We start from the raw sequence: 54865 nt of genomic DNA, 5'->3' as shown, positions 1-54865 counted from the left end.
GCACCGGCGCGCCAGCCTTCGGGCATCGGGCAGGTCAACGATTACCTGAGCAGCAACGATGCATTGGCGACGCTGCCGGTCGACCCCAGTCGCGGCACGCTTCTGGCGCAGTTGCAACGCCAGCCCCAGCTTTGGGATCGGGTACAGCAGGGTGGGCTGGTTGGCTGGGTGATTCTGGCGCTCGGCGTGGTGGGCTTGCTGCTGGCTATCTGGCGCATGGTGTACCTCTCAGGCGTCGGTCGGGCGGTTGGTCGGCAGATGCGTGAACTGGGTACGCCGCGCGATGACAATCCATTGGGCCGCATCATTGGCGTGCTTGGGCCTAAGCCGCAGCTGTCCGATCTGGAGACGCTGGAGCTGAAGCTCGATGAGGCAATCCTGCAGGAGACACCCCCGCTCGAGCGCGGCCAGCCGCTGCTCAAGCTGCTCAGCGCCGTTGCACCGCTGCTTGGGCTACTCGGCACCGTTACCGGGATGATTGTCACGTTCCAGGCGATCACTCAGAGCGGTGGTGGCGACTCGCGCCTGATGGCAGACGGTATTTCTCAGGCGCTGGTGACGACGGTGCTTGGTCTGGTGGTAGCAATTCCGCTGCTGTTCCTGCACAGCCTGCTCGCCAGCCGCAGCAAGGCGCTGATCCAACTGTTGGAGCAGCAGAGCGCTGGCCTTATCGCCCTTCATCTGTCGGGGACGCCTCGCCGTGACTGATCTGCATCTGCGCTGGCTCAGCCTGGTCGACGGCGCCTACGCGCTGCTCGACTTCATGGCCGCAGGCGGTGCGGTCATGTGGGCGCTGGCCGCGCTGTGCGTGCTCTATTGGACGCTGGTGTTCGAGCGCCTCTGGTTCATGCGGCAAGTTTTCCCGCGCTGGGTCGAGACGCGCCGGCAGGCCTGGGCTCGCCTCGATTCGGAACCGGGCAGCTGGCAGCGAGCCATACGCAGCGCCTGGCTCGCTGAAGCACAGCAACAGCTGGCTGGGCCGCTGCGCATGAGCAAGACCCTCGTAGCCATGTACCCGCTGCTCGGCCTGCTCGGCACGGTGACCGGCATGATCGCCGTGTTCGATGTGCTGGCGCTGAACGGCACCGGTAACCCGCGCGGCATGGCAGCGGGCGTCTGGCAAGCCACTCTTCCAACCATGGCGGGGATGGTTCTGGCCATCACTGGATTGTTCAGCCTGGCGCGTCTCGAACGTATTTCGCGACAGGCTCTCGACCGGCTGGCCGACCAGCTGCGTCACGATTGAGGATTACAGGATGCGTATGCGTCGTCACCACTACCAGCAGGAAGAAGACACCGGCATCGACCTGACGCCGATGCTCGACGTGGTCTTCATCATGCTGATCTTCTTCATCGTTACCAGCTCCTTTATCAAAGAGTCTGGTGTCGAGGTCCAGCGCCCGCAGGCCGAAACAGCCAGTGCGCAGGACAAGGGCAACATTCTGATTGCCGTGACCGCTGACGGGCAGGTCTGGATCGACAAACAGGCGGTGGACGTACGCAGCGTGCGTGCGCATGTCGAACGGTTGCGCGTCGACCAGCCGGAAGGCGCCGTAGTCGTGCAGGCGGACCAGGACGCCCGCACCGGTTTGGTCGTGCAGGTCATGGACCAGGCGCGGCAGGCTGGTGTTCAAGACGTGGCGCTCGCCGCCAGTTCGGGAGTGCAGTGATGGTAAACGGACTGACCCGGGTCGGGCTGTCCTTCATCGGCGCCTGCGTGGTGGCGGTGCTGTTGTTCGTGTTGATGCTGAGCATGGTTAACCCTCCGCGCGACGACGTGGTCGAGGATCCGATCGCGATCGCCAATTTCGTGCGTATGGACACTCAAAACGAGAGCACCGCTACGCGCTCCCGGCAGCAAGCACCGCAACCGCCGCAGCCCAAGACGCCGCAGCCACCGACCCCACCGACGCCAGACATGGCCACTCCTAACGCCAGCCTACCCAAGCTCGACCTGCCGTTGCCGAACATCGACACCGGCATGGCAGTGGCCAGTGCCCCAGCGCCGAGCCTGTCCGGCCTCGCGGCTGCTGAAACCGCACCCGCTCCGCCAGCGCCTGCGCCTGCCGCAGCGGATGCCGGGCGTTCAGGTGGGCCGGAGCAGGAAGTGATGCCATTGAACGATGTCCGCCCCGAGTATCCCTATCGGGCCCGGCAGCGTGGCATCGAAGGTCATATCAAGCTGGCCTTCACCATCACCCCGGCTGGGCGGGTGGAGAACATCCGTGTGGTAGAGGCTTCGCCACCCAATGTCTTTGATCGGGAGGCTCGCCGTGCTGCGGCGCGCTGGCGCTTTGCCCCGCGTACCGAGAACGGTGCGGCGGTGGCACGCGAGGCTGTCAAGACACTTCATTTCCGACTGCAAGGAGATCGCTGATGCGCCCTTTACTGCTGTTGGCTTCTTTGTTGTTCATGGCTTCTGCGCATGCCGCGCAGAGTATCGATCCCGCGGTGTTCAAGGCGTTAGAGCGCGCCCGAACTGCACAGGACAAGGGTGAGTACAGCGCGGCGCGCCAGGCACTGAGTGGGGCTGAGGCGAGGGCTGGCAGCCTTGAAGAGGCTTTGTTGTGGCGCAGCCGTGCGTACTTGGCTTGGGCTGAAGGTGACAACCGACAGGCGCTGGAATTGCTCGAGAAGGCAGTCAACAGCGGCAAGCTCGACGACACGATGCTGCCCAACGAGCACCTGAACCTTGCCAAGCTGAACCTCGTCGAGCGGCGCTACGCGAAGGTGGTCAGCCTGCTGGGCGCGCAGGCCAAACCGAGCGAAGAGGTGCTGCAGATGCTTGTGCAGGCTTATCAGGGCCTCGGTCAGCATCCCAAGGCGCTGCCACTGGCCGAGCGCTATGTGCAGGCGAATCCGAACGCCGGTGAAACCTGGATCCAGTTCCTCGTCGGTGCCAACGCCGAGCTGAAGCGCTACGAGGCGGCTGAGCGCTGGCAGCGTCGTTTGCTGGAGAAGCACCCTAATGATGCTAAGAGCTGGCGCCAGTTGGCAGGTTTGCAGCAGCTCGCCGGCGACGAAGATAAGGCGTTAGCGACGCTGCGGGCCGCCCATACCAAAGGGCTGCGCTTCAGCGAATCGGAGCTGGATAACCTCGTCCTGCTCGCGGGCGCAACGGGCCAGCCTTGGCAGGGCGCCAAACTGCTGCAGGGCATGCTCGACTCGCAACTGCTAGCCATGACCGCTGCCCGTCGCGAGCGGCTCGGCCAGCTCTGGTGGCAGGCGCGCGAGCGGCAAGCCGCTGCGGGAATCTACCGTGACTTGGCTGCGCAATCCGGATCGGCAAAGCTCTGGCTCAACGTGGCGCAACTCGAACTGGAGCAGTCGCGTTGGCAAGCCGGCCTTGATGCGTTGCGCCAGGCCGAACGCGCTGGTGCTGAACGCCGCAAGGTCAGGGCATGGCGCGAATGGGCCGAGGGTGAGTTGAACTTCGAGCGCGAACGCCAGGTCGCCAGTGTTCGCTGATCTGTTTCAGTGTGCGCCGTGCGCAAGGCACGGCGCATGTTCCGTAGCCGCTAGTTGGGCTCGCCAGGCTTAGCTCGGGTTCGAGCGCAGCGCTATTCGAGTTCGTATAGATAGATCTTCTGCGCGGCCATGCGATAGCCCGCTTCGGCGAGTTCGCTGCTGGCGTGCTCGACCCTGAGCGGGCCCTCGATCCAGAACGGCTGGTAGAGCGCGTCCATTTTCACGCCGAGCTCGCTGGTGGCATGCACGATCTGGTTCGAAGGCGGTGGGGGCACATGAATGCAGGCGCCGAAATAAGGCACCAGCAGGAACTCCGTAACGCGGCCGTCTTCAGTCATGTCCAGCGGCACGATATAGCCTGGCAGCTTGACCTGAACGCCATCGAGCGCTCCGACCACCGGCTCGGCTGGCGACTGTTGGGCGGCTGCAGGACCGGCTTCGGCGGCCAGTGCATCGGCCAGTTGCGACATATCATGCATGGCCACCGGCGGGGGTGGCGGTGGGGCATCGGCAGGAATCAGATCGGACCATTGCAGCTCCCGTACCTCGGCCGAGGCAAACGGGACGATTAGCGCGAGCAGCGCAGCGGACAGCAGGCGTGGCATGGTTTACCTCATAGTCGGATCGACAAGCCATCGGCAAGGGATTGGCGGTAAGCGCGCCAGGCTGGAACCGCACCCATCAGTAGCCCGGCCAGCAAAATGCCGCTCAGCAGCGACCATTCATAAAGGCTCGGCCAGGCCAATGGCAGATAGAGCCCATAATGGGCCTGCACCGGTTCCTGCGCCAGGATCAGCGCTACGTAGAGCAGGGCCAGCCCCAGCAGAGCACCGGCGAGCGCGAGGGCGAAAGCCTCGAGCACCAGCAGTGTCGCGACATGCCAGGGGCGTGCGCCGACTGAGCGCAGTATCGCCATCTCACGACGACGCTCGTTGAGGCTGGTAAGGATCGCCGTGAGCATGCCGATCAAACCGGTCAGCACGACAAACAGCGACACCACGAAGAGTGCTTTTTCCGCTGTTCCCATGAGACTCCAGAGCTCCTGAAGCGCCACGCCAGGCAAAATCGCCAGCAGCGGCTCGCCCCGATAGCCATTGATTTCACGCTGCAAGGTAAAGGTCGCAATCTTGCTGTTCAGGCCGAGCATGAACGCCGTGATCTGGGCGGGCTGCAAATTCATCTGCCTGGCCTGTTCCGCGTCGATCCGTGCAGCGCCGCGTGCGGGCATGCCGTTCTGCCAGTCGACGTGCAGCGCCTCCATGCCGGCGAGGTTGATGTGCAGGGTCCGGTCCACGGGTGTGCCGGTGCGTTTGAGAATGCCGACCACGCGAAAGGGCTTGTCGTCGTGTTGCACCAGGCTGACGGTAGAGACGCCGTGTGCCAGAACGAGCTCGTCGCCGAGCCTGTAGCCGAGTGCCTGCGCCACCTCTGCACCGAGCACGACGTCGAACGGGTCAGTGCCGAAGGGGTGCCCCTCTGCCAATTCCAAGGGCTGTTTGCGGCCGTAGCGGTAGTGTTCGAAATAGGCGGCGCTGGTACCCATGACGCGATAGCCACGGTGCGAGTCGCCTAGGGATATCGGGATTGCCCAACTGACGCGCGGGTGGTTGGCGAAATGTTCAAAGCTGTCCCAGCGGATGTTGTTAGTCGCATTGCCGATACGAAACACCGAATAGAGCAGCAGGTTGATCGAGCCGGAACGGGCACCCACGATGAGGTCGGTACCGCTTATGGTGCTGGCGAAGCTGGCGCGGGCTTCGGTCCGAACACGCTCGACGGCCAACAGCAGGCACACCGACAGGGCGATGGCGAACACCGTAAGCAGGGCGGTGAAGCGGCGATTGTTCAGGCTCGCCAGGGCAATACGCAACAAGGGCATGTTCAAATCTCCGCCGGGCGGGCGGCTCGGTTGAGTTCGGCGAGCGACAGGTTGCGGTCGAACAGCGGGGCGAGGCTTTGATCGTGGCTGACGAACAGCAGGCTGGCCCCCGCCGCGCGACATTCGGCGAACAATAGCTGGATAAAGGCTTCGCGGCTGTCGGCGTCAAGTGCAGACGTGGGTTCGTCGGCAATGACCAGCTCCGGCTGGCCGATCAACGCACGGGCCGCGGCGACCCGTTGTTGCTGGCCGATCGACAGCGCATCGGCACGCCGCTCAAGCAGGGCCGCAGGCAGTCCGAGATGCGCTAGCAGGTGTGCAGCCGCCTGATCGACGCTTCCAAAACGCGCCTTCGCCCGGGTCGCACGCAAGGTCGAAAAGTGACATGGCAGTCGGACGTTTTCCGCCACCGAAAGGAACGGAAGCAGGTTGAACTGCTGGAAAATGTAACCGGTGTGGTCGACGCGGAAGCGATCACGCGCACCGGCTGGCAGGGTGCCGAGGTTGGTGCCCAGTAGGCGCACCTCGCCACGTCCAGCCATTTGCACGCCGCCAATCAGGCCCAACAGCGTCGTTTTGCCGCTGCCAGAAGGCCCTCTCAAAAACAGGCTTTGGTCCGCCTCCAGGCGAAAACTTGGTATGTCGAGGAGCTCCGGCTGGCCGGGCCAGGAGAACCCGAGGTCGTGGAGTTCGAGAAGCGCTGTGGTCATCGAAGGCCGTCTTTCGTCAGGTGGCGCAAGTGTACTGCCTGGACGGGTGGCCAGGCAGGGGCGGGCTTAGAAAGGCGCGTTAGCGCCGGCTTTGGTCAACTGAACACCGCGCTGGCCGTTGGGGCCGATCAGTTGGGCCTGGATTTTCTCGGTGCCCGGGAAGGCTTCGAATAGGCGGGCCAGGTCGAGCGCCTCAAGCGCGGCCGGCGTAGCGCAGTCGTAGCGGTATGCTGCGTGGATGTCGCTATGTTCATGTTCATGTTCATGTTCATGTTCATGTTTATGGTCTGCATGCGCGTCCTCGAAGAGCGGGCTTTCCAGCTCGGTCTTGGTCAGTGAGCAACCCGCGCTTGCCGGCAGGCCGAACAGGGTGTCGGGCTGCTGCAGCTGGCGTTGTGCGTCCGCAACGGCTTTCTTGTCGGCGTCGCTGCTTGGCATGTGCTCGAAACCGACCAGGTTCATTGCCGGGGTCCGCAGTTCGATTTCCAATGTCGAGCCATCGAGTGCGGCGTCCAGCTCCGCGGCGCCATGCTCATGGGCCCCTAGGCTGCCATGTTCGTCGTGATGGGCATGGTCGTGATCATGGCCATGCTCATGATTATGCTCAGCAGCTACGGCGAAGCTGGACAGCAACGCAAAGGGCAGGGCGATCAATAGCGGGCGCATGTATAACTCCAAAACGGGGGTGGAGTTACGTTATAACAAATGCGAGATCCGGCTGGCCAGCGTGGCGCAGCCCATGGGAGCATTCTGGTTCGCCGATGGGAGGGTTGGGATGATCAGAATACGCGGGCGGATTGGTGATTGGCCGGTGGATCTGGCTGTGGAGCTGGATGAGGGCGATTGGGATGAGCTGGCGCGACGGTTGCCGGCAAGCGCATCTCAGCCTGCCGAGCCAGTGAGGGCAGAGCCCGATCCGCTGTGGGCCGGTGCACAGCGGGTATTGCGTGAGGCTGGGAAAATGGACGGCCCGCAACTGCTGGCCGAGCTGCAGGCGCTAGCGGGGAGCCCGCAGGCCGGTAAGCGACTGCTGGTCCGCTTGCGCCACGCTGCCCAGGTGAAAGTGCACAACAGCGGCGACGCACCGCTGTACCAATGGCTCGAGCCGGAGACACCGGCTGACTAGAGCTGGCTGGCCTGGAAGGTATCGCAGCGCCCCGGCTCGCCGCTGTTAAAGCCGGTACGGAACCAGCGCACTCGCTGCGCCGAGGTGCCATGGGTAAAGGCATCCGGGACTACCCGACCTTGCGTCTGCTGCTGAAGGTTGTCGTCGCCGATTGCGTTGGCTGCGTTCAATGCCTCCTCCAGATCGCCTTCTTCGAGCCAGTCGTGGCGCTGCTGCGCATGATGCGCCCACACACCGGCTAGGCAGTCGGCCTGTAGCTCCTGGCGAACCAGCAGGCCGTTATCACCCTCCATGCGCTCGCCGCGCTGGCGGGCAGCCTGCATTTGTTGCGAAACGCCGAGCAGGGTCTGCACGTGATGGCCGACTTCATGGGCGATGACGTAAGCCTGGGCAAAATCGCCGGATGCTTGAAAGCGTGAAGCCATCTCATCGAAGAACTGCAAGTCCAGGTAAACCTGTTGGTCGCCCGGGCAATAGAAGGGGCCCGCCGCGGCATTGGCGAAGCCGCAGGCAGAATTCACGCCGCCGCGAAATAGAACGAGCGTGGGGTCGCGATACTGCTCGCCACCTTGTTTGAATAGCGCTCGCCAGGTGTCCTCCGTGTCGCCAAGAATGGCCTGGACGAACTGAACCTGCGGGTCGTCTCCAGCCGCCGGGCGCTCCTGCGTGGGCGGCGCACTGCCCTGGCTGGCCAACTGGCCGAGGATCTGCATCGGGTCCTGACCCGAAAGCAGGCCGATCACCACGACGATTGCTACGCCGGCGAGACTCAGCTTGCCGCCGCCGATTCCGCTGCGGCCGCGGGCGTCCACTACGTTGTCGCTGCGCCGAGCCTTGTTCCAACGCACGTCACGAATCCTTCTGTCTGAACGGTCCCTACTTCAGACCCGGCGGGCTGCCAGCAAATTCAGCTTGCCGGTAACTTTGCGCGACGAACGTTCAGCGGGCGGGATAGTCCGCCAGCACCTCTTCGGTGCCGTCCTTACCGAGGCCAATGACCTGATAGGCGTCCTGGCGGCCACCCATCTCCATCCCCGGCGACCCGGCCGGCATGCCTGGGACCGCTGCGCCGATCAGGTCGGGCTCGGCGCGCAGCTTGAGGATGTCCTGCGCTGGGACGTGGCCCTCGACGAACTTCCCGTCGATCACTGCGGTATGGCACGAGCCCAGGCGATGCGGTACGCCCAGGCGCTGCTTGACGGCTGCCATATCCGTTTCGACGTGATCCTCAACCACGAAACCGTTCGCCTCCAGATGCTTGATCCAGGAGGTGCAGCAGCCGCAATTGGCGTCGCGGTGCACGTCGATGGCAATGGGCTCGGCGGCCTGGGCGAGGCTGGTCAATAGGCTGATGACTAGAAGCAGGCGGCGCATGAGATTTCTCCATCGACAGATGCGCGCAGCTTACCTGCGCACCGGCCGTTACCCAAGCCGCGCCGGACGGACCGGCGCGGCGAACCAACGGCCTGAGATCCGGTCCGATTACCGTCGTGCTGAGCAGCCGTCATCAGGAGTGTTTTCGATGCGATTCGCCCGTTTCGTTCTCATCGCCCAAGCGCTGATCATGCTGGGTTTCAGCATCGCGTATTGGCTGCGTCCGTACGAAATGGCCAACCTGAACGGCATGCTGCTGATGGAAACGGCGTCGGTTAGCCACATGCGCGTCTATTACGGTGGGCTGCAGCTGGCGCTCGGGCTGTTCCTGCTGTGGGCGATACGGGTGCATGAGCATGCGCGGGCGGCGCTGGCCATGTTGGTGATCGTCATGCTCGCGCTGGTCGCCGGGCGCCTCGGCTCGTTGTGGCTCGACGGCGGCGACCTCGTTGGCTTTGACCTAGCCTCGCTCATCTATCGAGTGATCGCGGCGCTGCTGGCAGGTTTCGCTTTGCTGAAGCTACGCGCTGCCGCCGGTCCTGAGGCGGAGCCCGAACGCATCGAACCCGCAACGCGTCGGCTCGCGACCGAATCGCCCAAGCCCTTCCAGGTCGGCGATGTCCCATCTTCGCTCGATGCCGCCGAGCCTGCGGCGATCCCCGCTGACACCAGCCCGCAACCCTTCCGACGTGGCGACCCAGCGGGCTAGCGTGCCCCCTCAGCCAACTGCTCGTAGTCATGCGTTAGCTGTTCCATCTTGCGCAGCAGCGAATCGCTTGTAGTAACGATCACGGTCGGCACGAAACGCGACTGGTCCGCCAGGGTGAACCCCGCCCGCGCGAATCGCCATTGCGCCTCGACCTGCTCCAATTGGCGGATGACCGTTTGCGTGTTCTGCGGGGCCTGGCGCAGCTCATCGAGCCCGCGTTCGAACTCGCCGACTGCCGCCTCGAACTGCCCGGGCAGCGCCTCGTTGGGCAGCTTCCAGGCCATGGCAAGGTAAAGCATGGCGATCCGCTGGCTCAGCATGCGCTGACGGCCACTCCGGTTGACGAGTCGAGTAGATTGGTTGCCGCTCTCCCTTTCGATTGCCTGGACCAATGCTTCGCTATCGCCCAGAAAACGCTCGGCCAGCGCCAGCAGCTCGGCTGAGCGCGCCGGGTCCGGCGTTGTGAGCGCAAGCTGGCGATATTGCGCCCAGGTCTCGTTGGCCTTGGCCAGGGCGCGCTTGGTGCTGTCGCTGTTGGCATAGTCATCCAGTAGAAGCGCATTCTCCTCGACGGCTGCAACGCTTGTATCGAGTTGGTTGGCGGCCAACTCGACGCGCGTCTCGGTGCCGAGCATCAGGTAGCTACGGGCGATGCGTTGGCCCAACATGCGCTGCATGCCGGCGCGGTTGACGGCTTCAGCGTCGCTGATGGCGGCGTGTGCCGGCGCGCTGGCGAACAGCAGCGGCAGCAGAAGCGAGGCGGTGGCGAAAGTCTTGTTCATGACGTTGGCTCGTGTACATGACCGGGCGGTCGATGGGGCGGGACGATAGCCCCCCACGCCGTTTCGCCCTTGACGATGGTCAAGGGGCGTCGCTCGGATACCGCTGTTGCGCGTTCGCTCACAGCCCCGTTCGATGTACGGCTCGCGACGCGTGGTCGCAGCGGGGTGCGTATGGCCCCGAGAGCAGCTAGGGTGAGTTCCGACCCGGCTCCGCAGCCCCCTGGCGACGAGCCCTTCCCCTCGGAGAACACGCATGCCTCACCAAACTACGTCCACCAGCAGTTGTGGTTGCGACGGCACCGACCTGCGGCCCGTCGATGCGGCGATTACCGAGTTGCTTGGGCGCGTACCGGCGCCTCCACCGGTAGAACGGGTCGCTTTGCCCGACGCCCTCGGACGGGTGCTTGCCGAGCCGCTGGTCGCGCCCTTTGCCGTGCCTGCCTGGGACAACAGCGCGATGGACGGCTATGCCCTGTGCGCTGCTGATCTGCCGGCGGAGGGCGGCGCCCTGTTGTTGGCAGGCCGAGTCGCCGCCGGGGATGCAGCAGACGCCCAGCTACCCCATGGCCATGCGGTACGGATCTTCACGGGTGCGCCGTTGCCGCCAGGCGCCGATACGGTGGTCCCGCAAGAAAACTGCCGCCTCGAAGGCGATCGGGTGCTGTTACCGAGTGTGCGCGTAGGCGAGCACGTGCGGCGCCAGGGGGAGGAACTTCAACCTGGCAGCCCGGTGCTGGCTGCGGGGCAACGCATCCGCGCGCAAGAACTCGGGGTGCTCGCCAGCTTTGGTATCGACCGGGTCGCTGTGTATCGCCGCCTGCGGGTGGGTCTGCTGTCGAGCGGCAATGAACTGAGGGAACCTGGCGAGCCGCTGGCGCCTGGGCAGATCTACAACGCTAACCGCTACAGCCTGCTTGGCGTGCTGCGCAGCCTCGGGCTGGAGGTCCACGATTATCCGATCCTCGTCGACGAGTTGGCGGCCAGCCGTGACGCTTTGTCGTTGGCTGCTTCGGAATGGGATGTGCTGATCACCTCGGGAGGCGTGTCGGTTGGAGAAGAGGATCACCTCAAACAGGCCATCCGCGAGCTCGGCAAGTTGCACCTGTGGCGGCTGGCGATCCAGCCCGGCAAACCGCTTGCCTTCGGCGAAGTAGGGGGCAAACCCTGGATCGGCCTTCCTGGCAACCCGGCGGCAGCACTGATCACCGCGCTGATCGTCGCTCGGCCCTTTCTGCTTCGCGCTCAAGGGCGGCGCGACGTGCTACCGACGCCCATCCCGATGCCGGCGGGTTTCACCTGGCGCAAGGCCAACGGGCGCCGGCAGTACTTGCGAGCACGGTTGGAGGAGCGCGCGGGTGAGCTGCGTGTGTGCCTTCATCCAGGGCAGGGCTCGGCAATGCTGGCCTCCGCATGCTGGGCCGAAGGGCTGGCAATCATCGATTGCAACCGCACCCTGAACGAGGGCGAGCCGGTGGGTTACCTGCCATTCAGCGAGCTCTTGGCTTAAACCGTGACGCGGGTGCTTCTCAGCGACGCACCAACAAAACGCCCGACTCCATATGGTGGGTGTAGGGGAACTGGTCGAACAGGGCGCAGCGCTCGATGCGGTGGGTGTCGTGCAGCTGGGCAATGTTCTGCGCTAGGGTTTCGGGGTTGCAGGAAATGTAGAGGATGCGCTCGAAGCGGCGCGTGAGCTCGCAGGTATCCGGGTCCATGCCAGCGCGTGGCGGGTCGACGAACACGCTACCAAAGCTGTAACTCTTGAGATCGATCCCGGCCAGGCGGCGGAACGGCCGCACCTCGTTCAGTGCCTGTGTCAGTTCCTCGGCCGACAGGCGAACCAGGCTGACATTGTCGATGCCATTGTCATCGAGGTTAGCCAGCGCGGCGTTTACCGAAGACTTGCTGATCTCCGTGGCCAGCACCTTGGGAACACGGGTCGCCAGCGGCAGGGTGAAGTTACCGTTGCCGCAATACAGCTCAAGCAGGTCGTCGCTGCGTTCGCCTAGCACCTCAAACGCCCAATTCAGCATCTTCTGGCAGACCTCACCGTTGGGCTGGGTGAAGGCGCCCTCTGGCTGCCGGTAGCTGAAGGTGCGGCCCGCAACGGTCAGCTGCTCAGTGACGTAGTCGCGGCCAATGACGATGCGCTTGCCCTTGGAGCGCCCCACGATACTCACGCCAAGCTTCTCGGCGAGCTGTTCAGCTTCGGTCTGCCACGCGTCGTTCAACGGGCGGTGGTAGGCGAGGGTGATCAGCGCGTCGCCGGATAGGGTGGTCAGAAACTCGACCTGGAACAGCTTGAAGCTCAACGTCTCGCTGGCCTGCCAGGCGGCTTTTAGCTGCGGCATCAGCTCGTTGATGCGGCGGCTGGCAATGGGAAAGCTATCGATCAGGATCGGTGTGTGCTTGTCGCCCTGCTCGAACATCGCGTAATGACGTTGGCCGTCTTCGCGCCAAAGACGAAACTCGGTGCGCAGGCGATAGTGTTCACGTGGCGAGTCGAATATGTCTGGTGCGGGTGCGTCGAAGGGTGCCAGCAGTTCCACCAGCCGCGCGGCTTTCTCGGCGAGTTGGGCGTCGTAAGTGGCGGGGTCGAATTGCGGTGCGCTCATGAAATCTCTTGGAATGGTAGGTAAATCGTCGGGTGGATCGGGGCGCGCAGCTGGCGCGTGATCCATCCACCGTCGCCGTGTGAACGAGGTGGATGAAAAAGCGTCATCCACCCTACGGAACGTCAGCCGGTAAACCAGCCCAGCTTGACCACGAACAGAACCGACAGCACCCACATCGCTGGGCTCAGCTCGCGCCACCGGCCGGCCAGCAGCTTGATGGCGGTCCAGGCAATGAAGCCGAAGGCGATGCCATTGGCGATGGAGAAGGTCAGCGGCATCGCCAGCGCGGCGATGGCCACCGGCGCGGCGACGGTGAGGTCGTCCCAGTCGATGCCGGCCAGGCTGCTCATCATCAACACGGCGACGAACAGCAGCGCCGGTGCCGTGGCGTAGGCCGGGACGGCGCCAGCCAGCGGCGCGAAGAACAGGCTAAGCAGGAAGAGCAGCGCGACCACACAGGCGGTCAGGCCGGTGCGGCCACCGGCGCTGATGCCCGCCGCCGATTCGATATAGCTGGTGGTGGTCGAGGTGCCCAGCGCGGCGCCGGCCATGGTCGCGGTGCTGTCGGCCAGGAGGGCGCGGCCCAGGCGTGGCATGTGGCCGTCCTTGTCCAGTAGGTTGGCCTTTTGCGCCACGCCGATCAGGGTGCCGGAGGTGTCGAACAGGTCGACGAACAGGAACGCGAAGATCACGCTGAGCAGGCCGATGTCCAGCGCGCCGGCAATATCCAGTTCCATGAAGGTCGGCAGCAGCGAAGGCGGCATCGATACCACGCCTTTGAGCTCCGACAGGCCAAGGGCGATTGACAGCACGGTGACCAGGATGATGCCGATCATCACCGCGCCGGTTACGCGCAGATAGGCCAGCGCCGCGATCACGAAAAAGCCCAGGCACGCCAGCAGCGGACCGCCAGCGGTCATATCGCCTAGGGTCACCATGGTGGCCGGGTGGGCGACGACGATGCCCGACTTCTGCAGTGCGATGATCGCCAGGAACAAACCGATCCCCGCGGCGATGCCCGCGCGCAAGGCCAGCGGGATGCTGTGGATGATCCACTCGCGGATCTTGAAAATCGATAGCAGGAAGAAGATCGCGCCCGAGAGGAACACCGCACCCAGCGCGGTCTGCCAGGTGTAGCCCATGGTCAGCACGACGGTATAGGTAAAGAAGGCGTTCAGACCCATGCCCGGCGCCAGCGCGATTGGGTAGTTGGCGATCAAGCCCATCACGGCCGAGCCGATGGCAGCGGCCAGGCAGGTAGCAACGAAGACCGCGCCGTGGTCCATGCCCGTTTCGGCGAGGATGCTCGGGTTGACGAACAGGATGTAGGCCATCGTCAAAAACGTAGTGAGACCGGCGAGGATCTCGGTGCGCACCGTGGTGTTGTGCGCCTTGAGTTGGAACAGCTTCTCCAGCATGGTCAATCCTCTCGTGTGCCGGTCGTTGGCGGGCGGCGTTGGCTGCCTCTGGCGGGCAGTGGTTCGTTACAGCAAAGCCCATCGGGGCGTGTGCCGCAAAAGCCGCGCATCTTACACCGCCCCCGCGGCAGGTTGAATTTCCGAGCGGCTGACCGGCCGGTTCCGCAGCAGATCGGGCCTGTGGCTCGGCGTCGCAGCGCGAACTAACCCATTGCGGAGCCAGTCATTGAAAGCATGCCGGTGCATCCGGCACCTGTTGCGATTTCACGAGGAAGACGATGGACAGTGTCGATCTGGGCGTGCTGCGCCGCGCCCGCGACTGGCTGCGTGACGGCCACCGCGTGGTGCTTTACACGGTGCTCGAGACCTGGGGCAGCGCACCTCGGCCCGTCGGAGCGCTGCTGGCGCTACGTGAAGACGGCCGCGTCGAGGGCTCCGTCTCAGGGGGGTGCGTCGAAGACGACCTGCTGGCGCGACGCATGGCGTCGACTGAGCGTGGCGAGGGCTGCCAACTGGTCACTTACGGGGTGAGCAAGGAAGAGTCGGCGCGTTTCGGGCTGCCCTGTGGCGGCACCTTGCGCCTGCTGGAAGAGCCGCTCGTCGACGCGCATTGGCTCGATGAACTGCTGCAACGCTGTGCCGCTCATGAGCGGCTGGTGCGTTGCCTGGAGCTGGCCACCGGGCACGTTCACCTGGAGCCGGCCGAGCGAGGCGCCCAGCTGCAGTTCGACGGCACGACGCTGCACGCGCCCTTCGGTCCTACCTGGCGGCTGCTAATGATCGGCGCCGGCCAACTGTCGCGCTACACCGCCGAGCTGGCGGTAAGCCTGGGCTTCGAGGTGCTCATCTGCGACCCACGCGAGGGCTACGACCACGACTGGAGCGACACGCAGGTGCGCTTCATCCCGGGTATGCCAGACGATGCCGTGCTCGCCATCGAGCCGGATGCGCACACCGCCATTGTCGCGCTCACCCATGACCCTCGGCTGGACGACATGGCACTGCTCACCGCGTTGCAGTCCGATGCCTTTTACGTTGGTGCGTTGGGCTCGCGGGTCAACAGCGAAAAGCGCAAGTCGCGCTTGCTCAGCCTCGGCCTCAGCGAACGAGACGTCGCCCGGCTGCACGGCCCGATCGGACTACCGATCGGCAGCCGCACACCAGCGGAAATTGCGTTGTCACTCATGGCTCAAGTGGTGGCAATCAAGAACGGTGTGCGCGTCGCGCCCGTGGCCGAGGCGCGCCGTTGTGCCTGAGGCCCTCTGCACGCTGGTTCTGGCGGCCGGGCAGGGCAGCCGCTACCGCGAGCGCAGCGACGAAGACAAGTTGCTCGCCGGCTGTACATCAGCGGCCGATGCCGAGCCGATCCTGGCGATGACGCTTCGCGCCCTGTCCGGCATTGCCGAGCGCATGCTGATCGTCACGCGCGCAGACAACCATGAGCTTCGCGCGTGGCTCGAGCGCGAGGCACCGGCCTACGGTGCCAGCGTGCTCGTGATCCGCAGCAATGGGTTGGGACACAGCCTGGGTCAGGCCGTGTCGAGTTGCGAGACTCGCCGTGGTTGGCTGGTCGCGCTCGCTGACATGCCCTATGTCCGGCGAGACACCCTCGAACGCCTCGCCGCCGCGATCCAGCCTCAGCGCCTGGTCGTGCCGGTGTACCGGGGGCAACGGGGCCATCCGCGAGGCATTGGGGCTGATTTTGGTGCGTTGCTGCGGGTGTTGTCTGGGGACCGGGGCGCGCAGGCGCTGTTCGATAGCCCTTCGGTAATCGAGATCGAGGTAGACGACCCGGGCGTATTGCACGATATCGACCGACCTGAGGATCGCCTGCCCGGTTGATACACATGCTCGCGCCAAGGGTCAGCCAGGCAGGCTGAACGTTTTTTCCGCCAGGGTAGTCGTACCCCTAGGCGCACGGAAAGCGCATCGAATGCCTGAGGTCTTCGGTGATCCTGCACAGAACAGGCGCACGAAGCCCCCCAAACCGTGAGGCTGCCATGAGCGAAACGTCTACCGCTGCAGGTGGGATTTCCGCCTGTTCCATCACCCTCCAACTGAACGGCCAGCGCCGGGAAGTCGAGGTCTATCCCTGGACCACACTGCTCGATCTGCTGCGTGAGCAACTGCACCTCACCGGCACGAAGAAGGGCTGTGACCACGGCCAGTGCGGTGCCTGCACCGTGCTGCTCAACGGCAAGCGCATTAACAGCTGCCTGACGCTGGCCGTGATGCATGACGGCGCCAAGCTGACCACCATCGAAGGGCTGGCAGAGGGCGAGGAACTGCACCCGATGCAGGCCGCCTTCGTCAAACACGACGCCTTCCAGTGCGGCTATTGCACGCCCGGGCAGATCTGCTCGGCGGTGGGGATGGTGGCCGAAGGGCGCGCAGAATCCCGCGATGACCTGCGCGAACAGATGAGCGGTAACGTCTGCCGCTGTGGCGCCTACCCGAACATCGTCGCAGCCATCGAGGAAGCGACCGAGGAGACGCGTGAACGGCTCGCGGGTGCGAAGGAGGTGACGCCATGAACCCCTTCAGCTATGCACGCCCAAGCAGTGTCGTAGAAGCCATCGGGCAGTTCCGCCCGGACAGCCGTTACATCGCCGGTGGCACCAACCTGCTCGACCTGATGAAGGAAAACGTCACGCGTCCGTCGCAGCTGATCGACATCACTCAGCTGCCCCTGGCCGACATCGAAGAGACTGACGACGGCGGCCTGCGTATCGGGGCGTTGGTCAGCAATGCGGATCTGGCCTGGCATCCGCTGGTGGAAGCCCGTTACCCGCTGCTGTCCCAGGCGATCCTGGCCGGCGCCTCGCCGCAGTTGCGCAACATGGCCACCACGGGCGGCAATTTGCTGCAGCGCACCCGTTGCTATTACTTCTACGACGCCACTACGCCGTGCAACAAGCGCGAGCCCGGCACCGGCTGCTCGGCGCGCGATGGGCTCAATCGCATCCACGCGATTCTCGGCCACAGCGACGCCTGCATCGCGGTGCATCCGTCCGATATGTGCGTAGCTCTGGCGGCGCTGGAAGCCGTGGTGCACGTACAAGGGCCGCACGGCGAGCGGCGTATCCCCATGGCCGAGTTTCATCGCCTACCGGGCCAGACGCCGGAAGCCGACAACACGCTGGTCGACGGCGAGCTGATCACTGCGGTGGAGCTGCCGGCACAGGATTTCTCTGCACACAGCAGCTATCTGAAGGTTCGCGACCGGGCCTCGTACGCCTTTGCGCTGGTGTCGGTTGCGGCTGCATTGGACATGGACGGCGGGAACATCCGCAGCGCCCGCATCGCCATGGGGGGTGTGGCCCACAAACCCTGGCGCAAGACCGAAGCGGAGTCCGTGCTGGTCGGCAAGGCGGCTGACGAAGCCGCGTTCACCGCCGCTGCCGATATCCTGCTCCAGGGTGCCAGTGGCTTCGAACACAACGCGTTCAAGATCGAACTGGGCCGGCGCGCCATTGTTCGCGCCCTGACCGACGCCGCCAAAGGAGCCGCCCAATGAAGCCAGCCAATTCCCCTTTCGGCCAACCGCTCAACCGCGTCGACGGGCCGCTCAAGGTGACCGGCCAGGCGCACTATGCCGCCGAGTTCGATGTGCCCGGCCTGCTCTACGGCAGCGTGGTCAACAGCAGCATCGCCCGCGGGCGGATCGTCAGCATCGACGCCAGCGCAGCTGAAGCCGTCCCAGGCGTGGCGCTGGTATTGACCCACCAGAACCGTCCCCCGGTCGCCAGTTATGACGACCCCTACGAGGACGACGATGCCGCAGATGGATCGCCGTTCCGCCCGCTGTTCAACGATCGCATCCTCTACAGCGGCCAGCCGATCGCCTTGGTGGTTGCGGAAAACCTCGAGCTGGCGCGTTACGCCGGCAGCCTGGTACGTGTCGAATACGAGCGCGAGCCCCATCGCACCGATCTGCTCAGCGAACTGGAAACCATGCACAAGGCGCCGGCCGAGCTGCCGCCGCCCCGTGGCGACGTGGACAGTGCCTTGCGCAGCGCAACCGTGCGGGTCGATGTCGAATACACCACACCGGTCGAGCACCACAATCCGATGGAGCCCCATGCCTCCACGGTGCATTACCTGCCCGAAGGCAATCTGGAGATCTACGACAAGACCCAGGGTGTGCAGAATTGCATGCGCTACTTGGAAAACGTGTTCGGGATGGAAGGCAAGATCCGCATCCTCTCGCCCTTTGTCGGCGGTGCTTTCGGCTCCGGTTTACGTCCGCAGTATCAATTGCCGCTGGCGGTAATGGCTGCGCTCAAACTCAAGCGTTCGGTGCGGGTCGCGCTCAAGCGCCAGCAGATGTTCACCTTCGGCTACCGGCCGCGCACGGTGCAGCGCCTGTCCATCGGTGCTGGAGCGGATGGCCAGTTGCAGGCGATTACCCACCAGGCCATCGGCCAGACGTCCTCATTCGAAGACTTCACCGAGCATGAGGTGGAGTGGTCAGGGATGCTCTACACGTGTCCGAATGTGAAGCTGGATTATCAGCTGGTGCCGCTGGACGTCTACACCCCGCTGGACATGCGCGCACCGGGCGCAACGATCGGCGTTTTCGCGCTGGAGTGCGCCATGGACGAGTTGGCGTACGCCGCGAAGGTCGATCCGCTGGCGCTGCGTCTGACCAACTATTCCGAGCGCAACGGTAATGAGGACAAACCCTACTCCAGCAAGGAGCTGCGTAAGTGCTACGAGCAGGGCGCCGAGCGCTTTGGTTGGTCGCGCCGCTCCATGGAGCCGCGCTCCATGCGTGACGGCAACCAGCTGATTGGCTGGGGCATGGCGACCGGCGTCTGGGAGGCCATGCAAATGCCAGCCGCCGCCAAGGCCTGCCTGGGCCCCGACGGGCGGCTGGTGGTTAGCAGCGCGACATCGGATATCGGCACCGGCACCTATACCGTCATGACGCAAATTGCGGCTGCGGCCATGGGCATGCCGATGGAGCGCGTGGAGTTTCGTCTGGGCGATTCGAGCCTGTCGCAGGCACCGCTGGAAGGTGGCTCCTTCACGGTATCTTCGGTCGGCACTGCGGTGGAACAGGCTTGCGAAGCGTTGCGTCAGAAGCTGCTGGACGCAGCCCAGCAATCGCCTGTCTCGCCCTTTACAGGGGCGAAAGCGGAGGACGTGGAGTTTGCCGATGGGCAGATGCGTCTGAAAGCAGCGCCTGACAAGTGCGTCGACCTGGAACAGATCGTTGCGGTCAGCGGTGAGCTGGAGGCTGAGGTCAGCGCCAAGCCCGGCGAAAAGCGTAACGGCTACTCGACGGCGACGCATTCGGCCATCTTCGTTGAGGTGCGGGTGGACGAATCGCTGGGCACCGTGAAGGTCAGCCGGGTGGTGAGCGCGGTTGCTGCCGGACGGGTCGTCAACCCGAAAACGGCAGGCAACCAGATCGCCGGCGGCGTGGTGTGGGGCATCGGCCAGGCGCTGCACGAGGAGACCATGATCGACCACAACCTGGGTCGCTACATGAACCACAACCTGTCCGAGTACCACGTGCCGGTGAATGCCGACATTGGCGAGATCGATGCCTTCTTTGTCGAGGAGAAGGACGAGATCGTCAACACGCTGGGTTCAAAAGGCGTGGGTGAGATCGGCATCGTGGGTGTGGGCGCTGCGGTGGCCAATGCGATCTACCACGCGACGGGGAAGCGGGTGCGGGATCTGCCGATCACCATGGACAAGCTGTTGTAAGCAGCCGCTCGGGGGCGGTTGGCCGAGCGGACAGCTCCGCCAACTGCCCGTTGGGCCTAGTCAAGATCTCGATGCAGTTGGTCGCGGTTGGCCAATGTCGGAAAGAGTTTCATCCAGGTACCCGTTATGATCAGCGTGCCAACGCCGCCGATCACCACTGCCGGTACGGTGCCGAACCAGTGTGCGGTGAGGCCCGACTCAAACTCACCGAGCTGGTTCGACGCGCCGATGAACAGGCCGTTCACGGCGCTGACTCGACCGCGCATGGCGTCGGGTGTTTCCAGCTGAACGAAGGCGCCGCGGATGACCATGCTGATCATGTCGGCCGCACCCAATACCACCAGTACGCCCATTGACAGCCAGAACGAAGTCGACAGCCCGAAGGCGATGGTCGCCAGGCCGAACACCCCAACGGCGGCAAACATGACGCGACCCACCCGGCGGTTGATCGGGTAACGCGCCAGCCAGAACGACATCAGTAACGCACCCACTGCCGGCGCCGAACGCAATAGACCAAGCCCCCAAGGGCCGGTCAGCAGAATGTCTTTGGCAAACACTGGCAACAGCGCAGTGGCGCCACCCAGCAGCACGGCGAACATGTCCAGCGAGATGGCGCCGAAGATGTCCGGTCGGCTACGGATGAAGCGCATGCCGGCGAGCAAATTGTCCATCGCCGGGCCGGTTTGCTTGGGCGGAGCCGGCCGTTTTGGCAGGCTCAGCATCAGGCTGCAGGCGAGGGCGAAGAGCAGCGCAACCGGGCCATACACCCACAGCGGGCCGATGGCGAAAAGCAGGCCTCCCAGTGCTGGCGCAACGATCGTCGCCGTCTGCATCGCTGAAGAGGAAGCGGCCACGGCAGCGGGGAACAGGGACGTCGGCACCAGGCTCGGTAGTAATGCCTGGGTCGCCGGCCCCTCAAAGGCGCGGGCGGTGCCCAGCAGAAAAGCCAGCACGAAGATTATTTCTCGCGTCACGCCCAGCCCGCCACTGCCCAGCACCAGGGCCAACGCAATCAAACCCTGCAAGCCTTGGCACAGCGCCGCGACCCGACGTCGGTCGAAGCGGTCGGCGACATGCCCGGTCCAGAGAATGAACAGCAGGCGGGGGAAGAACTCAGCCAGCCCGACCAACCCGAGATCCAGCACGCTCCCGGTCAGTTCGTACATATGCCAGCCAATGGCCACGGCAAGCATTTGAAAACCGCTGGCGGTAAATACGCGAGCAAACCAGAACTTGATGAAAGGGTGTTGATGGCGCAGCAGGAGTTTGGCGTGGGTCGACATCAGGCGGGCGCAAGAACGGCAGGGTCGGCGAGATTAGCACGCCGCCTAGGGACAAGCAGGGTGCGCTCGATTTCGGGTTCGCTATTCGCACCGATTCGGGCGGTTCACTAATGCTGGCTCAGCCCTTAATCGCTCTGAGGATGACGAATTTCGGCGTCGCGGCCACCTGCTCGACCTTGCCGAACAGGCGCTTGAGCTTGAGGTGATAGCCGAGGTGACGGTTGCCGACGATCCATAGCTCGCCACCTTTGCACAGCGCCGTCTTGGCCTGGGTGAACATGCGCCAGGCGAGAAAGTCGCCGACGACTTGCTGCTGGTGGAAGGGAGGATTGCACAGCACCAGATCAAGCGAATCCATCGGTTGCTCCGCCAACCCATCGCCGGCTCGGATATCGGCGGGGCGGTCGCCGAGGATGGCTTGCCAGTTTTCCTGCGCCGATTGCACCGCCATGTAGCTCTCGTCGACGAGGGTCAGCGACGCCTGCGGATTGCTCTGCGCGTACACAATGCCCAGCACGCCGTTACCACAGCCCAGATCCGCTGCGCGCAGGTTGCCGAGCGCGCGGGGCAGGTGCGGAAGAAAGGCGCGGGTGCCGATATCGAGATCTTCGCGGCAGAACAGGTTGGCGTGGTTGAGGAGCTCGATTTTTTGCTGGTCGAGGCGATAGCGCGTCGGATAGGGCGAGCGGGGCACTGGCTTGTCTACTGGTGTTGCGGTCAGCAGACGCGCCTTCTTGATTGCCAGCGAGGCTTGCACGGGGCCGATGTATTTCTCCAGCAAGTCGCCGGCCGCACGCGGCAGATGCTTGATCATCGAGGCTGCGATCACTTGTGCATTTGGCGCCAGCTGACCGTGCAGGCGGATCAGCTGTTCCTCCAGCAAGGCAAGGGTCTTCGGCACACGGATCAGTACGCGGTCGAACGGGCCCTGGACCGCTTCGCTGGCGGGAATGAACGTCACGCCGTCGTTGGCCAGCGCGTTGCGCTGCAGGTTCTTATCCAGCGCCATATGTGCCAGGTGCGAATCGCCACTGCTGGTGACCTGTGCATGCTGTGCCAGCGAACAGGCGAGGGCGCCGAAGCTGTCGTTGAGTACCAGCACGCGGCAATCCGCCGCCAGCCCCTGATCATGGAGCTGTGCCAGCAGGTATTCGTCCGCCGCATCGAAGGCCTGCAGTGGCTCGTTGGGCTGCTCCGGCTGGCGGACCAGGTCGAGGCGGGCGTAGGGCGTTTCGAGAATAGGCATAAGAACTGGCGGTGTTTGTGAGCGTCGGAATGGAGTATCAAGGGGTAGTCCGTGGCAGAACCAGCCCTCGAACCCGCAGATGTCCGCAAAGGGAGCGAAGTATGACCGCCAGCGAAGAGAAGTTCACCCGTCAGCGCCTGCTCGAGGTGCAGACGCTGACGCCCAATCTGTTCACCTTGCGCACCACCCGTGACCCGGGGTTCCGCTTCACCGCCGGACAGTTCGCGCGCCTTGGCGTCCGTAAGCCGAGCGGTAGCATTGTCTGGCGCGCTTACTCGATGGTGTCCGCGCCGCACGATGAGTTTCTCGATTTCTTCTCCATCGTGGTGCCAGACGGCGAATTCACCAGTGAGCTCAGCCGCCTCGAACCGGGCGACGAATTGCTGGTGGACAGACAAGCGTTCGGCTTCCTGACGCTCGACCGTTTCATCGACGGCCGCCATCTCTGGCTACTGGGCACCGGCACCGGCATCGCGCCGTTTCTTTCGATCCTGCAGGACTTCGAGGTCTGGCAGCGGTTCGAGCGGATTGTGCTGGTGTACAGCGCGCGCACCGCATCGGAATTGGCGTATCAGCAGCTAATCCATGAACTCCCGCAGCGCGAGTACCTGGAGGGACTGGGTTCGAAACTGACCTACCTGCCGGTGGTGACCCGCGAGGCGGTGCCCGGTGCCTTGAGCGGCCGCGTGACCACGCTGATCGAGAGCGGCGAACTGGAGCGGGCCGCCGATCTGAAGCTGGAGCCCGAGCACTCGAGGATCATGTTGTGCGGCAACCCGCAGATGATTGAGGACACTCGCACCCTGCTTAAAGCGCGCGACCTCAACCTGAGCCTTACCCGGCGGCCTGGGCAGGTAGCGGTAGAGAATTACTGGTAGCGCAGGCCCGGCGTCCTTGCGTCAAACGCTCCCGACCGTGTTCTCGCTGCGGGATGAGGAGGAGCGGGCTCTGCCCGCGGCTTGGGGCGTGGTTCGGAAACCGCGGTCGCAGGCAGAGCCTGCTCCTACAAGTGCGGCGTGAGGGTGGTGGGAGGGATTAGCGTTTGCCCCTGTAGGATTCGGGCTCTGCACGCGACTTGGGGCGTGGGCGGAAACCGCGGTCGCAGGCAGAGCCTGCTCCTACAAATGCGGCGTGAGGGTGGCGGGAGGGGTTGGCGTTCGCCCGGTAGGAGCGGGCCCCGCTCGCGACTTGGGGCGTGGTTCGGAAACCGCGGTCGCAGGCCGAGCCTGCTCCTACAAGTGCGGCGTGAGGGCGGCGGGAGGGGTTGGCGTTTGCCCCTGTAGGAGCGGGCTCTGCTCGCGACCTGGGCGTGGTCGGAAACCGCGGCCGCAGGCAGAGCCTGCTCCTACAAAGGCTGCGTGGATGCCGGTGCTGCGACGAGGCATTAAGGCGTCATCCAGGGGTCGTGGCGGCAGTGGTCGTCAGTCCGCCAGTTCGTAGCGGTTGCGGCCGTTGCGCTTGGCGCGCATCAGGGCGGCGTCGGCGCGGTTGATGGCGTTGGCATAGCTCTCGTCCGCGCGCAGTTCGGCCATACCCAGGCTCACCGTGACTGACAGGGTACGGTCGCCAATTGTCACCTTGAGATCAGCGACTGCGCGGCGCAGCCGTTCCATCACGGGGATTGCGTTGGCTGTCTCAGTCTCTGGCATCACCACGAGAAACTCCTCGCCTCCCCAGCGCCCGCAGAGGTCGTGCTCACGGATTTGCGCCTCCATCACCCGCACCACTTCGACCAGCACGTTGTCGCCTATTTCGTGGCCGTGATCATCGTTGATGACCTTGAAGTGATCGATATCGACGACCGCGACGCACAGTGGGCGCCCGTAGCGGCGCGCCCGTTCGGTTTCCTCGCGCAACCGCTCGGTGAGCAGGCGCCGATTGGCGATGCCGGTGAGGGCGTCGTGGGTTGAGGCCTCCCGGAGCGCGATGTTCAGGTCTTGCATCATCATCTGGTAGCGATCAGAGATGCGGGCCACCTTCTCCAACTGGCGCAACTGTTTGTCGAAGCGCGCGGAGAGCGTCATCTCCCGGTCGCGGGCAATGCTCTGGTAACCATCGGAGACACGTGCAATGCGCTCGATGCGGTTGAGCAGTGCGTGGTGCGCCTCCCAAAGCTGGTGCAGCGTCTCGTGCAGTGGATGGCCATGGTGCGCGGGGTCGGCGAGCGACTCCACCACCTGGGCTTCCAGCGGATTATGGCCGCGCATAGGGCACCTATTGGTCGTCGCTGATGATCAGGAAGGGGAAGCTGCAGTCTTCCTTGAATTCTTCGGCCAGCTCCATGACGCGTTCGTTTCGGCGATCGTAATGCCAGTTGACCGCCACAGGTTGGCCGGCCTGGTGAGCGGCTTCGAGTAGATCGAAAATATCCATCATGGCCTTGATGCTGCTGGTGTTGAGGTACAGCAGGTGCAGATCCAGGCGCAAAGGGCGACCTGCCTCGGCGAGGAAGCGCTCGATCCACTCGATGACGTGATGAAAGAGTTCGTAGGAATTTTCCGGATAGGAGTCGCCCTGCATGACGAGCACGCCGTTTTCCCAGTCGGAATCGATGGCAGGCGAGGATTGGCTGCCGGCGATAGAGAAGTCATTCATGTGCATTGGCTCTTGTCTGTCAGATGACCGCGCTCAGGCTGATGAAGGAGCGGCCGTTGGCGACGGGTTGCAATGAGGCTTTCAGCGGTTCGCTGGATTTGCGCGCGATGTCGATCAGGCCCAGACCGGCGCCCGACACGGTGTTGTCTTCGCGCGGTTTGCGCAATTGTTCTTTGTACCTGGCCTTGAGCTGCGCCTTGTCCAGGCTGGCAAGCTCTTCAATGGCGGCGATCAGCGCCTCGCCATCGGCCGTCTCGATCAGGTTGCCTGCCGAGACCACATAGCGGCCATCAGCATCGTTACGTGCAACCACCACCGTCGCGCCAGCTTCCTGATCGGCCCAGTTTCGGACCTTGGCGTAGTGGCGAATGTTCTGTGTCATCTCGATATAGACGGCAAACACATCCATGGCCGACGACGGGTTGGCGTGGTCGGCAGCCAGGTAGTTGCGCAGTGCGTTGCCGATTTCCTCGATCAGGCTGCGCGAAATCGGGCCGTTGAAGCAGAGCATGATCTGCTGCCGGTTGTAGCTTTCGCGCATGGCGAAGAGGTCAAGGTTTTCCATGGGGCAACTCGACTCCGGTGGATGGCGCTCAATCGAAACGGAAACACAGCATGGTGATGTCGTCGCGCTGGGGGTAATCACCCTGATACTCCGCCAGCGTTGCCTTGAAAGCCTGCCCTTGCTCTGCCAGCGGCAGGCGCGCGTGGCGCAGGATCATTTCTGCGAAGCGGCTATTGCCGAAGCCGTAGCCTAGTTCACCTCCGGCCTGATCAAGGAAACCGTCGGTGGCCAGATAGAAGGTACGACCGGGCTTTAGTTCGGCCTCGGCATTGGCGTACTCGCCGACGCGTCGATCGCCGATCGCCCGGCGGCCGGCCGGGAGCTCGTCGAGCGTCTCGCCATCGCTGAAATAGAGCGAGATTTTTGCGCCGGCGTAGATCACGCGGCGGCTGTCGAAATCGACGTAGGCCAGGCCGACATCCATATTGGTCGCCAGCGCATGCCCGCTGCTGTCGCCGTGCAGCATGCGGCGGACGATGCTGTCGGTGCGGCTGAGGATCGCGGCCGGGTCGTGCATGCCCGCATCCGCGATGGCCTGCTCGATCGCGGCATGGGCGAGCATGGTCATCAACGCACCTGGAACGCCATGGCCGGCGCAATCGACAACGCCGAGCAGGCAGCCTCGAGAGGTGGCGCGATAGACGTAAAAGTCGCCGCCAACCACGTCGCGTGGGTGCCAGAGCACGGCATGCCGCTCGTCCAGGTCGGCAACCAGCTGGCGCTTGGGCAGGATGGCGTGCTGGATCAGGCTGGCGTAATCGATCGAGTCGTCAATCTTCTTATGCGCGGCGGCCATGTCGCGGTTGGCCTGCTCGAGCTCGCGGGTGCGCTCTTGTACGCGGCTCTCCAGTTCCCCGGTATGGCTACGAATCTTCTGCGCCATGCTGCGAAAGGCGGTGCTGAGTTCGCCGATTTCGTCGTCGCGATCAGTTGGCAAGGGTGCGTTGTACTGGCCAGCCGCGATGGCTTGCGCACTCTTGCGCAGCTGGCGCAACGGACGTAGCACCCGGTGATCGACTAACCAGGCGCCAATCAAGATCAGCAGCAAGAAAAGCAGGACCACTGCCGTCAGCGCTGGTAGCAGCGGACGGATCTCGATGACTTGAGCGGTGCGCAGGTCCACCGCGCTTGCCACGAACCACTCGAGCTCTGGTATCCAGGTGAGCGCCAGTAGGCGGGGCTCGCCGTCGAGCTGCAGCGTCAGTGCCGTTGTTTCGTTCGGGTGCTCCCGGGCGAAGGCCATCCGTTCACGAAGGGCGCTGGCCTGCTCGATGTCATCGAGCAGGCCTAGCACGTTGGTCGCCAAAGAACGCCCCTGGGCCGTGTCGGCGTTAAGGGTGACGAGCGTTTGGTCCGGGTGAACGAGGATAGAACCGTGGGCGTCGAGCACCATCGACTCGACCCCGGTTTTGTCGACGTTGATGAAGTCGTCGATGAACGATTTCAAATTGATGCCTGAGCCAACGATGCCGAGCGGTTGGTCGCCATCGCGCACGACAATGTTGAACCAGATCTTCAGGTCGCCGGTGACGGCCGAACGGTCGACGTTGAGGTGATAAGGCGCAGGCGAACGCAGCGTGGTGAAGAACCACTCGTCGGCAGGGGCGTCGGGTGACATCCGGTAGCGCAGCGATTGGCTGGATGGCTGGCTATCGTCATTGGAATAGTAGGCATGGCTGATTGCCGAGGCGGCGAAGTACGAATGATCGCTCAGCGCTCGCTGATAGCCGGCAGCCTCGCGAAAGAACAGGTCGCGTTTGGTAACGTCCTGTTCGTCGAGCAACCAGGCCCGGGTGAGCTGGGATTCGGCCAGGCGTTGGGCCAAGGCTAGCTCGCGAGTAACCGGAGCGAACAATCGTTCACGGTTGAGTTGCACCACATTACGCGCATAGGCCTCACCGAAACGTTGCTGCACGCCGATCAGGGCTTCGCGCCCCACCAGAGCCGTCACGCTGATCGCCAGAAAGAATGTCAGCAACAACGCCAGTAAGGATTTACCGCGTAATCCCAACGCCGCCATGTGGATGTCGTCCTAATCGCGTTATCGCCAAATAGCCGCAAAGTGCATGCCAGGCCGGCAAAGTGCGCGATTATCCGCAATCCGGCACTTTGCCACCAGTGGCGGTTGGCCGCGCAAAAAAGAACGGAGCCCGAAGGCTCCGTTGGTGGTGTTGCGCTTACTGGGCCAGCTTTTTGTACTTGACCCGGTGCGGCTGCGAGGCGGCATCGCCGAGGCGCTTCTTGCGGTCGGCTTCGTACTCGGTGTAGTTGCCTTCGAAGAACACGATGTCGCCGTCGTCCTCGTAGGACAGGATGTGCGTGGCCACGCGGTCCAGGAACCAGCGGTCGTGGGAAATCACGATGGCCGCACCGGGGAAGTCCAGTAGCGCTTCTTCCAGCGAGCGAAGGGTTTCCACGTCAAGGTCGTTGGAGGGTTCGTCGAGCAACAGCACGTTGGCGCCTTCCTTCAGCGTCAGCGCCAGATGAAGGCGGCCGCGCTCACCCCCGGATAGGTCTTTGACGAACTTCTGCTGATCGCCGCCCTTGAAGTTGAAGCGCCCCACATAGGTGCGCGACGGGACTTCGTAGCTGCCGATACGGATCATGTCGGCGCCGTCGGACACCGCTTCCCAGACGGTCTTGCCTCCATCCAGGTCTTCGCGGCCCTGGTCAACGCAGGCGACCTGAACGGTGTCGCCAATTTCGATGGTGCCCGAGTCCGGCTGCTCCTTGCCCATGATCATGCGGAACAGCGTGGATTTGCCCGCACCGTTACCGCCGATCACGCCAACGATGGCGCCCTTCGGCATGCTGAAGGACAAGTCTTCGATGAGGATGCGATCGCCGTAGCCCTTGGTCACGTTCTTGAAGTCGATAACCTTGTCGCCCAGGCGCGGACCGGCAGGAATGTAGATCTCGTTTGTTTCGCTGCGCTTCTGGAATTCCTGCGATTGCATTTCTTCGAAGCGTTGCAGGCGCGCCTTGGATTTGGCCTGGCGGGCCTTGGCGCCCTTGCGCACCCACTCGAGTTCTTCCTTCATCGCTTTTTCATGGGCCGACTGCTGTTTGGATTCCTGCGCCAGTCGTGCGGATTTGGCTTCCAGCCAACCGGAATAGTTGCCCTCATACGGGATGCCCTGGCCCCGGTCGAGTTCGAGAATCCAGCCGGCAACGTTGTCGAGGAAGTAACGGTCGTGGGTGATCGCGACGACGGTGCCGGTGAAGTCATGGAGAAAGTGTTCCAGCCAGGCCACCGAGTCGGCGTCCAGGTGGTTGGTCGGTTCGTCCAGCAGCAGCATGTCCGGGGCCGACAGCAACAGGCGGCAGAGCGCAACGCGGCGCTTCTCGCCACCGGATAGGTGTTCGACTTTCGCGTCCCACGCCGGCAGACGCAGGGCATCGGCAGCGACCTCAAGTTGGCGCTCGAGGTTGTGACCGTCGCTGGCCTGCAGGATGGCTTCGAGCTTGGCCTGCTCGGCGGCAAGCTTGTCGAAGTCGGCATCGGGCTCGGCGTACGCGGCGTAGACCTCGTCCAGGCGGGCTTGAGCGTCCTTGATGCCACTGACCGCTTCCTCGACGACTTCACGCACGGTCTTGCTCGGGTCGAGCTCCGGCTCCTGCGGCAGGTAGCCGACGTTCAGCTCGGGCATGGCGCGGGCTTCGCCATCGAACTCCTGGTCGACGCCGGCCATGATCTTCAGCAGCGTGGATTTACCCGAGCCGTTGAGGCCGAGGACGCCGATCTTGGCGCCCGGGAAGAACGACAGGGAGATGTTCTTGAGAATTTCGCGCTTCGGCGGAACGACCTTGCTCAGCCGATGCATGGTGTAGACGTATTGAGCCATGGAGACGAATGCCCGTGACAGAGGAAATAGAGGAGGCGAATCCCGCCGCCGCGGGCGGGTCGAGCCGGATTGGCAAAACTACCGGAATGCTCAGAGCAGGGCAAACTGGCCCATCCTGCAGTGCTGGCGCTTTAGTGGCATCCGAGGCATGCTTGACGCCGTTTCGGCGCCTGGCATTTGGCGCCGCACGTAGCCTTCACGAAGGGACTTCGACGCTTGGCCGGTTCAGATCCTTCTTCACTTATGCTCATCCTTTATCGCCGGCTGGCCCGTTGGCTGGCGCGGGTCGGCGTCTGCGTGCCTGTGCCGCGCCGCCTGGCGATGCACTGGCGTGCGTTGCGCTATTCGGCCGAAGCGCTGGGCGCCATTGAAGAGCGCATCCTGATCAGCGATTTTGCCGGCCGGCTGCAGTTTCTCAATAACCGGGCCGAGGTGATGTTCGGCATCGACAGCCGTTACGCCCGCCGCTACCGCCTGCAGGAGCTGCTGCCCGGCCTCGATGCGCTGGCATTCGATGCGACGAACACCAGCGTCGACCTCTGCCTCGAAGCGGTGCGGCTGCTGCAGGACGGTGAAGAGAGGCTGTTTTCCATCACCCGGCGCACGCTGCGGCTGCTTGGCGCGTCGCAGCCCTCGGGCTTCGTCTGGGTGATGCGCGACATCACCCGCGAGCAGCAGGCGCAGGCGGCGCTGATCGAGCGTGAGCGGTTCTGGTCCGAAGTGCTGCGTGCGGTGCCCGATACCCTGTATGTGCAGGACCTGTCCACCGACAAACTGCTGTTCGGCAACAGCAACCTTGCGGCCCGCCTGGGCTACAGCGAGGAGGAGCGGGGTAATGATGGCAACCTGTTCTGGCGCCGCATCAGCCATCCCGACGACCAGGAGTACATCTGGCGGTTGCTGGCGCTGCGAGGCTCCATGCGCGATGGCGCCGAGCAGGAGGCGTTGCTGCGCTGGCGCCACCGCAACGGCAAGTGGCACTGGTTCTGCGTGACCGAGCGGGTGCTCGCGCGCGATGCTGACGGTCGGGTGCAGCGTCTAATCGGCGTGGCGCGGGACGTCACAGCCAATATCGAACACAGCCATTCGCTGCGTGACAGCGAGCGGCGTTACCGGATGCTCGCCGGCAGCCTGCGCGATCTTATCTTCACCACCGACAGCTCGGTGCGCATCGACTACATCAGCCCCTCAGTGCAGACGATGCTTGGTTACAGTCCCGAGTGGGCGGCCCGCCATGGGCTCAATGGCGTCGTCACCAAGCCGCGGCAGGCCGCGCGCTTCTACGATCTGATGCGACGCGTGCGCAAGGCATCGGCCAACCCGGCGGCGCTCGCCGAGCTGGGGCGCAACCTGCAAGGCCAGACCCTGTACTTCGACTGCCGCGCGGCCGATGGTCGGTTCGTCGCGATAGAGCTGCGCATCATGCTGATCTGGGACGAGAACAACCGGTTCGACGGCGCGCTGTGTATCGGTCGGGACATCAGTGAGCAGCGCCAGGCAGAGAAAGAACTGCGCCGCGCCGCGACGGTGTTCGATCACTCCACTGCCGCCATCGTGGTGACCGACCCGGCCGGGCGAATCGTGCAGGTCAATGCCGCCTTTGTGCGCATCACCGGCTTCAGCGGCGAGGAGGTCTACGGTCAGTTGCCCATGGTGCTCAGCGCCGACCGGCAGCAGGCCAACCAAATGGATTACGTGCACAGCCAGGTCATCCAGACTGGCAGCTGGGAGGGCGAATTCTGGTTAAAGCGCAAGGGCGGCGAAACCTACCCCTGCTGGGTCGGGATCACTGCGGTACGCGATGCCGAGAACGAGCTGGTCAGCTACGTCTGCTTCTTCAGCGACATGAGCGAGCGCAAGGCCAGCGAGAAGCGCATCCACCGCCTGGCCTACTACGACAGCCTCACTCAGCTGCCCAATCGCACCCTGTTTCAGGACCGCTTGCACAGTAGCCTGCAGCTGGCCGCGCGAAGGCGCGGCTGGGTGGTGCTGATGTTCCTTGATCTGGACCGCTTCAAGCCGATCAACGATTCGCTCGGCCACGCTGCCGGTGACCGCATGCTCAAGGACGTCGCCGTGCGGCTGGCGTCTTGCGTCGACGAGGATGACACCGTCGCGCGCATGGGCGGCGATGAGTTCACCTTGCTGCTGCATCCCGGTGGCGATCGTGACGAAGCCCTGACCCGCGCCATCCATGTCGCCGAACGGATTCTCGAAAGCCTCGCGGAGCCTTTCGTGCTGTCCGGACGCGAATTCTTCGTTACCGCCAGCATCGGTATTGCACTGAGTCCGCAGGATGGAAACGATCTCAGCCAACTGATGAAGAATGCCGACACGGCCATGTACCACGCCAAAGAGCGCGGCAAGAACAATTTTCAGTTCTATCAAACAGAGATGAACGCCAGCGCGCTGGAACGTCTGGAGTTGGAAAGCGATCTGCGCCACGCACTGGAACAGGGCCAATTCGTTCTGCATTACCAGCCGCAATATCGGGTCGATGGCCGTACGCTGACCGGTGTCGAGGCGCTGTTGCGCTGGCAACATCCGCGACGGGGGCTGGTGCCGCCTGGTGAGTTTATTCCGGCGCTGGAAGAGCTGGGGCTGGTCGTGGAGGTGGGCGACTGGGTGCTGACCGAGGCCTGCCGGCAGATCGTCGCCTGGGAGCGCGAGGGTATTTACGTGCCGAAGATGGCGGTCAACCTCTCGGCCCGCCAGTTCGCCGACGGCAGGCTTGGCCAGCGTATCGCCGCTATCCTGGCTGCGAGCGGCATCGCCCCGGGCCGGCTAGAGCTTGAGCTGACCGAGAGCATCCTCATGCAGGACGTCGGCGAAGCCATGCGCATCCTCGAAGCGCTTAAAGAGCTCGGACCGTCCATCGCCGTCGACGATTTCGGCACCGGCTATTCCTCGTTGAATTACCTCAAGCAATTCCCCATCGACGTGCTCAAGATCGACCGCAGCTTCGTCGATGGCTTGCCCGAAGGCGAGCAGGACGGCCAGATCGCCCGGGCGATCATCGCGATGGCGCACAGCCTCAGCCTGTCGGTCATCGCCGAGGGCGTCGAGACGCAGGCGCAGCTCGCGTTTCTCCGTGAGCATGGCTGCGACGAAGTGCAGGGTTTCCTGCTCGGCCGGCCGGTGGTTGCGCAACAGCTCTGCCGCGCCTGAGCGCGCCCGGCGGGGCCATGTGCTTGGCCTGGGCTCATGCGCCACATGACCAAGGCTCATACCCGCTGACAGCGGGATGGGGTAGAATCCGCGCCTCTCTTTATTACCGCCAGCTGATCTCAGAGGACTGCCATGTTCAGCCGTGATTTGACCCTCGCCAAATACGACGCCGAGCTTTTCGCTGCCATGCAGCAGGAAGCCAAGCGCCAGGAAGACCACATCGAGCTGATCGCCTCGGAGAACTACACCAGCCCGGCGGTGATGGAAGCCCAGGGTTCGGTACTGACCAACAAGTACGCCGAAGGCTACCCGGGCAAGCGCTACTACGGCGGTTGCGAGCACGTCGACGTGGTCGAGCAGCTGGCTATCGAACGTGCAAAGCAATTGTTCGGCGCCGACTACGCCAACGTCCAGCCGCATGCCGGTTCCCAGGCCAACGCCGCGGTCTACCTGGCCCTGCTCAATGCCGGCGACACCATCCTCGGCATGAGCTTGGCCCACGGCGGTCACCTGACTCACGGTGCCTCCGTTTCCTCCTCCGGCAAGCTGTACAACGCCGTGCAGTACGGCATCAACGACCAAGGCCTGATCGACTACGACGAAGTCGAGCGCCTGGCCGTCGAGCACAAGCCGAAGATGATCGTTGCTGGCTTCTCCGCCTACTCGCAGAAGCTGGATTTCGCTCGCTTCCGTGAAATCGCGGATAAGGTCGGTGCCTATCTCTTCGTCGACATGGCTCACGTGGCCGGCCTGGTTGCCGCGGGTGTCTACCCGAACCCGGTGCCTTTCGCCGATGTCGTCACGACCACCACTCACAAGACCCTGCGCGGCCCGCGCGGTGGCCTGATCCTGGCGCGCGCCAACGCCGAGATCGAGAAGAAGCTGAACTCCGCTGTATTCCCCGGTGCCCAGGGTGGCCCGCTGGAGCACGTCATCGCCGCCAAGGCCGTATGTTTCAAGGAAGCGCTGCAGCCCGAGTTCAAGGCCTATCAGGAGCAAGTGGTGAAGAATGCCCAGGCCATGGCCCAGGTATTCATCGAGCGCGGCTTCGATGTGGTCTCCGGCGGCACGCAGAACCACCTGTTCCTGCTCAGCCTGATCAAGCAAGACATCACCGGCAAGGATGCGGACGCCGCCCTCGGCCAGGCGCACATCACCGTGAACAAGAACAGCGTGCCGAACGATCCACGCTCGCCGTTCGTTACCTCGGGCCTGCGCATCGGCACCCCAGCCGTGACCACCCGCGGATTCAAAGAGGCTGAGTGCCGCGATCTGGCCGGCTGGATCTGCGACATTCTTGGCAACATGGGCGACGAGTCAGTAATCGCTACCGTACGCAGCAAGGTCGAGGCGATCTGCGCCAAGCTGCCTGTTTACGGCCAGTAACACTGTCGTTGTACCGAGAAGCCCGGCCCAGTGCCGGGCTTTTTCGTTTCAGGCGAACCACAGCGATTACGGCAAGATGCCATCAGATACTGTGCGTGTCGGCCGGGGTGGGTTAACGTTCACGCCAGTTTTCGCCCGAGGCCGGGCCGATGGAGGGCTCGATGCAGCTCAAGCACAAGATCGCCGCGCTCAGCATCCTGCCGCTGCTGTTGGCCGTGGCGGTGGTATGCGCGCTGGTGCTGATCCAGAACCAACGGCTGGGTGAGCAGCAGGCAAAGCTGATCGAGCGCAGCATCCTGGCGAGCAAGCAGGCCGAGCTGAAGAACTACGTCGAGATGGCGCTCAGCACCACTGCGCCGCTTTATGACAGCGGGCGTGACGATGAGGAAACCCGTCAGAAGGTGCTCGCAACCCTAGGGCGCTTCAGCTTCGGCAGTGATGGATATTTCTTCGTCTACGACCGCGACGGGCGCAATCTCATGCATCCGCGCCAGCCTGAATTGGTCGGCAAGCAACTGTGGAATATGACCGACCCCAACGGGCTGCGTGTGATTCAGGCGCTGATGGACAGCGCGCAAAGCGGTCGCGGCTTCCAGCGCTACGCTTGGCAAAAGCCGTCCACGGGGCAGTTCGCTGAAAAGCTGGCCTATGTGGTGATGCTCGACCGTTGGGGCTGGATGCTCGGGACGGGTATCTACCTGGAGGATGTCGACGAGGCGATCCAGCAAGTGCGCGAGGAAGTTGCCGGTGGCATCCATACCACGATGCTGGCCATCGCCGGTGTGGCGCTAGTCGCCGTGCTGCTCGTGTTTGCCAGCGGCCTGACCCTCAATGTGAGCGAGCGGCGCCTGGCCGACCGCAAGCTGCAGTTGCTCACCCAGCGCATCGTCAGCCTGCAGGAAGAAGAGCGGTCGCGGGTCTCGCGTGAGCTGCACGACGGCATCAGCCAGCTGCTGGTATCGATCAAGTTCCAGTTCGAACTGGCCAGCCACGAGCTGTCCAGTGGCAATCCCAAGGCGCAGCAGACGCTCGATCAGGGCACTGAGCGCCTCGCCGGGGCCATCGGTGAGGTGCGACGTATTTCCCATGACCTGCATCCGTCGTTGCTCGATACCCTGGGCTTGCCGGCGGCCATTGGCCAGCTTGTGGCAGAGTTCGAGCAGCGCAGCGGGTTGAAAATGCTATACACCGACGGTTTGGGCGATCAGGCGCCGGACGACGCCGTCGCGGTCGCACTTTTCCGCGTGCTGCAAGAGGCACTGACCAATATTGAGCGTCATGCCCGAGCGCAATCGGTGCATATCAGCCTGGACGGTAATGGCCGCACGGTGCGCTTGCGGGTTGCCGACGATGGCGTGGGCTTCAATCCGCGACGGCTCGATGCGATCAAGGGTGGCGGCATCGGGCTGCGTAACATCCGCGAGCGGGTCGAGCACTTCGGGGGACGCTTCAACCTGGCGTCCGCTCCCGGCGGCACCGAACTGGACGTGACTCTGCCGACGCGCTCGAGCTGACGGCGCACCGCACAACGAGAGGCTTTGCTCCATGCAACGATCCATCAAGGTGGCATTGATCGACGACCACGTCCTGGTGCGCGATGGCATTCGCGCCTTGCTGATGGCCGTGCCCGAGCTCGACGTGGTCGGCGAAGCCGGCAGCGGTGAAGAGGCACTGGCATTGCTCGAGCGGGTCGAGGTCGACGTGGTGCTGATGGATATCGGGCTGAAGGACGTCAATGGCCTCGAACTGACCCAGGCGCTGCGGCAGCGCTTTCCCACGATCCGCGTGCTGATCCTGAGCATGTACGACAACCAGGAGTACGTGAACACCTCGCTGAAGGTGGGCGCCTGCGGCTATGTGCTCAAGGATGCGCCGTCCCGCGAGATCATCGTGGCCATCGAGGCGATTGCCGCTGGCGGCACCTACTATAGCCAAGGCATCGCCGAAAAACTCGCCAGCCGCGGCGCCGAAGAGCGCGAGCTAACGCCTCGCGAGCGCGAGGTGCTGCTCATGCTTGCGCAGGGACATAACAACAAAGCGATGGCCCGTGCGCTGAAGATCAGCGTTCGCACCGTCGAAACGCACCGGCTGAGCATTCGTCGCAAACTCGATATCGACCGCCCGGCCGACCTGATGAAGCACGCCATGGTGCACGGCTGGTTGCCGGGGCAGCATTGAGGCCGCGCCATGGCGTCAATCGCCTCTGCGCGCTATCGACCATCACGACTCTTCCATGGAGATGCCATGTCCGCTCGCAACGCCGGCCTGATTCCGCCGCCACCGCTGGTCTATCTCGCCTTCATCGCTTGCGGCTGGTGGCTTGCCGGCCGGGTGCCGCTCGACCTGCCGCCACACGCTGCGACGGACCTGGGCGGATGGGTGCTGATGCTCGTCGGTGTAGCCCTGATGGGCTGGGCGGCGCTGGCAATGCATCGGCACCGCACAACGATCAATCCGTACGGCACCCCGAAGCGGCTATTGCAAACCGGCCCGTTTCGGTTCTCGCGCAACCCGATCTATCTGGCCGACACGCTGGTCTACTGTGCTGTCGCGTTCTGGTTGGATAGTCTCTGGCCTTGGTTGCTGTTGCCGGCGCTGATTCTGACCATGCAGCGCTCGGTAATTGTGCCGGAGGAGCGCTTGCTCTCGCGGCTGTTCGGCGATGAGTACCGGCGCTACCAGGCGCAGGTGCGCCGTTGGCTCTAGTGCCAATCGGTTCCGCCAAGCGTGGCCTATAGTGTCCTAACCACCCCAGGAGCCTGACCGATGAGCGAACACCCCAGTGACCGTCGACGTTTCCAACGCTTCGCCTTCGACGCGGCTACCGAGCTCGTGCAGGGCGAGCGGCGCTGGACGGTGCAGTTACATGACCTGTCCCTGAAGGGCCTGCTGATCCATCGCCCGGTGGGTTGGGATGCCGACCCCAGCGTGCCATTTCAAGCCCGTATTCGCCTGGCCGACGATGCCGAAGTGCTGATGGAGGTCGAGCTGGCGCATGCCGAAGGCGAGCTGATCGGCCTGGTTTGCCGACATATCGATGTCGATTCGATCAGCCATCTGCGGCGCCTGGTCGAGCTGAACCTGGGCGACGAGGCCCTGCTCGAGCGTGAGCTGGCTGCGCTGAGCGCCGAGTGACGTTATTCGAATAGCGCGTCGAGTGCCTGCTCGAGCCTGGTCACAGCAATGATCTGCAGGCCGGCCGGCGATTCTTTTGGAGCGTTACCCTTGGGCACGATGGCACGCTTGAACCCGTGCTTGGCGGCTTCCTTCAGACGTTCCTGGCCGCTCGGCACCGGGCGAATCTCGCCCGACAGGCCCACCTCGCCGAACACCAACAGGTCGGTGTCCAGCGGCCGGTTGCGCAGGCTGGAAATGACCGCGGCCATCAAGGCCAGGTCCGCTGCTGTCTCCAGCACCTTCACGCCGCCCACCACGTTAATGAACACATCCTGGTCATAGGTTGGGATGCTGCCGTGGCGGTGCAGCACGGCGAGCAGCATGGCAAGGCGGTTTTGGTCCAGGCCCAGAGTGACGCGGCGCGGATTGGCCAGGTGGCTGGTGTCGACCAGCGCCTGCACTTCAACCAACATCGGTCGGGTACCTTCCCAAGTCGCCATTACTACGCTGCCCGGCACTGCCTCCTGCGCGCGGGTGAGGAAGATCGCTGACGGGTTGGTGACTTCTTTCAGTCCCTTGTCAGTCATGCCGAACACGCCGAGTTCGTTGACAGCACCGAAGCGATTCTTGACGGCGCGCAACAGGCGCAGGCGGCCGTCCGACTCACCTTCGAAATAGAGCACCGTGTCGACCATGTGCTCAAGCACGCGTGGGCCGGCCAGTGCGCCTTCCTTGGTCACGTGGCCGACGAGGAAGATCGCCGTGCCGCTCTGCTTGGCGAAACGCACCAGTAGCGCCGCGCTTTCGCGGACCTGGGCGACGCCGCCCGGCGCTGACTGCAGCTGCTCGGTGAAGATGGTCTGGATCGAGTCGATCACCATGACCTTGGGCTTTTCCAGCCGCGCGGTCGCGATGATCGATTCGATACAGGTTTCGGTCATTACCTTGAGCTTGTCTTGGGGGAGGTCGAGCCGCCGCGCACGCATCGCCACCTGCTGTTGCGATTCCTCGCCGGTGACGTACAGCGCCGGGAAGCGCTGAGCTACGGCGCAAAGGGTCTGCAGCAGGATGGTGGACTTACCGATGCCCGGGTCGCCGCCAATCAGCACGACCGAGCCGTCGACCAGGCCGCCGCCGAGCACGCGGTCCAGTTCGCCGGAAGCGGTGGAGAAACGCGGCACTTCCTCGATGCTGACCTCGGCCAGGGTCTTGATGTTGGCCTGGTCACCGGCCCAGCCGGCACGCCCGGAAGGCGGCGGGGCCCCGTCGATGACGGTTTCGACTAGGGTGTTCCAAGCGCCGCAGTCGCCGCATTGGCCAGCCCACTTGGGAAAGGTCGAGCCGCACTCGGTGCAGCCATACATGCGCTTGGCCTTGGCCATGGGGAACTCCGGGTCGCGTAGCGGGAGTCGCATGATAGCGGCTGACTTGATCGCCATCAGCCACAAGCGCGCAGCGAGCCCCCAGACTGTAAACAAATCGAACAGGAGCCAGACCATGCGGTACGTGCTGTTTCTTCATCTTTTTGGGGCCAGCGTCTGGGTTGGCGGCCATTTGATCTTGCTATTCAGCGTCTTGCCGGGCGCGCTGAAGCGACGTGACGTACAGCCTGTCCGCCAGTTTGAACGGCTGTACGAGCGGGTTGGCATTCCTGCCTTGCTGATTCAAGTCGTGTCCGGTTTCTGGCTTGCTGGGCAGTGGCTGCCCCATGGGCAATGGCTCGGCGACTCGCCGGTCGCTCACCTGATACAGGCGAAGCTGGTGCTGTTAGGCGCCACGGTGCTGATGGGCGTGCATGCTCGGGTGGCGCTGATTCCTCGGCTAGATGAGCAGCGTCTGCCTCATCTGGGCGCGCATATCCTGCTGATCACCCTGACCGCTGTAGCATTCGTCTGGGTTGGAGCCGGGTTTAGGTTCGGTGGGCTGTTCTGACGATGTCATTGACAAAAAAGCCCGCTAAAGCGGGCTTTTTCTATAGGCGGGGCTATCAGCCGCAGCAACCGCCGCAGCAGCTGCCACTGGCGCGCTTGAGGTCTTTGGCGATGGCGTCCTTGAGCGTTACGCGCTCGAGCTTCAGCGCCGTCAGCGCATCCTCGTCGAGACGCTCGACGCCGTCCTCGACGCGGCAGATCTGCTTGTCCAGCGCTTCGTATGCTTCGGCTTTGCGAGCAAAGGCCGGGTCTTGCTGGCGGAGCATCTGCAGTTGCTCGCGCTTCTCGGGGAAGTCCTTGATCAGAGGGTGATGTTCGACGTGCATAGACGGCTCCGGAGGTGTGCTTGGGTGCTGTACCTTAGCCGCGCGCATGCGGATTGCTGTTGACGGCGATCAAGCCAGTTGCATCGGGTTTCTCCGCTCGTCTTTCTGTGCGTTTAGCTCAGCCATTGAACCCGACCTATGCTGCTCATTGTCGAAGCGGGACGGTGGTCGCCCGGCACCGCGAAGCGACGGCCGTGTTCGTGGCAGTTCTTTGCGGCCACCTGCGGCCAGGCTTCTCAATAGTTAGAGGAAACACACAGATGGGCATGCTCAGCGAGTTCAAGGCATTTGCGGTCAGGGGCAACGTAATCGACATGGCGGTGGGGATCATCGTCGGTGCGGCATTCACCAAAATCGTTTCGTCGTTCGTCGCCGACGTGGTGACGCCGCCACTTGGCCTGTTGATCGGCGGGGTGGATTTTTCTGACCTGGCGATTGTGCTCAAGCAAGCCGTAGGTGACACACCGGCGGTCACGCTGAGCTATGGGCGATTTATCCAGACGGTGTTCGATTTCACCATCGTCGCCTTCGCCATCTTCCTCGCGGTCAAAGGCATCAATCACCTCAAACGCAAGGAAGCCGAAGCTCCCTCCGCGCCGCCGGCGCCGAGCAAGGAAGAGTTGCTGCTGACGGAAATTCGCGATGCGTTGCGCGAGCAGAACCGCCGCCCCTGACGTTGAGGTTGCCAGGGGCGGTGCGACATCATTCGGGCCGCGGGGTGTCTGCCGAGCTCGGCGGCAGGACGGGGTAAGCGACCTGCGGCTGTTTACCGGTCAGGCTGCGCAAGAATGCTGCGATTGCGCTGGCTTCCTCCGGCTTGAGCGTACGCCCGAGCTGGCTATCTCCCATGATCGCCACGGCCTGCTCTAGCTCCCAGACCTCACCGCTGTGGAAGTAAGGCGGAGTCAGCGCAACGTTACGCAGCGGCGCGGCGCGGAATACGTACTCATCGGTCGCGGTATTGGTTACGGTGAAGCGGCCCTTGTCACCCGACGGCAGAATCTCCGCGCCGGGCTTCTTGATCACGCCGAACGGGAAGTAGCCTTGGCCGCCGACATTCACGCCGCTATGGCAGGCCGAGCAACCGCTGTCCATGAACAGCGCCAGGCCCTCCTTTTGTTTTGCATCGAGCGCCTTGTCGTCACCCTTGAGGTAGCGATCGAAGGGGGAGCCAGGCGTAGTGAGGCTGACTTCGAAGGCTTCCAGGGCATACGCCATGTTGTCGAAGCTGACCGGCTCCTTGTCATGTGGGAAGGCTTTTTTGAACTCATCGGCATATTCCGGAATGCTCTTGAGCGTCGCAACAACGCGCTCGGGCGTGTTGTTCATTTCGACTCCCGCCTGTACGGGGCCCTTGGCTTGGGCCTGTAGGTCCTCTGCGCGGCCATCCCAGAACTGCGCGGCGTTGAACACCGCGTTGAGGACAGTCGGAGAATTGCGGGGGCCTTTTTGCCAGCCATGGCCGATCGAGGTGGTGACGTTGTCGCCGCCGCCCAGGCTGAGGTTATGACAGGTATTGCAGCTGATCACGTGACTGCGTGACAGACGCGGATCGAACCAGAGCTTGTGGCCGAGCCTGGCCTGGTCTTCGCTGACGGCTTGGCCACGTATCTGGGTGACCTCCGCGGGCACGGGTTTGAAGATCGCATTGGCGCGCTCGCGCAGTTCGTTGGCGACAGCTCCATTGGCCATCAGCATCAGTCCGCTAAGCAGAAAGGGAATAGGGCAGCGCATCACGGGATTCCTTTTTCGATGTTGGCTGCTCTAGGAGGCGCCTGGCGGGCGGCTGGAGGGTTGATCTGAATCAAGGTGAGCCAGGCTTGAGCGTGGTCCTGAATGTCGCACCCCTCGCGCCGCGACCCGGCGCGGCCAGCCTTGCAGCCCGGCATGGGCATCGCCAGAATGGCGGCATCATTCGTGGCCGTGCGGCCACCTCCAGCAAGGATTTCCGATGCCCGAAACTGTCGCTCCCGGCCTGCGCCTGGCGCCCGATGCGCTGACCCGTCCCTTCGAACCCAGCCAGTTCAATTTCAAGACCACCGACGAGCTGGAGCCCTTCCTTGGCGTGCTCGGACAGGAGCGCGCCGTCGAGGCGCTTCAGTTCGGTGTAGCCATGCCGCGTCCGGGCTACAACGTCTATGTGATGGGTGAGCCGGGGACCGGCCGCTTTTCCTTCGTGCGCCGGTACCTCAAAGCCGAGGGCAAACGGCTGGATACGCCGTCTGACTGGGTCTATGTCAACAACTTCGACGAGCCACGTGAACCACGGGTCGTGGAACTGCCGAAAGGCGGGGCGGGCGAGTTCATCGCCGACATCGGCCAGTTGATCGACAACCTTATGGCGACCTTCCCTGCGGTGTTCGAGCACCCGAGCTTCCAGCAAAAGAAGAGCGCCATCGACCGTGCCTTCAATCAGCGCTACGACAAAGCGCTCGACGTCATCGAGAAGCTGGCGCTGGAAAAGGAGATTGCCCTCTACCGCGACAGCAGCAATATCGCCTTCACGCCGATGAAGGACGGCAAGTCGATGGACGAGGCTGAGTTCGCTCAGCTGCCGGAAGCCGAGCGCGAACGCTATCACGAGGATATTTCCGCGCTGGAGGTGCAGCTCAACGAGGGGCTCGCCAGCCTGCCGCAGTGGAAGCGTGAATCGAGCAATCAGCTGCGCCAGCTCAACGACGAAACCATCACCCAAGCGCTGCAGCCATTGCTCGCGCCGCTCTCGGAAAAGTACGCCGAGAACGCAGGGATCGAGGCTTACCTGCAGGCTGTGCAGGTCAACTTGCTAAAAACGGTGGTCGAGCAGCTGGTCGACGAGAACCGCCCCGACGCCCAGACCCGCCAGTTGCTCGAAGAGCAATACAGCCCCAGCCTGGTCGTAGGGCACCCGTTCGACGGCGGCGCGCCGGTGGTATTCGAACCGCATCCGACGTATGACAACCTCTTCGGCCGCATCGAATACAGCACGGATCAGGGCGCGCTTTACACCAGCTACCGCCAGCTTCGCCCCGGCGCGCTGCATCGCGCCAACGGCGGCTTTCTGATGCTCGAAGCGGAGAAGATGCTGAGCGAGCCCTTTGTCTGGGAAGCGCTCAAGCGCGCACTGCAATCGCGGCGCCTGAAGATGGAGTCGCCGCTGGCAGAAATGGGCCGCCTGGCGACGGTCACGTTGAACCCCGCAGTGATTCCGCTCAACGTAAAAGTCGTGATTATCGGGTCGCGGCAGCTCTACTACACCCTGCAGGACCTGGATCCGGACTTCCAGGAGATGTTCCGTGTGCTGGTGGATTTCGACGAGGAAATCCCGCTGGCCGAGGACAGCCTCGAGCAATTCGCCCAGTTGATGAAGACGCGGACCTCGGAAGAGGGCATGGCGCCGCTTACCGCCGCTGCGGTGGCACGCCTGGCGACCTACAGCGCGCGGCTGGCCGAGCACCAGGGGCGGCTGTCGGCGCGTATTGGCGACATCTTCCAGCTGGTCAGCGAGGCGGATTTCATCCGCCAACTGGCGAAGGACGAAGTCACCGATGTTGGCCACATCGAGCGTGCGCTCAAGGCCAAAGCCACCCGGACCGGGCGCGTCTCGGCGCGCATCCTGGAGGATATTCTCGCCGGGGTGATTCTCATCGACAGCGAAGGCGCGGCCATCGGTAAGTGCAACGGGCTGACGGTGCTGGAAGTCGGCGATTCGGCGTTCGGCATGCCGGCGCGCATCTCCGCCACCGTTTATCCAGGCGGTTCGGGTATTGTCGACATCGAGCGCGAGGTCAACCTGGGGCAGCCGATCCACTCCAAGGGCGTGATGATCCTGACAGGCTTCCTTGGCAGCCGCTACGCGCAGGAATTCCCGCTGGAAATCTCGGCAAGCATCGCGCTGGAGCAGTCCTACGGTTATGTGGACGGCGACAGTGCATCGCTTGGCGAATGCTGCGCATTGATCTCGGCCATCTCCCGCACACCTCTAAAGCAGTGCTTCGCCATCACCGGCTCGATCAACCAGTTCGGCGAAGTACAGGCCGTCGGTGGGGTGAACGAAAAGATCGAAGGCTTCTTCCGCCTTTGCGAGGCGCGGGGGTTGACCGGCGAGCAGGGTGCGATCATTCCGTTCGCCAACGTCACAACCTTGATGCTCGACGAGCGCGTGCTCGAGGCTGTGCGCCAGCAGCGCTTCCACATCTACGCGGTGCGTCACGTGGACGAGGCCCTGTCGCTGCTGGTCGGCGAACCGGTCGGCGCGGCGGACGAAAACGGCCACTTCCCCAAGGGCAGCGTCAATGCGCGGGTCGTCGAGCGGCTGCGGGATATCGCCGAAATCGAACTCGAGGACGACTCGAGGACCGATGCGGCTTCGCCGGAAGAGGTGCTGGCAACTGCTGCGGCGATTGCGGGTGAGAAAGGCTGAGGAACTCTGCGCTGACGATTATTTGAACGGAACGATACGGCCACCGGCGGGTCTGCACTGGAAGAGAGTTCCCACTCTTTTTCCACATGATTATCCACAGCCTTTGGGGATAAACAGGTTGACCTGCCGCTGCGTTCAAAAGCGACGCGGCGCAACCGAGCGCGAGGACCGCCGTCATGTCACATACACTTTGCCTCAACCGCCAGTGCCTGGGCCTGGTCACCCGAATCGAATGCGTTATTCGTCCGCTTTCCGGAGGCAACGGTTTGTGGACCTTGCTCTGCGCGGCCGGACTGGATGACGGTCAACCTACGGCGATCAAGGCGCAGGGCCCATTCCACGGGCCTCGGGCGGCTGAGTCGGTACTTGAGGCTATCGCCAATAATCTCTATGGGCAGGGCTACAGCCAGTCGGACTCGCCTTCGATCTGGCAGCTGCACATGCAGGCGGAGCTGCGTAAGGTCAACGCCAACCAGGCGCGCTACCTCGGTGGTTGGGAGTCGCGGACCTGAGCCACTTCAAGGCTCGATAGCCAGGGTCGCGCGTGCTGCTTGCACGGCTGCTGGAAATTGTTATCCACACATTTCATCCGCCGCGAGGCGCCTTGAATGGCGCGTTGCGCTGCGTATACTCGCCGGCGAATAACACACTCCCACAGTGAGATCAGATGGAACGTTTCATCGAGAACGGCATGTACGCGGCGCGCTGGTTGCTTGCGCCGATCTACTTTGGTTTGGCGTTCGCGCTGCTGGCGCTCGCCATCAAGTTCTTTCAGGAAATCTTGCACATCCTTCCGTCCATCCTCTCGCTAAGCGAGGGCGATCTGATCCTCAAGTTGCTGTCGCTGATCGACATGGCCCTGGTCGGGGGGCTGCTGGTTATGGTGATGCTGTCCGGCTACGAGAACTTCGTATCGCAGCTGAACGTCGACGAAGGCAAGGAGAAGCTCGACTGGTTGGGCAAGATGGATTCCGGCTCGTTGAAGATGAAGGTTGCCGCGTCGATCGTAGCCATCTCGTCGATCCATTTGCTGCGGATGTTCATGGATGCCCAGCAGCTCGAGAGCGAGCAGCTGATGTGGTACGTGATCATCCACTTGACGTTCGTATTCTCGGCCTTCGCGATGGGTTATCTTGACAAGCTCACCAAACACTAAGCCACGGACGGGGTCTGTGCGCGCCTAGGGCATAAGGCGCCTACGGTTGTAATGCGTTGGGCGTGCGTTGTACAAAAGAAGTCGTCTTGTAAAGGAGGCTTCTCGATGAACCTGCAGGTATTGCTTCAAGAGGCGCAGGCGTCGCGTGTCCAGTCGCTGGATCTGGTTTCGCTGGAGGGCGGGTTCTATCTGCTAAGCGTGCAGGCCCAGGGGCGCTCGCAGGTTTTACGCGACGAGCATGGCGCAGTCATTCATGTGCGGTCGGTCGAGCATGCGCGTGATTTGCTCAGCGAGGTTCCGGTAGTCCCCATGTACCTCGTGCATAGCTCGGCTTATGACGAGATGTGTGGCCTGGCGAGCGGTACGAGAGAGCCGTTGCGGGTAGCGGTCGGCATGCGCTCGGCCTGGTGAGCACCGGCTTCGGCGGTCAGGTCGGCGACGGCTGTGCTAGGCTGTGCGCCCTTTTTCCAGCGGAGCCCAGGCATGACCGATCTCAACTTAAACACCGACGAAACCCGGGTCAGCTATGGCATCGGTCGCCAGCTGGGTGACCAGTTGCGCGACAACCCACCGCCCGGGATTAGCCTGGACGCCGTCATTGCAGGCATCCGCGATGCATTTTCCGGTGCGCAGAGCCGTGTCGATGCCCAAGCCTTGAATGCCAGCTTTGCCGTCATCCGCGAGCGCATGCAGGCTGAGGCGCAGCAGAAAGCCGAGGCGGCGGCGGGTGAGGGCAAAGCTTTCCTGGCCGAAAACGGCAAGCGCGACGGCATCACTACCCTGGCGTCCGGTTTGCAGTACGAAGTGCTGAACGCAGGCGACGGCGCCAAGCCGAGTCTGCAGGACCAGGTTCGCACGCATTACCATGGCACCCTGATCGATGGCACCGTCTTCGACAGTTCCTACCAGCGTGGGCAGCCTGCCGAATTCCCGGTTGGAGGCGTCATTGCAGGCTGGACCGAGGCGCTGCAGTTGATGAGCGTTGGCAGCAAGTGGCGACTCTACGTGCCGAGCGAACTGGCGTATGGCGCGCAGGGCGTTGGCAGCATTCCGCCCCACAGTGTGCTCGTCTTCGATGTCGAACTGCTTGCCGTGCTCTGATACCTCTGCTCAGGGGCGCAACGCCCGGGCATAGGAGAACAGGAACAGGTTGCGCACCTGTTCCTTGAGCACACAGGGTTCGCTGGTGCTCAACTCCTGCAGATCAAGGTCCCCTTGCTCCCTCAATTCTTCGAGCGCGTCACCGTCGAGCGAGACGCATACTGCGCCCGTGTGGCGGTCGAGAATGCGCAGGTAAGGGTGTGGGCGGTCCAGCCAGGCGTCGATCAGATAAGTCATGAGAGCCTCCAATTAATCTCGTTAATGAGAATAATTGTTATTTGCAAACATGCAAGCGTAAAAGAAGGCGCGCCGATCGGTGGGATCGGCGGTGGGCGCTGGGATTTGTCAGTGGGTGCGTGCGACGGCGAAGCGGGTCAGTTCGACTAGAGCGTCACGATAAGGGTTGGCGGGGATCAGCTCGAGGCAGGCAATCGCCCGCTCGGCATAATCGCGAGCCAGGCGCGCGGTATAGTCGAGCGCGCCGCAGCTTTCGACAGCCTTGCGAATGTCTTCGAGATCTTCGATGCCACCCTTCTGAATCGCGCGGCGAACGAGCGCGGCCTGCTCTTCGGTGCCCTCGCGCATCGTGTAGATCAGCGGTAGCGTCGGCTTGCCTTCGGCCAGGTCGTCTCCGACATTCTTGCCGAGCGTCTCGGCGTCGCCCTGGTAGTCAAGCAGGTCGTCGACCAATTGGAAAGCGACACCCAAGTGGTCACCAAAGGTGCGCAGCGCCTCGCACTGTTCGTCACTGGCGCCGGCCAGTGTCGCGGCGCTGTGGGTGGATGCCTCAAACAGCATCGCGGTCTTGCCGCGAATTACCTCCATATATATGGCTTCGGTGGTGCTGGCGTCGCGCACCTTGGAGAGCTGGAGCACTTCGCCTTCGGCGATCACACGCGTCGCTTGGGAAATGATGCGCATCACCGGCATCGAGCCGAGGCTGACCATCATTTCGAACGAGCGGGCATAGAGGAAGTCACCGACCAGCACGCTCGGTGCGTTTCCCCAGAGGGCGTTGGCGGTCGAGCGGCCGCGCCGCATGCCGGACATGTCGACGACGTCGTCATGCAGCAAGGTAGAGGTATGAAGAAATTCGATGATCGCAGCCAGCAGGCGAAGCTGATCGCCCTTCAAGCCAAGCGCATTGCCGCTGAGCAGTACCAGTAGTGGGCGCAGGCGCTTGCCGCCGGCCGAGGTGATATAGTCCCCGATCTTTTCCACCAGCGGCACGCGAGAAGTCAGCTGATTGCGAATGATGCCGTCAACGGCGGCGAAATCATCAGCCACGACTTGGTAAAAGGCCTGGGGTTGCATCGGGGAAGCGTACTCCTCGGAGATTGCGCGGCATGCTATGGGGCGGGTCAGGCACTGTCAAGGCGAGCCCCGGCGGCTCTTGCGTCTCTGCTGGGGCATGCGTACAATCGCGGACCCTGAACTTTCCCCCTGGGCATTTCCCTGCCTTACGCAATTGCAAGGGCGTCCCTTCCGGCCCCGAGCAGCCATGCCAGCCCCTAACTATTTCGCTAAAGCGCTGGGTGAGCAGGATCAACGGAGATACACGATGTACGCAGTTATCGTTACTGGCGGCAAGCAATACAAGGTTGCCGAAGGCGAATACCTCAAGATTGAAAAACTCGAAGTTGCGACTGGCGAAGCTGTCACCTTTGACCGCGTTCTGCTCGTTGGCAACGGCGACGATGTGAAGATCGGCGCTCCGGTGGTCGATGGTGCCAAGGTCACTGCCGAAGTGATCGCTCAAGGTCGTCACGACAAGGTCAGTATCATCAAATTCCGCCGTCGTAAGCACCACATGAAGCGTCAGGGCCACCGTCAGTGGTTCACTGAGGTCAAAATCACTGGTATCCAGGGCTAATCGGGCCTGAATGCCCCAATAGGAGTATTGAACTCATGGCACACAAAAAAGCTGGCGGTTCTACCCGCAACGGTCGCGACTCAGAAGCCAAACGCCTTGGCGTGAAGATGTATGGCGGCCAGGTCATCAAGGCCGGCAACATCATCGTGCGTCAGCGCGGCACCCAGTTCCATGCCGGCTACGGCGTAGGTATGGGCAAGGATCACACCCTGTTCGCGAAAGTGGAAGGCGTGGTCAAGTTTGAAGTGAAGGGCGAGTTCGGCCGTCGCTACGTGAGCGTTGTCGCGGCCTAATCGCGACCTCGCTGGAAAAGCCCTGTCATGCGACGGGGCTTTTTTGTTTCTGTATCCTCCATAGGGCTCTTGCGCAAAGCTGCTGCGCCCCGGCTCCGCTGGGTTTCGCAAGACCCTTATTTCTGTTTCTAACCCGTCGTCGCGGCGGGAGGCGTTCCCATGAAATTCGTCGATGAAGTATCGATTTTTGTAAAAGCCGGCGACGGCGGTAACGGCATGATGAGCTTTCGACGCGAGAAGTTCATCGAAAAAGGCGGTCCCAATGGTGGTGACGGTGGAGATGGCGGCTCGGTATTTCTCGAGGCCGACGAAAATCTCAATACGCTGGTCGACTACCGCTATACGCGCAGGTTCAATGCCCCCAATGGCCAGAAGGGCGGCAGCACTGAGTGCACGGGCGCGAAAGGCGATGACCTGATCCTGCCGGTCCCGGTCGGCACGACGGTCATTGATGCGGCGACCCAGGACGTCATTGGTGACCTCACGCAGCCGGGGCAGCGCCTGTTGGTCGCGCAGGGTGGCTGGCACGGGTTGGGCAATACTCGCTTTAAATCCAGTACTAACCGTGCGCCGCGTCAGACCACCCCGGGTAAACCCGGCGAGGCGCGTGACCTCAAGCTTGAGCTCAAGGTGCTGGCTGACGTGGGCTTGCTGGGGCTGCCCAATGCCGGCAAGAGTACGTTCATCCGTTCGGTGTCGGCGGCCAAGCCAAAGGTGGCCGATTACCCCTTCACTACCCTGGTTCCTAATCTCGGCGTCGTCAGTGTCGGTCGTTACAAAAGCTTTGTGATCGCCGACATCCCAGGTTTGATCGAGGGTGCATCGGAAGGTGCAGGTCTGGGGATCCGCTTTCTCAAACACCTGGCGCGCACCCGTCTGTTGTTGCACCTGGTCGACATGGCGCCCCTGGACAACAGCGATCCGGCCGAGGCGGCTGAGATCATCCTCAACGAGCTGGAAAAGTTCAGCCCGGCCCTGGCGCAGCGCGACCGTTGGCTGGTTTTGAACAAGGCTGACCAGCTGCTCGAAGAAGAGCGTGAGGCGCGTGTGCGTGCGGTTGTCGAGCGCCTGGAGTGGACTGGCCCCGTGTTCGTGATCTCTGCGCTGGAGCGCGAGGGTACCGAGGCGCTTGCCCAGGCGATCATGCGCTACTTGGATGAGCGTACGGTGCGTATCGCTGAGGAGCCCTCATTTGCGGAGGCGCTCGCTGAGCTCGATCAGCAGATCGAAGACGAGGCGCGGGCGCGTCTTCAGGAGCTGGATGATCAGCGAGCGCTGCGTCGTGCGGGCGTGAAGTCGTCAGACACCGAGGATGACGATTTCGATGATGACGACGATGACGAAGGCGGCGCTGAGATTTTCTACGTTCGCTGATGATGCCCGCAGGGGTTGTTGATGTCCGAGCGAGTGGTTGGTGGGCGGGACGCGTGAGCTCACCGATGTGGTTTGGCCTGTTACGGAATTGAAGGCGGGATCGATGCGGGACAAGGTGAGCGGCGCGCGGCGCTGGGTAGTGAAGATCGGGAGCGCATTGTTGACGGCCGATGGTCGGGGGCTGGACCAGGACGCGATGGCGGTCTGGGTCGATCAGATGGTGGCCTTGCGCGATGCCGGCATCGAATTGGTGCTGGTTTCGTCCGGCGCTGTTGCTGCTGGCATGAGTCGGCTCGGCTGGGCTGCCCGGCCCAAGGCGGTGCACGAGCTGCAGGCGGCCGCTGCGGTCGGGCAGATGGGGTTGATCAGGGCCTGGGAGAGCAGCTTTGCGCGCTGCGGCCAGCAGACGGCCCAGGTGCTGGTTACCCATGACGACCTGTCTGACCGTAAGCGCTATCTCAATGCCCGTAGCACGCTGCGCACGTTGATCGATTTGCAGGTGGTTCCGGTGATCAACGAAAACGATACCGTGGTCACCGACGAAATCCGTTTCGGCGACAACGATACCCTCGCTGCGCTCGTGGCGAATCTCGTCGAGGCGGACCTATTGGTCATCCTCACCGACCGCGACGGTATGTTCGATGCCGATCCACGCAACAACCCCGACGCTAATCTCATAAGCGAGGCGCGCGCCGACGATCCGACCCTCGATGCCGTTGCCGGTGGCACGGGAGGAGCGCTTGGCCGTGGTGGCATGCAGACCAAGCTGCGTGCGGCCCGTCTGGCGGCGCGCTCCGGGGCTTATACAGTGATTGTGGGTGGCCGCATCGAGCAAGTATTGGCTCGTCTACAGGCGGGTGAAAGACTGGGGACGCTGCTGGCGCCTGAGTGCACCCGGCATGCCGCACGCAAGCAGTGGCTGGCGGGTCATCTGCAGACACGCGGCACCGTCACGCTGGATGAGGGGGCGGTGCACGCTTTACGCCAAGGCAATCGCAGCCTGCTGCCTGTAGGCGTCAAGGCGGTGCAGGGCGGTTTCAGGCGCGGCGAGATGGTGGTCTGCGTTGGCCCGGATGGTCGAGAGGTTGCCCGTGGCTTGGTCAACTACAGTGTGGCTGAGACGCAGCGGATCCTGGGGCGGCCGTCCGACGAAATCGAGAAGTTGCTTGGCTACGTCGACGAGCCTGAGCTGATCCATCGCGACAACATGATCCTGGTTTGAGGAGTTTGTCTATGCGCTTGGCGGGAACCCTGATGCTCCTTGCGGCGTGGCCATTGATTGGCATGGCACGTGAAGTCGGAGAGGTCGATACGGCGTTCAAGTGGGTAGGGCCGAACCACAAGATCGTCGTGGAGGCGTTCGATGATCCCAAAGTCGAGGGTGTTACCTGCTACCTGTCTCGTGCCAAGACAGGTGGGATCAAGGGTGGGCTTGGGTTGGCGGAAGATCGTGCCGAGGCGTCGATTGCCTGTCGGCAGGTTGGGCCGATACGCATGAGCGATACGCTAGAAGAGGGCGAGGTAGTCTTCAAGGAACGGACGTCGCTGGTGTTCAAGACAATGCAAGTGGTGCGTTTCTTCGACGAGCCGCGGAATACGCTGGTTTATCTTGTCTACAGTGATCGCGTTATCGAAGGCAGTCCGCAAAACGCGGTCACGGCGATTCCAATACTGCCTTGGGGTTCTGTTCGCTAGTTGACGGTGTTGTGGTTGCCAAGCCCTGGGATTCAGGCACAAAAAAACCGGCGCTAGGCCGGTTTTTTTCAAGAACGAACAGCTTAGGCAGCAGCGGCGCCGAGAGCCTTGATGTGGCCGTTCAGGCGGCTCTTGTGACGAGCGGCCTTGTTCTTGTGGATGATGCCTTTGTCGGCCATGCGGTCGATCACGGGCACGGCTGCGGTGTAAGCAGTACGAGCTTTTTCCAGATCTTTAGCATCGATGGCCTTGACTACATTTTTGATGTAGGTACGAACCATGGAGCGCAAGCTGGCGTTGTGGCTGCGACGCTTCTCAGCCTGAATTGCGCGTTTTTTGGCGGAAGGGCTGTTGGCCACCGTCGAACTCCTCGAAAACGTGGGATACAAAGCAAATAAGGCCGCGAATCATGCCGATGCGGCCGGGGGTTGTCAAGTGCGTTGAGGCTGTGATGAGCACTGGCCGGACAGGAGGCCTGTCGCTAAACTCGCCGCCTTTTCGTCTGTCGTATTTGCCCGTCGATCCGGTGGCGCAGGCCTGGCCGGACCTCTGCATCCCCATCTAGGAACCTACATGTCCGAGACATCCGGAAAAGGCGGATTGCTGCGCTCGAGCGCGGTAGTCAGCGTGATGACACTGCTGTCGCGCGTGCTGGGCATGGTACGCGACATGGTGGTGGCGAGCTACTTTGGCTCCGGCGCGTCTGCCGACGCCTTTTTCATCGCCTTCAAGATTCCAAATTTCCTGCGTCGGCTGTTCGCTGAAGGTGCCTTTGCCCAGGCATTCGTCCCGGTGCTGTCGGAATACCGCACCCAGCGCACCCTGGCCGAGGTGAAGCTGCTGGTGGATCGGACGGCTGGCATGCTTGGGCTGATCCTGACCGGCATCACGGCGATCGGAGTATTGGCGTCGCCCTATGTCGTGATGCTCTTTGCGCCCGGTTTTCATGACGAGCCAGCGAAAATGGCGCTCGCCGGCGACTTGCTGCGTATTACCTTCCCTTACCTGCTGCTGATCTCGCTGACAGCCTTCACCTCGGGTGTTCTCAACAGCTACGGGCGCTTTGCCGTACCGGGCTTCACGCCGGTCCTGCTGAACGTTTGCATGATCACGTCTGCGATCTTCCTGACACCTTATTTCGACGAACCGATCAAGGCGCTCGCCTGGGGCGTATTCATTGCTGGGTTCGCGCAGCTGGGCTTCCAGTTGCCCTACGTGGCGAAGCTCGGGCTGTTGCCGCGGCCGCGCCTGCGCATCGGGGACGAAGGCGTACGGCGCATCATGCTGCTGATGGTGCCGGCGTTGTTTGGCGTATCGGTCAGTCAGATCAACCTCCTGCTCGACACGGTTCTGGCGTCTTTCCTGCAAACCGGCAGCGTGTCTTGGCTCTATTACGCTGATCGCCTGTCGGAGCTGCCGCTGGGTGCCTTCGGCATCGCCATTGGTACCGTCATTCTGCCGAGCCTGTCGCGGCAGCATGCCGGAGCGGACCCGAAGGCCTTTTCCGATACGCTCAACTGGGCGCTGCGCATGGTCCTGCTGGTCGGCGTGCCGGCGGCGCTTGCGCTCGGCATTCTTGCCGAGCCGCTGATAGCCAGCCTGTTTTTCTACGGCGCCATGACCGAAGAGGCCGTGCTGCAGTCGGCCCGTGCGCTGGAGGCATATTCCCTAGGGGTCCTGGCATTCATGTTGATCAAGGTGCTTGCGCCGGGATTCTTTGCCCGCCAGGACATGAAGACGCCCGTGCGCGTGGCGGTGACCTGCATGATCGCCAACATGGTGATGAACCTGATCCTGATCTGGCCGCTCCAGCACGTTGGCCTGGCGCTGGCCACTTCGTTGTCTTCGATGCTCAATGCGGTCCTGCTGTTCTGGGGGCTGTACCGGATCGGCGTGTTCCGCCTCGCGCCGGGCTGGGGGCTCTTCCTGCTGCGGCTGTGCGGTGGTTGCGCTGCCATGGTCGCCGCGGTCTGGTGGCTGAACGTGCCAACAGCCGACTGGTTCGCTTGGGGTTGGCAGCAGCGCGCCTTGCAGCTGGGCATTCTTGTCGTGGCCGGCATCGTGGCCTTTGTCGCAGGCTTGGTGGTCTTGGGGCTGCGACCCAGGCATCTGCGGCATTGACGAGCCCGTACCGGGCAGCGCAAACCTGTCCGGCATCCGCTGCTCATGCGTATAATCGGCGCCTTTCCAAGCAAGAAGTGCGGTATGCAGCTGGTTCGAGGTCTTCACAACCTGCGGCCCCGGCATCGGGGCTGCGTCGCCACTATCGGCAATTTCGACGGGGTTCACAGAGGGCACCAGGCGATCCTGGCGCGCCTGCGTGAGCGTGCGGCCGAGTTGGGGTTGCCGAGCTGCGTGGTGATCTTCGAGCCACAGCCGCGTGAATTTTTCGCTCCGCACAGCGCGCCGGCCAGGCTGACGCGGCTGCGCGAAAAGCTCCGCTTGCTGGACGAGCAAGGCGTCGACCTGGTGCTCTGCCTGGCCTTCAATCGTCGTCTGCGTGAGCTGAGCGCAGCCGAGTTCGTTCATGCCACGCTGGTCGAGGGGTTGGGCGTCAAGCATCTGGAAGTGGGCGATGATTTTCGCTTCGGTTGCGATCGAGCGGGGGATTTCAACTTCCTGACGCAAGCTGGGGCGCTCGAAGGCTTTAGCGTTGAAGCGGCGCGCACCATCGAGGTGGCAGGCGAGCGGGTCAGCAGTACACGTATTCGCCAAGTGTTGGCCGCGGGTGAGCTGGCATTGGCGGAAAAGCTGCTCGGGCGCCCCTTCAGCATCACCGGGCGTGTCATGCACGGCCAGGCCCTGGGCCGCACGCTGGGTGCACCAACCGCGAACATCCAGCTCAAGCGCAAGAGCACACCGCTGAGTGGTGTGTTCATGGTCAGCACCGAAGTCGATGGCGGGCTCCAGCCTGCCGTGGCCAACATCGGGCTGCGGCCCTCCGTCGACAGCGATGGTAACCCTCATCTCGAGGTGCACTTGCTGGACTATCAGGGCGACCTTTACGGTCGCCTGCTGCGTGTGACCTTTCACCGCAAGCTGCGTGACGAGCAGCGCTTCGCCTCCCTCGAGGCTCTCAGGACGGCAATCGAAGCCGACATCGCCGCGGCTCGCGACTACTGGCGGGCTTCACTCTCTACCACGAGTCAGGACTGAAATGACCGATTACAAAGCGACCCTCAATCTGCCGTCGACGGCATTCCCGATGAAGGCCGGTCTGCCCCAGCGCGAGCCGGAGATCCTGCAGCGCTGGAGCAGCATCGACCTCTACGGGAAGCTGCGCCAGATTGGCGAGGGTCGTCCGAAGTTCGTCCTGCACGACGGCCCGCCCTACGCGAACGGCAGCATTCACATTGGGCACGCGGTCAATAAGGTGATCAAGGACATCATCGTTCGTTCCAAGACACTGGCCGGCTTCGACGCGCCGTACGTGCCAGGCTGGGATTGCCACGGCCTGCCGATCGAGCACAAGGTCGAGATCACCTACGGCAAGAACCAGCCTGCGGACCTGACCCGCGAACGCTGCCGCACCTATGCTGCCGAACAGATCGAAGGGCAGAAGGCTGACTTCATCCGGCTCGGCGTGCTGGGAGAATGGGACAACCCCTACCGCACCATGGACTTCGTCAACGAGGCCGGGGAGATCCGTGCACTGGCGAAAATGGTCGAGGGCGGTTTTGTCTTCAAGGGCTTGAAGCCCGTCAACTTCT

The 54865-nt window shown here is 63.2% G+C and carries 56 protein-coding genes and 1 pseudogene (2 of these 57 running past the window's edge); 35 read left to right on the top strand and 22 right to left on the bottom strand.

Features of this window, described 5'->3' with window-relative positions; translation table 11 throughout:
- The 5 genes in view from KXR72_RS11825 to KXR72_RS11805 are tightly spaced (at most 10 nt apart) and all read left to right on the top strand, a layout consistent with a single transcriptional unit that may run on beyond the window.
- Positions 1 to 708, top strand: the 3' portion of a protein-coding gene (locus tag KXR72_RS11825) for a MotA/TolQ/ExbB proton channel family protein (protein ID WP_437421296.1). Its footprint begins 639 nt before the window's first position; only the last 708 of its 1347 coding nucleotides appear in the window; its start codon lies beyond the left edge, outside the window; it ends in the stop codon at positions 706 to 708.
- Positions 701 to 1246 (top strand): MotA/TolQ/ExbB proton channel family protein, encoded by a 546-nt coding sequence (locus KXR72_RS11820; protein ID WP_437421295.1) that lies wholly within the window; start codon positions 701 to 703, stop codon positions 1244 to 1246. Before KXR72_RS11825 ends, KXR72_RS11820 begins: the two co-directional genes overlap by 8 nt.
- A gap of 10 nt (positions 1247 to 1256) precedes the next feature.
- Complete coding sequence (locus KXR72_RS11815; RefSeq protein WP_243605785.1) at positions 1257 to 1670, top strand: ExbD/TolR family protein; 414 nt, start codon at positions 1257 to 1259, stop codon at positions 1668 to 1670.
- Positions 1670 to 2377 (top strand): energy transducer TonB, encoded by a 708-nt coding sequence (locus KXR72_RS11810; protein ID WP_437421294.1) that lies wholly within the window; start codon positions 1670 to 1672, stop codon positions 2375 to 2377. Before KXR72_RS11815 ends, KXR72_RS11810 begins: the two co-directional genes overlap by 1 nt.
- On the top strand, positions 2377 to 3468 hold the full coding sequence (locus KXR72_RS11805) for a tetratricopeptide repeat protein (protein WP_437421293.1): 1092 nt from the start codon (positions 2377 to 2379) through the stop codon (positions 3466 to 3468). Before KXR72_RS11810 ends, KXR72_RS11805 begins: the two co-directional genes overlap by 1 nt.
- Positions 3469 to 3560: 92 nt before the next feature.
- Here KXR72_RS11805 and KXR72_RS11800 read toward each other — a convergent pair whose 3' ends face one another.
- From KXR72_RS11800 to KXR72_RS11785, 4 genes are all read right to left on the bottom strand, one after another.
- Positions 3561 to 4073: a DUF3299 domain-containing protein gene (locus KXR72_RS11800; RefSeq protein WP_437421292.1), complete on the bottom strand. Its 513-nt coding sequence runs from the start codon at positions 4071 to 4073 to the stop codon at positions 3561 to 3563.
- An 8-nt stretch (positions 4074 to 4081) separates the two neighbouring features.
- Positions 4082 to 5347, bottom strand: coding sequence for an ABC transporter permease (locus KXR72_RS11795; RefSeq protein ID WP_437421291.1), 1266 nt, complete (start codon positions 5345 to 5347; stop codon positions 4082 to 4084).
- Positions 5348 to 5349: 2 nt separating this feature from the next.
- Positions 5350 to 6057 carry an ABC transporter ATP-binding protein gene (locus KXR72_RS11790; protein WP_437421290.1) on the bottom strand — a complete coding sequence of 236 codons (708 nt, stop codon included), beginning with the start codon at positions 6055 to 6057 and terminating at the stop codon, positions 5350 to 5352.
- Between the two features lie 66 nt (positions 6058 to 6123).
- The gene (locus tag KXR72_RS11785; protein WP_437421289.1) at positions 6124 to 6723 is read right to left on the bottom strand and encodes a DUF2796 domain-containing protein; all 600 of its coding nucleotides are present in this window, start codon (positions 6721 to 6723) and stop codon (positions 6124 to 6126) included.
- Between the two features lie 109 nt (positions 6724 to 6832).
- Here KXR72_RS11785 and KXR72_RS11780 point away from each other — a divergent pair, with 109 nt between their 5' ends.
- The gene (locus KXR72_RS11780) at positions 6833 to 7183 is read left to right on the top strand and encodes a hypothetical protein (protein ID WP_437421288.1); all 351 of its coding nucleotides are present in this window, start codon (positions 6833 to 6835) and stop codon (positions 7181 to 7183) included.
- On the opposite strand, the gene ypfJ is transcribed toward KXR72_RS11780, so the two are convergent.
- Both ypfJ and KXR72_RS11770 read right to left on the bottom strand, forming a co-directional pair.
- Positions 7180 to 8031, bottom strand: coding sequence for a KPN_02809 family neutral zinc metallopeptidase (gene ypfJ / locus KXR72_RS11775; protein WP_437421287.1), 852 nt, complete (start codon positions 8029 to 8031; stop codon positions 7180 to 7182). The genes KXR72_RS11780 and ypfJ overlap by 4 nt on opposite strands.
- Before the next feature lie 91 nt (positions 8032 to 8122).
- Entirely contained in the window at positions 8123 to 8557 is a 435-nt protein-coding gene (locus tag KXR72_RS11770; RefSeq protein WP_437421286.1) for a DUF411 domain-containing protein, read from the bottom strand.
- Between the two features lie 148 nt (positions 8558 to 8705).
- Between KXR72_RS11770 and KXR72_RS11765 the strand changes: the two genes are divergently transcribed.
- The gene (locus tag KXR72_RS11765; protein ID WP_437421285.1) at positions 8706 to 9266 is read left to right on the top strand and encodes a DUF4345 domain-containing protein; all 561 of its coding nucleotides are present in this window, start codon (positions 8706 to 8708) and stop codon (positions 9264 to 9266) included.
- Here the strand turns inward: KXR72_RS11765 and KXR72_RS11760 are convergent.
- Positions 9263 to 10048, bottom strand: coding sequence for a type IV pili methyl-accepting chemotaxis transducer N-terminal domain-containing protein (locus tag KXR72_RS11760; RefSeq protein WP_437421284.1), 786 nt, complete (start codon positions 10046 to 10048; stop codon positions 9263 to 9265). The genes KXR72_RS11765 and KXR72_RS11760 overlap by 4 nt on opposite strands.
- A gap of 253 nt (positions 10049 to 10301) precedes the next feature.
- Here KXR72_RS11760 and KXR72_RS11755 point away from each other — a divergent pair, with 253 nt between their 5' ends.
- On the top strand, positions 10302 to 11555 hold the full coding sequence (locus KXR72_RS11755; protein ID WP_437421283.1) for a molybdopterin molybdotransferase MoeA: 1254 nt from the start codon (positions 10302 to 10304) through the stop codon (positions 11553 to 11555).
- Positions 11556 to 11574: 19 nt separating this feature from the next.
- Here KXR72_RS11755 and trmA read toward each other — a convergent pair whose 3' ends face one another.
- Positions 11575 to 12663, bottom strand: coding sequence for a tRNA (uridine(54)-C5)-methyltransferase TrmA (gene trmA, locus KXR72_RS11750; RefSeq protein WP_437421282.1), 1089 nt, complete (start codon positions 12661 to 12663; stop codon positions 11575 to 11577).
- A 122-nt stretch (positions 12664 to 12785) separates the two neighbouring features.
- Positions 12786 to 14081: an NCS2 family permease gene (locus tag KXR72_RS11745; RefSeq protein WP_437421281.1), complete on the bottom strand. Its 1296-nt coding sequence runs from the start codon at positions 14079 to 14081 to the stop codon at positions 12786 to 12788.
- 278 nt (positions 14082 to 14359) lie between these two features.
- On the opposite strand from KXR72_RS11745, the gene KXR72_RS11740 reads away from it, so the two are divergent.
- The 5 genes from KXR72_RS11740 to KXR72_RS11720 all read left to right on the top strand — a co-directional run bounded on the left by KXR72_RS11740 (position 14360) and on the right by KXR72_RS11720 (position 19799).
- Positions 14360 to 15337 carry an XdhC family protein gene (locus KXR72_RS11740; RefSeq protein ID WP_437421280.1) on the top strand — a complete coding sequence of 326 codons (978 nt, stop codon included), beginning with the start codon at positions 14360 to 14362 and terminating at the stop codon, positions 15335 to 15337.
- On the top strand, positions 15330 to 15923 hold the full coding sequence (locus tag KXR72_RS11735) for a nucleotidyltransferase family protein (RefSeq protein ID WP_437421279.1): 594 nt from the start codon (positions 15330 to 15332) through the stop codon (positions 15921 to 15923). The genes KXR72_RS11740 and KXR72_RS11735 overlap by 8 nt, the downstream gene beginning before the upstream one ends.
- A gap of 158 nt (positions 15924 to 16081) precedes the next feature.
- Positions 16082 to 16615: a (2Fe-2S)-binding protein gene (locus tag KXR72_RS11730; protein WP_437421278.1), complete on the top strand. Its 534-nt coding sequence runs from the start codon at positions 16082 to 16084 to the stop codon at positions 16613 to 16615.
- On the top strand, positions 16612 to 17598 hold the full coding sequence (locus KXR72_RS11725) for an FAD binding domain-containing protein (RefSeq protein WP_437421277.1): 987 nt from the start codon (positions 16612 to 16614) through the stop codon (positions 17596 to 17598). The genes KXR72_RS11730 and KXR72_RS11725 overlap by 4 nt, the downstream gene beginning before the upstream one ends.
- Positions 17595 to 19799: a xanthine dehydrogenase family protein molybdopterin-binding subunit gene (locus KXR72_RS11720; RefSeq protein WP_437421276.1), complete on the top strand. Its 2205-nt coding sequence runs from the start codon at positions 17595 to 17597 to the stop codon at positions 19797 to 19799. Before KXR72_RS11725 ends, KXR72_RS11720 begins: the two co-directional genes overlap by 4 nt.
- Positions 19800 to 19855: 56 nt before the next feature.
- On the opposite strand, the gene KXR72_RS11715 is transcribed toward KXR72_RS11720, so the two are convergent.
- Positions 19856 to 21082, bottom strand: coding sequence for an MFS transporter (locus KXR72_RS11715; protein ID WP_437421275.1), 1227 nt, complete (start codon positions 21080 to 21082; stop codon positions 19856 to 19858).
- Positions 21083 to 21200: 118 nt separating this feature from the next.
- Complete coding sequence (locus tag KXR72_RS11710; RefSeq protein ID WP_437421274.1) at positions 21201 to 22328, bottom strand: methyltransferase; 1128 nt, start codon at positions 22326 to 22328, stop codon at positions 21201 to 21203.
- A 101-nt stretch (positions 22329 to 22429) separates the two neighbouring features.
- Here KXR72_RS11710 and KXR72_RS11705 point away from each other — a divergent pair, with 101 nt between their 5' ends.
- On the top strand, positions 22430 to 23206 hold the full coding sequence (locus KXR72_RS11705) for a ferredoxin--NADP reductase (protein ID WP_437421273.1): 777 nt from the start codon (positions 22430 to 22432) through the stop codon (positions 23204 to 23206).
- A 543-nt stretch (positions 23207 to 23749) separates the two neighbouring features.
- Here the strand turns inward: KXR72_RS11705 and siaD are convergent.
- From siaD to ettA, 5 genes are all read right to left on the bottom strand, one after another.
- Complete coding sequence (gene siaD / locus KXR72_RS11700) at positions 23750 to 24535, bottom strand: biofilm regulation diguanylate cyclase SiaD (protein ID WP_437421272.1); 786 nt, start codon at positions 24533 to 24535, stop codon at positions 23750 to 23752.
- A 7-nt stretch (positions 24536 to 24542) separates the two neighbouring features.
- Entirely contained in the window at positions 24543 to 24923 is a 381-nt protein-coding gene (siaC, locus tag KXR72_RS11695) for a biofilm regulation phosphoprotein SiaC (RefSeq protein WP_437421271.1), read from the bottom strand.
- Between the two features lie 19 nt (positions 24924 to 24942).
- The gene (gene siaB / locus KXR72_RS11690; RefSeq protein WP_437421270.1) at positions 24943 to 25488 is read right to left on the bottom strand and encodes a biofilm regulation protein kinase SiaB; all 546 of its coding nucleotides are present in this window, start codon (positions 25486 to 25488) and stop codon (positions 24943 to 24945) included.
- A gap of 28 nt (positions 25489 to 25516) precedes the next feature.
- Positions 25517 to 27508 carry a biofilm regulation protein phosphatase SiaA gene (gene siaA / locus KXR72_RS11685; protein ID WP_437421269.1) on the bottom strand — a complete coding sequence of 664 codons (1992 nt, stop codon included), beginning with the start codon at positions 27506 to 27508 and terminating at the stop codon, positions 25517 to 25519.
- A gap of 157 nt (positions 27509 to 27665) precedes the next feature.
- A complete protein-coding gene (gene ettA, locus KXR72_RS11680) occupies positions 27666 to 29333 on the bottom strand; it encodes an energy-dependent translational throttle protein EttA (RefSeq protein WP_437421268.1) in 1668 nt (555 codons plus the stop codon).
- Between the two features lie 651 nt (positions 29334 to 29984).
- On the opposite strand from ettA, the pseudogene KXR72_RS11675 reads away from it, so the two are divergent.
- The 6 genes and pseudogenes from KXR72_RS11675 to KXR72_RS11650 form a co-directional block, all read left to right on the top strand.
- Positions 29985 to 32501, top strand: a pseudogene (locus KXR72_RS11675) (sensor domain-containing protein); the annotation flags it as partial.
- 132 nt (positions 32502 to 32633) lie between these two features.
- Positions 32634 to 33887 (top strand): serine hydroxymethyltransferase, encoded by a 1254-nt coding sequence (gene glyA / locus KXR72_RS11670; protein ID WP_437421267.1) that lies wholly within the window; start codon positions 32634 to 32636, stop codon positions 33885 to 33887.
- A gap of 161 nt (positions 33888 to 34048) precedes the next feature.
- Positions 34049 to 35401, top strand: coding sequence for a cache domain-containing protein (locus KXR72_RS11665; protein ID WP_437421266.1), 1353 nt, complete (start codon positions 34049 to 34051; stop codon positions 35399 to 35401).
- 31 nt (positions 35402 to 35432) lie between these two features.
- On the top strand, positions 35433 to 36065 hold the full coding sequence (locus KXR72_RS11660) for a response regulator (protein ID WP_437421265.1): 633 nt from the start codon (positions 35433 to 35435) through the stop codon (positions 36063 to 36065).
- A gap of 66 nt (positions 36066 to 36131) precedes the next feature.
- On the top strand, positions 36132 to 36593 hold the full coding sequence (locus KXR72_RS11655; protein ID WP_437421264.1) for a methyltransferase family protein: 462 nt from the start codon (positions 36132 to 36134) through the stop codon (positions 36591 to 36593).
- A 60-nt stretch (positions 36594 to 36653) separates the two neighbouring features.
- Positions 36654 to 37022: a PilZ domain-containing protein gene (locus KXR72_RS11650; RefSeq protein ID WP_437421263.1), complete on the top strand. Its 369-nt coding sequence runs from the start codon at positions 36654 to 36656 to the stop codon at positions 37020 to 37022.
- Between the two features lie 2 nt (positions 37023 to 37024).
- On the opposite strand, the gene radA is transcribed toward KXR72_RS11650, so the two are convergent.
- Entirely contained in the window at positions 37025 to 38386 is a 1362-nt protein-coding gene (gene radA, locus KXR72_RS11645; RefSeq protein WP_437421341.1) for a DNA repair protein RadA, read from the bottom strand.
- A gap of 115 nt (positions 38387 to 38501) precedes the next feature.
- Between radA and KXR72_RS11640 the strand changes: the two genes are divergently transcribed.
- Positions 38502 to 38936 carry a CopD family protein gene (locus KXR72_RS11640; RefSeq protein ID WP_437421262.1) on the top strand — a complete coding sequence of 145 codons (435 nt, stop codon included), beginning with the start codon at positions 38502 to 38504 and terminating at the stop codon, positions 38934 to 38936.
- A gap of 55 nt (positions 38937 to 38991) precedes the next feature.
- On the opposite strand, the gene KXR72_RS11635 is transcribed toward KXR72_RS11640, so the two are convergent.
- On the bottom strand, positions 38992 to 39261 hold the full coding sequence (locus tag KXR72_RS11635) for a YdcH family protein (RefSeq protein ID WP_437421261.1): 270 nt from the start codon (positions 39259 to 39261) through the stop codon (positions 38992 to 38994).
- 260 nt (positions 39262 to 39521) lie between these two features.
- Here KXR72_RS11635 and mscL point away from each other — a divergent pair, with 260 nt between their 5' ends.
- The gene (gene mscL, locus KXR72_RS11630; protein WP_437421340.1) at positions 39522 to 39935 is read left to right on the top strand and encodes a large-conductance mechanosensitive channel protein MscL; all 414 of its coding nucleotides are present in this window, start codon (positions 39522 to 39524) and stop codon (positions 39933 to 39935) included.
- 28 nt (positions 39936 to 39963) lie between these two features.
- Here mscL and KXR72_RS11625 read toward each other — a convergent pair whose 3' ends face one another.
- Positions 39964 to 40995: a cytochrome-c peroxidase gene (locus tag KXR72_RS11625; RefSeq protein ID WP_437421260.1), complete on the bottom strand. Its 1032-nt coding sequence runs from the start codon at positions 40993 to 40995 to the stop codon at positions 39964 to 39966.
- A gap of 217 nt (positions 40996 to 41212) precedes the next feature.
- On the opposite strand from KXR72_RS11625, the gene KXR72_RS11620 reads away from it, so the two are divergent.
- The 5 genes from KXR72_RS11620 (at position 41213) to KXR72_RS11600 (ending at position 45920) form a co-directional block, all read left to right on the top strand.
- The gene (locus KXR72_RS11620) at positions 41213 to 43663 is read left to right on the top strand and encodes a Lon protease family protein (protein ID WP_437421259.1); all 2451 of its coding nucleotides are present in this window, start codon (positions 41213 to 41215) and stop codon (positions 43661 to 43663) included.
- 176 nt (positions 43664 to 43839) lie between these two features.
- Positions 43840 to 44175 (top strand): hypothetical protein, encoded by a 336-nt coding sequence (locus tag KXR72_RS11615; protein WP_437421258.1) that lies wholly within the window; start codon positions 43840 to 43842, stop codon positions 44173 to 44175.
- Positions 44176 to 44330: 155 nt separating this feature from the next.
- Positions 44331 to 44819 (top strand): TIGR00645 family protein, encoded by a 489-nt coding sequence (locus KXR72_RS11610; protein WP_437421257.1) that lies wholly within the window; start codon positions 44331 to 44333, stop codon positions 44817 to 44819.
- Between the two features lie 105 nt (positions 44820 to 44924).
- The gene (locus KXR72_RS11605; RefSeq protein ID WP_437421256.1) at positions 44925 to 45230 is read left to right on the top strand and encodes a DUF6482 family protein; all 306 of its coding nucleotides are present in this window, start codon (positions 44925 to 44927) and stop codon (positions 45228 to 45230) included.
- Positions 45231 to 45302: 72 nt separating this feature from the next.
- A complete protein-coding gene (locus KXR72_RS11600) occupies positions 45303 to 45920 on the top strand; it encodes an FKBP-type peptidyl-prolyl cis-trans isomerase (protein ID WP_437421255.1) in 618 nt (205 codons plus the stop codon).
- A 9-nt stretch (positions 45921 to 45929) separates the two neighbouring features.
- Here KXR72_RS11600 and KXR72_RS11595 read toward each other — a convergent pair whose 3' ends face one another.
- Positions 45930 to 46157, bottom strand: coding sequence for a PA4570 family protein (locus KXR72_RS11595; protein WP_243605827.1), 228 nt, complete (start codon positions 46155 to 46157; stop codon positions 45930 to 45932).
- Positions 46158 to 46265: 108 nt separating this feature from the next.
- Positions 46266 to 47234, bottom strand: a complete 969-nt coding sequence (locus KXR72_RS11590; protein ID WP_437421254.1) for a polyprenyl synthetase family protein — start codon at positions 47232 to 47234, stop codon at positions 46266 to 46268.
- Positions 47235 to 47481: 247 nt separating this feature from the next.
- Between KXR72_RS11590 and rplU the strand changes: the two genes are divergently transcribed.
- The 5 genes from rplU (at position 47482) to KXR72_RS11565 (ending at position 51155) form a co-directional block, all read left to right on the top strand.
- Positions 47482 to 47793, top strand: coding sequence for a 50S ribosomal protein L21 (rplU, locus tag KXR72_RS11585; RefSeq protein WP_243605829.1), 312 nt, complete (start codon positions 47482 to 47484; stop codon positions 47791 to 47793).
- A 35-nt stretch (positions 47794 to 47828) separates the two neighbouring features.
- Positions 47829 to 48086 (top strand): 50S ribosomal protein L27, encoded by a 258-nt coding sequence (gene rpmA / locus KXR72_RS11580; RefSeq protein ID WP_437421253.1) that lies wholly within the window; start codon positions 47829 to 47831, stop codon positions 48084 to 48086.
- Positions 48087 to 48245: 159 nt separating this feature from the next.
- On the top strand, positions 48246 to 49460 hold the full coding sequence (gene cgtA, locus KXR72_RS11575) for an Obg family GTPase CgtA (protein WP_437421252.1): 1215 nt from the start codon (positions 48246 to 48248) through the stop codon (positions 49458 to 49460).
- Between the two features lie 103 nt (positions 49461 to 49563).
- On the top strand, positions 49564 to 50682 hold the full coding sequence (proB, locus tag KXR72_RS11570; protein ID WP_437421251.1) for a glutamate 5-kinase: 1119 nt from the start codon (positions 49564 to 49566) through the stop codon (positions 50680 to 50682).
- Positions 50683 to 50693: 11 nt separating this feature from the next.
- The gene (locus KXR72_RS11565; RefSeq protein WP_437421250.1) at positions 50694 to 51155 is read left to right on the top strand and encodes a CreA family protein; all 462 of its coding nucleotides are present in this window, start codon (positions 50694 to 50696) and stop codon (positions 51153 to 51155) included.
- A gap of 83 nt (positions 51156 to 51238) precedes the next feature.
- Here KXR72_RS11565 and rpsT read toward each other — a convergent pair whose 3' ends face one another.
- On the bottom strand, positions 51239 to 51514 hold the full coding sequence (gene rpsT / locus KXR72_RS11560; RefSeq protein WP_217477651.1) for a 30S ribosomal protein S20: 276 nt from the start codon (positions 51512 to 51514) through the stop codon (positions 51239 to 51241).
- Between the two features lie 214 nt (positions 51515 to 51728).
- Here rpsT and murJ point away from each other — a divergent pair, with 214 nt between their 5' ends.
- The 3 genes from murJ to ileS form a co-directional block, all read left to right on the top strand.
- Complete coding sequence (gene murJ, locus KXR72_RS11555; RefSeq protein WP_437421249.1) at positions 51729 to 53276, top strand: murein biosynthesis integral membrane protein MurJ; 1548 nt, start codon at positions 51729 to 51731, stop codon at positions 53274 to 53276.
- Positions 53277 to 53360: 84 nt separating this feature from the next.
- Positions 53361 to 54311 carry a bifunctional riboflavin kinase/FAD synthetase gene (ribF, locus tag KXR72_RS11550; RefSeq protein WP_437421248.1) on the top strand — a complete coding sequence of 317 codons (951 nt, stop codon included), beginning with the start codon at positions 53361 to 53363 and terminating at the stop codon, positions 54309 to 54311.
- Between the two features lies 1 nt (position 54312).
- On the top strand, positions 54313 to 54865 hold the beginning of the coding sequence (gene ileS, locus KXR72_RS11545) for an isoleucine--tRNA ligase (RefSeq protein ID WP_437421247.1). 2279 nt of this gene lie beyond the right edge of the window; the window shows 553 of its 2832 coding nt (coding positions 1–553); it begins with the start codon at positions 54313 to 54315; its stop codon lies beyond the right edge, outside the window.

The organism is Stutzerimonas chloritidismutans (assembly GCF_051486945.1).
GTDB classification, from domain to species: Bacteria; Pseudomonadota; Gammaproteobacteria; order Pseudomonadales; family Pseudomonadaceae; genus Stutzerimonas; species Stutzerimonas chloritidismutans_B.
Note: the sequence above shows the minus strand (reverse complement) of the source record. Positions and strands in the feature narration are given on the sequence as shown.

Excerpts from the sequence above, each read along its gene's own strand:
- KXR72_RS11815 (WP_243605785.1), top strand. The coding sequence starts at position 1,257 with ATGCGTATGCGTCGTCACCACTACCAGCAGGAAGAAGACACCGGCATC.
- KXR72_RS11810 (WP_437421294.1), top strand. The coding sequence starts at position 1,670 with ATGGTAAACGGACTGACCCGGGTCGGGCTGTCCTTCATCGGCGCCTGC.
- KXR72_RS11805 (WP_437421293.1), top strand. The coding sequence starts at position 2,377 with ATGCGCCCTTTACTGCTGTTGGCTTCTTTGTTGTTCATGGCTTCTGCG.
- KXR72_RS11800 (WP_437421292.1), bottom strand. The coding sequence starts at position 4,073 with ATGCCACGCCTGCTGTCCGCTGCGCTGCTCGCGCTAATCGTCCCGTTT.
- KXR72_RS11795 (WP_437421291.1), bottom strand. The coding sequence starts at position 5,347 with ATGCCCTTGTTGCGTATTGCCCTGGCGAGCCTGAACAATCGCCGCTTC.
- KXR72_RS11790 (WP_437421290.1), bottom strand. The coding sequence starts at position 6,057 with ATGACCACAGCGCTTCTCGAACTCCACGACCTCGGGTTCTCCTGGCCC.
- KXR72_RS11785 (WP_437421289.1), bottom strand. The coding sequence starts at position 6,723 with ATGCGCCCGCTATTGATCGCCCTGCCCTTTGCGTTGCTGTCCAGCTTC.
- KXR72_RS11780 (WP_437421288.1), top strand. The coding sequence starts at position 6,833 with ATGATCAGAATACGCGGGCGGATTGGTGATTGGCCGGTGGATCTGGCT.
- KXR72_RS11770 (WP_437421286.1), bottom strand. The coding sequence starts at position 8,557 with ATGCGCCGCCTGCTTCTAGTCATCAGCCTATTGACCAGCCTCGCCCAG.
- KXR72_RS11765 (WP_437421285.1), top strand. The coding sequence starts at position 8,706 with ATGCGATTCGCCCGTTTCGTTCTCATCGCCCAAGCGCTGATCATGCTG.
- KXR72_RS11760 (WP_437421284.1), bottom strand. The coding sequence starts at position 10,048 with ATGAACAAGACTTTCGCCACCGCCTCGCTTCTGCTGCCGCTGCTGTTC.
- KXR72_RS11755 (WP_437421283.1), top strand. The coding sequence starts at position 10,302 with ATGCCTCACCAAACTACGTCCACCAGCAGTTGTGGTTGCGACGGCACC.
- trmA (WP_437421282.1), bottom strand. The coding sequence starts at position 12,663 with ATGAGCGCACCGCAATTCGACCCCGCCACTTACGACGCCCAACTCGCC.
- KXR72_RS11745 (WP_437421281.1), bottom strand. The coding sequence starts at position 14,081 with ATGCTGGAGAAGCTGTTCCAACTCAAGGCGCACAACACCACGGTGCGC.
- KXR72_RS11740 (WP_437421280.1), top strand. The coding sequence starts at position 14,360 with ATGGACAGTGTCGATCTGGGCGTGCTGCGCCGCGCCCGCGACTGGCTG.
- KXR72_RS11730 (WP_437421278.1), top strand. The coding sequence starts at position 16,082 with ATGAGCGAAACGTCTACCGCTGCAGGTGGGATTTCCGCCTGTTCCATC.
- KXR72_RS11725 (WP_437421277.1), top strand. The coding sequence starts at position 16,612 with ATGAACCCCTTCAGCTATGCACGCCCAAGCAGTGTCGTAGAAGCCATC.
- KXR72_RS11720 (WP_437421276.1), top strand. The coding sequence starts at position 17,595 with ATGAAGCCAGCCAATTCCCCTTTCGGCCAACCGCTCAACCGCGTCGAC.
- KXR72_RS11715 (WP_437421275.1), bottom strand. The coding sequence starts at position 21,082 with ATGTCGACCCACGCCAAACTCCTGCTGCGCCATCAACACCCTTTCATC.
- KXR72_RS11710 (WP_437421274.1), bottom strand. The coding sequence starts at position 22,328 with ATGCCTATTCTCGAAACGCCCTACGCCCGCCTCGACCTGGTCCGCCAG.
- KXR72_RS11705 (WP_437421273.1), top strand. The coding sequence starts at position 22,430 with ATGACCGCCAGCGAAGAGAAGTTCACCCGTCAGCGCCTGCTCGAGGTG.
- siaD (WP_437421272.1), bottom strand. The coding sequence starts at position 24,535 with ATGCGCGGCCATAATCCGCTGGAAGCCCAGGTGGTGGAGTCGCTCGCC.
- siaC (WP_437421271.1), bottom strand. The coding sequence starts at position 24,923 with ATGAATGACTTCTCTATCGCCGGCAGCCAATCCTCGCCTGCCATCGAT.
- siaB (WP_437421270.1), bottom strand. The coding sequence starts at position 25,488 with ATGGAAAACCTTGACCTCTTCGCCATGCGCGAAAGCTACAACCGGCAG.
- siaA (WP_437421269.1), bottom strand. The coding sequence starts at position 27,508 with ATGGCGGCGTTGGGATTACGCGGTAAATCCTTACTGGCGTTGTTGCTG.
- ettA (WP_437421268.1), bottom strand. The coding sequence starts at position 29,333 with ATGGCTCAATACGTCTACACCATGCATCGGCTGAGCAAGGTCGTTCCG.
- glyA (WP_437421267.1), top strand. The coding sequence starts at position 32,634 with ATGTTCAGCCGTGATTTGACCCTCGCCAAATACGACGCCGAGCTTTTC.
- KXR72_RS11665 (WP_437421266.1), top strand. The coding sequence starts at position 34,049 with ATGCAGCTCAAGCACAAGATCGCCGCGCTCAGCATCCTGCCGCTGCTG.
- KXR72_RS11660 (WP_437421265.1), top strand. The coding sequence starts at position 35,433 with ATGCAACGATCCATCAAGGTGGCATTGATCGACGACCACGTCCTGGTG.
- KXR72_RS11655 (WP_437421264.1), top strand. The coding sequence starts at position 36,132 with ATGTCCGCTCGCAACGCCGGCCTGATTCCGCCGCCACCGCTGGTCTAT.
- KXR72_RS11650 (WP_437421263.1), top strand. The coding sequence starts at position 36,654 with ATGAGCGAACACCCCAGTGACCGTCGACGTTTCCAACGCTTCGCCTTC.
- radA (WP_437421341.1), bottom strand. The coding sequence starts at position 38,386 with ATGGCCAAGGCCAAGCGCATGTATGGCTGCACCGAGTGCGGCTCGACC.
- KXR72_RS11640 (WP_437421262.1), top strand. The coding sequence starts at position 38,502 with ATGCGGTACGTGCTGTTTCTTCATCTTTTTGGGGCCAGCGTCTGGGTT.
- KXR72_RS11635 (WP_437421261.1), bottom strand. The coding sequence starts at position 39,261 with ATGCACGTCGAACATCACCCTCTGATCAAGGACTTCCCCGAGAAGCGC.
- mscL (WP_437421340.1), top strand. The coding sequence starts at position 39,522 with ATGGGCATGCTCAGCGAGTTCAAGGCATTTGCGGTCAGGGGCAACGTA.
- KXR72_RS11625 (WP_437421260.1), bottom strand. The coding sequence starts at position 40,995 with ATGCGCTGCCCTATTCCCTTTCTGCTTAGCGGACTGATGCTGATGGCC.
- KXR72_RS11620 (WP_437421259.1), top strand. The coding sequence starts at position 41,213 with ATGCCCGAAACTGTCGCTCCCGGCCTGCGCCTGGCGCCCGATGCGCTG.
- KXR72_RS11615 (WP_437421258.1), top strand. The coding sequence starts at position 43,840 with ATGTCACATACACTTTGCCTCAACCGCCAGTGCCTGGGCCTGGTCACC.
- KXR72_RS11610 (WP_437421257.1), top strand. The coding sequence starts at position 44,331 with ATGGAACGTTTCATCGAGAACGGCATGTACGCGGCGCGCTGGTTGCTT.
- KXR72_RS11605 (WP_437421256.1), top strand. The coding sequence starts at position 44,925 with ATGAACCTGCAGGTATTGCTTCAAGAGGCGCAGGCGTCGCGTGTCCAG.
- KXR72_RS11600 (WP_437421255.1), top strand. The coding sequence starts at position 45,303 with ATGACCGATCTCAACTTAAACACCGACGAAACCCGGGTCAGCTATGGC.
- KXR72_RS11595 (WP_243605827.1), bottom strand. The coding sequence starts at position 46,157 with ATGACTTATCTGATCGACGCCTGGCTGGACCGCCCACACCCTTACCTG.
- KXR72_RS11590 (WP_437421254.1), bottom strand. The coding sequence starts at position 47,234 with ATGCAACCCCAGGCCTTTTACCAAGTCGTGGCTGATGATTTCGCCGCC.
- rplU (WP_243605829.1), top strand. The coding sequence starts at position 47,482 with ATGTACGCAGTTATCGTTACTGGCGGCAAGCAATACAAGGTTGCCGAA.
- rpmA (WP_437421253.1), top strand. The coding sequence starts at position 47,829 with ATGGCACACAAAAAAGCTGGCGGTTCTACCCGCAACGGTCGCGACTCA.
- cgtA (WP_437421252.1), top strand. The coding sequence starts at position 48,246 with ATGAAATTCGTCGATGAAGTATCGATTTTTGTAAAAGCCGGCGACGGC.
- proB (WP_437421251.1), top strand. The coding sequence starts at position 49,564 with ATGCGGGACAAGGTGAGCGGCGCGCGGCGCTGGGTAGTGAAGATCGGG.
- KXR72_RS11565 (WP_437421250.1), top strand. The coding sequence starts at position 50,694 with ATGCGCTTGGCGGGAACCCTGATGCTCCTTGCGGCGTGGCCATTGATT.
- murJ (WP_437421249.1), top strand. The coding sequence starts at position 51,729 with ATGTCCGAGACATCCGGAAAAGGCGGATTGCTGCGCTCGAGCGCGGTA.
- ribF (WP_437421248.1), top strand. The coding sequence starts at position 53,361 with ATGCAGCTGGTTCGAGGTCTTCACAACCTGCGGCCCCGGCATCGGGGC.